47 protein-coding genes and 1 tRNA gene (1 of these 48 cut by a window edge) are annotated in these 53,327 nt (G+C 54.4%); 25 read left to right on the forward strand and 23 right to left on the reverse strand.

The features are described 5' to 3' along the window. From TH30_RS10285 to TH30_RS10300, 4 genes are all read left to right on the forward strand, one after another. Positions 1 to 66, forward strand: partial view of a 50S ribosomal protein L25/general stress protein Ctc gene (locus tag TH30_RS10285; protein WP_114097994.1) — the 3' end only. The gene continues 555 nt to the left of window position 1, outside the view; only the last 66 of its 621 coding nucleotides appear in the window; its start codon lies beyond the left edge, outside the window; the stop codon is at positions 64 to 66. 15 nt (positions 67 to 81) lie between these two features. Continuing rightward, positions 82 to 867 (forward strand): aminoacyl-tRNA hydrolase, encoded by a 786-nt coding sequence (gene pth / locus TH30_RS10290; protein ID WP_114097995.1) that lies wholly within the window; start codon positions 82 to 84, stop codon positions 865 to 867. A 67-nt stretch (positions 868 to 934) separates the two neighbouring features. Further along, positions 935 to 2,038, forward strand: a complete 1,104-nt coding sequence (gene ychF / locus TH30_RS10295) for a redox-regulated ATPase YchF (protein WP_114097996.1) — start codon at positions 935 to 937, stop codon at positions 2,036 to 2,038. Positions 2,039 to 2,182: 144 nt separating this feature from the next. Then, the gene (locus TH30_RS10300) at positions 2,183 to 2,920 is read left to right on the forward strand and encodes a glutamine amidotransferase-related protein (RefSeq protein WP_114097997.1); all 738 of its coding nucleotides are present in this window, start codon (positions 2,183 to 2,185) and stop codon (positions 2,918 to 2,920) included. Positions 2,921 to 2,943: 23 nt separating this feature from the next. Here the strand turns inward: TH30_RS10300 and TH30_RS10305 are convergent, their stop codons facing one another. The 10 genes from TH30_RS10305 to TH30_RS10350 form a co-directional block, all read right to left on the reverse strand. Then, the gene (locus TH30_RS10305) at positions 2,944 to 3,471 is read right to left on the reverse strand and encodes a DUF2478 domain-containing protein (protein WP_114097998.1); all 528 of its coding nucleotides are present in this window, start codon (positions 3,469 to 3,471) and stop codon (positions 2,944 to 2,946) included. A gap of 21 nt (positions 3,472 to 3,492) precedes the next feature. Next, positions 3,493 to 4,083: a cytochrome c3 family protein gene (locus TH30_RS10310; RefSeq protein ID WP_114097999.1), complete on the reverse strand. Its 591-nt coding sequence runs from the start codon at positions 4,081 to 4,083 to the stop codon at positions 3,493 to 3,495. A gap of 12 nt (positions 4,084 to 4,095) precedes the next feature. Next, positions 4,096 to 4,560 carry a nitrate reductase cytochrome c-type subunit gene (locus TH30_RS10315; protein WP_114098000.1) on the reverse strand — a complete coding sequence of 155 codons (465 nt, stop codon included), beginning with the start codon at positions 4,558 to 4,560 and terminating at the stop codon, positions 4,096 to 4,098. A gap of 11 nt (positions 4,561 to 4,571) precedes the next feature. After that, positions 4,572 to 7,076 carry a periplasmic nitrate reductase subunit alpha gene (gene napA, locus TH30_RS10320; RefSeq protein ID WP_114098001.1) on the reverse strand — a complete coding sequence of 835 codons (2,505 nt, stop codon included), beginning with the start codon at positions 7,074 to 7,076 and terminating at the stop codon, positions 4,572 to 4,574. A gap of 44 nt (positions 7,077 to 7,120) precedes the next feature. Continuing rightward, positions 7,121 to 7,372: a chaperone NapD gene (locus tag TH30_RS10325; protein WP_114098002.1), complete on the reverse strand. Its 252-nt coding sequence runs from the start codon at positions 7,370 to 7,372 to the stop codon at positions 7,121 to 7,123. Then, the gene (gene napF, locus TH30_RS10330; protein ID WP_114098003.1) at positions 7,365 to 7,889 is read right to left on the reverse strand and encodes a ferredoxin-type protein NapF; all 525 of its coding nucleotides are present in this window, start codon (positions 7,887 to 7,889) and stop codon (positions 7,365 to 7,367) included. Before napF ends, TH30_RS10325 begins: the two co-directional genes overlap by 8 nt. 16 nt (positions 7,890 to 7,905) lie before the next feature. Then, on the reverse strand, positions 7,906 to 8,079 hold the full coding sequence (gene napE, locus TH30_RS10335) for a periplasmic nitrate reductase, NapE protein (protein WP_114098004.1): 174 nt from the start codon (positions 8,077 to 8,079) through the stop codon (positions 7,906 to 7,908). 240 nt (positions 8,080 to 8,319) lie between these two features. Beyond that, positions 8,320 to 9,360: a zinc-dependent alcohol dehydrogenase family protein gene (locus tag TH30_RS10340; protein ID WP_114098005.1), complete on the reverse strand. Its 1,041-nt coding sequence runs from the start codon at positions 9,358 to 9,360 to the stop codon at positions 8,320 to 8,322. Positions 9,361 to 9,404: 44 nt separating this feature from the next. Further along, the gene (locus TH30_RS10345; protein WP_114098006.1) at positions 9,405 to 10,376 is read right to left on the reverse strand and encodes a rhomboid family intramembrane serine protease; all 972 of its coding nucleotides are present in this window, start codon (positions 10,374 to 10,376) and stop codon (positions 9,405 to 9,407) included. A gap of 58 nt (positions 10,377 to 10,434) precedes the next feature. After that, complete coding sequence (locus tag TH30_RS10350) at positions 10,435 to 11,358, reverse strand: LysR substrate-binding domain-containing protein (RefSeq protein ID WP_114098007.1); 924 nt, start codon at positions 11,356 to 11,358, stop codon at positions 10,435 to 10,437. A gap of 166 nt (positions 11,359 to 11,524) precedes the next feature. On the opposite strand from TH30_RS10350, the gene TH30_RS10355 reads away from it, so the two are divergent. After that, complete coding sequence (locus TH30_RS10355) at positions 11,525 to 12,052, forward strand: peroxiredoxin (protein WP_114098008.1); 528 nt, start codon at positions 11,525 to 11,527, stop codon at positions 12,050 to 12,052. 161 nt (positions 12,053 to 12,213) lie between these two features. Continuing rightward, positions 12,214 to 12,750: an alkylhydroperoxidase, AhpD family gene (gene ahpD, locus TH30_RS10360; RefSeq protein WP_114098009.1), complete on the forward strand. Its 537-nt coding sequence runs from the start codon at positions 12,214 to 12,216 to the stop codon at positions 12,748 to 12,750. 85 nt (positions 12,751 to 12,835) lie between these two features. Here ahpD and TH30_RS10365 read toward each other — a convergent pair whose 3' ends face one another. Both TH30_RS10365 and TH30_RS10370 read right to left on the reverse strand, forming a co-directional pair. Then, on the reverse strand, positions 12,836 to 13,642 hold the full coding sequence (locus tag TH30_RS10365) for an alpha/beta fold hydrolase (RefSeq protein WP_114098010.1): 807 nt from the start codon (positions 13,640 to 13,642) through the stop codon (positions 12,836 to 12,838). A 127-nt stretch (positions 13,643 to 13,769) separates the two neighbouring features. After that, a complete protein-coding gene (locus tag TH30_RS10370) occupies positions 13,770 to 14,972 on the reverse strand; it encodes an aspartate transaminase (protein ID WP_114098011.1) in 1,203 nt (400 codons plus the stop codon). A gap of 316 nt (positions 14,973 to 15,288) precedes the next feature. Here TH30_RS10370 and TH30_RS10375 point away from each other — a divergent pair, with 316 nt between their 5' ends. From TH30_RS10375 to TH30_RS10385, 3 genes are all read left to right on the forward strand, one after another. After that, complete coding sequence (locus TH30_RS10375; RefSeq protein ID WP_114098012.1) at positions 15,289 to 15,492, forward strand: hypothetical protein; 204 nt, start codon at positions 15,289 to 15,291, stop codon at positions 15,490 to 15,492. A 136-nt stretch (positions 15,493 to 15,628) separates the two neighbouring features. Continuing rightward, complete coding sequence (uvrB, locus tag TH30_RS10380; RefSeq protein WP_114098013.1) at positions 15,629 to 17,764, forward strand: excinuclease ABC subunit UvrB; 2,136 nt, start codon at positions 15,629 to 15,631, stop codon at positions 17,762 to 17,764. A 232-nt stretch (positions 17,765 to 17,996) separates the two neighbouring features. Continuing rightward, entirely contained in the window at positions 17,997 to 18,692 is a 696-nt protein-coding gene (locus TH30_RS10385) for a substrate-binding periplasmic protein (RefSeq protein ID WP_181850222.1), read from the forward strand. 133 nt (positions 18,693 to 18,825) lie between these two features. Here TH30_RS10385 and msrP read toward each other — a convergent pair whose 3' ends face one another. Next, positions 18,826 to 19,794, reverse strand: a complete 969-nt coding sequence (gene msrP, locus TH30_RS10390) for a protein-methionine-sulfoxide reductase catalytic subunit MsrP (RefSeq protein WP_114098015.1) — start codon at positions 19,792 to 19,794, stop codon at positions 18,826 to 18,828. A 224-nt stretch (positions 19,795 to 20,018) separates the two neighbouring features. Between msrP and TH30_RS10395 the strand changes: the two genes are divergently transcribed. From TH30_RS10395 to TH30_RS10425, 7 genes are all read left to right on the forward strand, one after another. Further along, positions 20,019 to 20,912 carry a LysR family transcriptional regulator gene (locus TH30_RS10395; RefSeq protein ID WP_114098016.1) on the forward strand — a complete coding sequence of 298 codons (894 nt, stop codon included), beginning with the start codon at positions 20,019 to 20,021 and terminating at the stop codon, positions 20,910 to 20,912. An 89-nt stretch (positions 20,913 to 21,001) separates the two neighbouring features. Then, positions 21,002 to 21,865, forward strand: a complete 864-nt coding sequence (locus TH30_RS10400; protein ID WP_114098017.1) for a putative hydro-lyase — start codon at positions 21,002 to 21,004, stop codon at positions 21,863 to 21,865. A gap of 24 nt (positions 21,866 to 21,889) precedes the next feature. After that, on the forward strand, positions 21,890 to 22,942 hold the full coding sequence (locus TH30_RS10405) for a TRAP transporter substrate-binding protein (RefSeq protein ID WP_114098018.1): 1,053 nt from the start codon (positions 21,890 to 21,892) through the stop codon (positions 22,940 to 22,942). 28 nt (positions 22,943 to 22,970) lie between these two features. After that, positions 22,971 to 23,519, forward strand: a complete 549-nt coding sequence (locus TH30_RS10410; protein ID WP_114098059.1) for a TRAP transporter small permease subunit — start codon at positions 22,971 to 22,973, stop codon at positions 23,517 to 23,519. Continuing rightward, positions 23,516 to 24,796 (forward strand): TRAP transporter large permease, encoded by a 1,281-nt coding sequence (locus tag TH30_RS10415; RefSeq protein WP_114098019.1) that lies wholly within the window; start codon positions 23,516 to 23,518, stop codon positions 24,794 to 24,796. The genes TH30_RS10410 and TH30_RS10415 overlap by 4 nt, the downstream gene beginning before the upstream one ends. Positions 24,797 to 24,933: 137 nt before the next feature. Then, the gene (locus tag TH30_RS10420) at positions 24,934 to 25,617 is read left to right on the forward strand and encodes a DUF2848 domain-containing protein (protein WP_114098020.1); all 684 of its coding nucleotides are present in this window, start codon (positions 24,934 to 24,936) and stop codon (positions 25,615 to 25,617) included. A 49-nt stretch (positions 25,618 to 25,666) separates the two neighbouring features. Next, complete coding sequence (locus TH30_RS10425; RefSeq protein WP_114098021.1) at positions 25,667 to 26,935, forward strand: amidase; 1,269 nt, start codon at positions 25,667 to 25,669, stop codon at positions 26,933 to 26,935. Positions 26,936 to 27,000: 65 nt separating this feature from the next. On the opposite strand, the gene TH30_RS10430 is transcribed toward TH30_RS10425, so the two are convergent. Beyond that, positions 27,001 to 27,969 (reverse strand): PDR/VanB family oxidoreductase, encoded by a 969-nt coding sequence (locus TH30_RS10430; RefSeq protein ID WP_114098022.1) that lies wholly within the window; start codon positions 27,967 to 27,969, stop codon positions 27,001 to 27,003. A 140-nt stretch (positions 27,970 to 28,109) separates the two neighbouring features. Beyond that, a complete protein-coding gene (locus TH30_RS10435; protein ID WP_220150299.1) occupies positions 28,110 to 28,826 on the reverse strand; it encodes a GntR family transcriptional regulator in 717 nt (238 codons plus the stop codon). Between the two features lie 173 nt (positions 28,827 to 28,999). On the opposite strand from TH30_RS10435, the gene TH30_RS10440 reads away from it, so the two are divergent. Continuing rightward, a complete protein-coding gene (locus TH30_RS10440) occupies positions 29,000 to 30,013 on the forward strand; it encodes an aromatic ring-hydroxylating dioxygenase subunit alpha (protein ID WP_114098024.1) in 1,014 nt (337 codons plus the stop codon). Positions 30,014 to 30,154: 141 nt separating this feature from the next. After that, positions 30,155 to 31,195 (forward strand): TRAP transporter substrate-binding protein, encoded by a 1,041-nt coding sequence (locus tag TH30_RS10445; RefSeq protein ID WP_114098060.1) that lies wholly within the window; start codon positions 30,155 to 30,157, stop codon positions 31,193 to 31,195. 134 nt (positions 31,196 to 31,329) lie between these two features. Here TH30_RS10445 and TH30_RS10450 read toward each other — a convergent pair whose 3' ends face one another. From TH30_RS10450 to trxB, 5 genes are all read right to left on the reverse strand, one after another. Beyond that, the gene (locus TH30_RS10450; RefSeq protein WP_114098025.1) at positions 31,330 to 31,800 is read right to left on the reverse strand and encodes a Dps family protein; all 471 of its coding nucleotides are present in this window, start codon (positions 31,798 to 31,800) and stop codon (positions 31,330 to 31,332) included. Between the two features lie 171 nt (positions 31,801 to 31,971). Then, the gene (locus TH30_RS10455; protein WP_114098061.1) at positions 31,972 to 34,032 is read right to left on the reverse strand and encodes an elongation factor G; all 2,061 of its coding nucleotides are present in this window, start codon (positions 34,030 to 34,032) and stop codon (positions 31,972 to 31,974) included. An 889-nt stretch (positions 34,033 to 34,921) separates the two neighbouring features. Beyond that, positions 34,922 to 36,319: an adenylate/guanylate cyclase domain-containing protein gene (locus TH30_RS10460; RefSeq protein WP_114098062.1), complete on the reverse strand. Its 1,398-nt coding sequence runs from the start codon at positions 36,317 to 36,319 to the stop codon at positions 34,922 to 34,924. Positions 36,320 to 37,496: 1,177 nt separating this feature from the next. Then, positions 37,497 to 38,426, reverse strand: coding sequence for a LysR family transcriptional regulator (locus tag TH30_RS10465; RefSeq protein WP_114098026.1), 930 nt, complete (start codon positions 38,424 to 38,426; stop codon positions 37,497 to 37,499). 355 nt (positions 38,427 to 38,781) lie between these two features. After that, positions 38,782 to 39,732: a thioredoxin-disulfide reductase gene (gene trxB, locus TH30_RS10470; protein ID WP_114098063.1), complete on the reverse strand. Its 951-nt coding sequence runs from the start codon at positions 39,730 to 39,732 to the stop codon at positions 38,782 to 38,784. 345 nt (positions 39,733 to 40,077) lie between these two features. Here trxB and TH30_RS10475 point away from each other — a divergent pair, with 345 nt between their 5' ends. The 3 genes from TH30_RS10475 to TH30_RS10485 all read left to right on the forward strand — a co-directional run bounded on the left by TH30_RS10475 (position 40,078) and on the right by TH30_RS10485 (position 42,797). Then, entirely contained in the window at positions 40,078 to 40,563 is a 486-nt protein-coding gene (locus tag TH30_RS10475) for an Lrp/AsnC family transcriptional regulator (RefSeq protein ID WP_114098027.1), read from the forward strand. Positions 40,564 to 41,019: 456 nt separating this feature from the next. Then, positions 41,020 to 41,316: a hypothetical protein gene (locus TH30_RS10480; protein ID WP_114098028.1), complete on the forward strand. Its 297-nt coding sequence runs from the start codon at positions 41,020 to 41,022 to the stop codon at positions 41,314 to 41,316. Positions 41,317 to 41,333: 17 nt separating this feature from the next. Then, positions 41,334 to 42,797, forward strand: coding sequence for a methyl-accepting chemotaxis protein (locus tag TH30_RS10485; RefSeq protein WP_114098029.1), 1,464 nt, complete (start codon positions 41,334 to 41,336; stop codon positions 42,795 to 42,797). A gap of 147 nt (positions 42,798 to 42,944) precedes the next feature. On the opposite strand, the gene greA is transcribed toward TH30_RS10485, so the two are convergent. From greA to carA, 3 genes are all read right to left on the reverse strand, one after another. Beyond that, positions 42,945 to 43,418, reverse strand: coding sequence for a transcription elongation factor GreA (gene greA / locus TH30_RS10490; RefSeq protein WP_114098030.1), 474 nt, complete (start codon positions 43,416 to 43,418; stop codon positions 42,945 to 42,947). 105 nt (positions 43,419 to 43,523) lie between these two features. Continuing rightward, the gene (gene carB, locus TH30_RS10495) at positions 43,524 to 46,766 is read right to left on the reverse strand and encodes a carbamoyl-phosphate synthase large subunit (protein WP_114098031.1); all 3,243 of its coding nucleotides are present in this window, start codon (positions 46,764 to 46,766) and stop codon (positions 43,524 to 43,526) included. A 96-nt stretch (positions 46,767 to 46,862) separates the two neighbouring features. Further along, positions 46,863 to 48,029, reverse strand: a complete 1,167-nt coding sequence (gene carA, locus TH30_RS10500; RefSeq protein WP_114098032.1) for a glutamine-hydrolyzing carbamoyl-phosphate synthase small subunit — start codon at positions 48,027 to 48,029, stop codon at positions 46,863 to 46,865. 366 nt (positions 48,030 to 48,395) lie between these two features. On the opposite strand from carA, the gene TH30_RS10505 reads away from it, so the two are divergent. From TH30_RS10505 to TH30_RS10520, 4 genes are all read left to right on the forward strand, one after another. Beyond that, entirely contained in the window at positions 48,396 to 48,851 is a 456-nt protein-coding gene (locus TH30_RS10505; protein ID WP_114098033.1) for a GatB/YqeY domain-containing protein, read from the forward strand. A 180-nt stretch (positions 48,852 to 49,031) separates the two neighbouring features. Beyond that, positions 49,032 to 50,921 carry a DNA primase gene (gene dnaG, locus TH30_RS10510; protein WP_114098034.1) on the forward strand — a complete coding sequence of 630 codons (1,890 nt, stop codon included), beginning with the start codon at positions 49,032 to 49,034 and terminating at the stop codon, positions 50,919 to 50,921. Positions 50,922 to 51,035: 114 nt separating this feature from the next. Further along, positions 51,036 to 53,108: an RNA polymerase sigma factor RpoD gene (gene rpoD, locus TH30_RS10515; RefSeq protein WP_114098035.1), complete on the forward strand. Its 2,073-nt coding sequence runs from the start codon at positions 51,036 to 51,038 to the stop codon at positions 53,106 to 53,108. A 106-nt stretch (positions 53,109 to 53,214) separates the two neighbouring features. Beyond that, positions 53,215 to 53,288: transfer RNA gene (locus TH30_RS10520), tRNA-Ile, on the forward strand. Positions 53,289 to 53,327 lie beyond the last annotated feature (39 nt).

Consider the following 53,327-nt stretch of genomic DNA (forward strand, 5'->3'; position numbering starts at 1 on the left):
CCGTCCGCTCTGAAGTCGGAAGAAAATGCCGCTTCGGACGAAGACGCAGAAGCGACCGAAGAATAAGATCGAGGTCTTACGATGTTTTTGGTGGTTGGATTGGGAAACCCGGGATCGGGCTATGCCGCCAATCGCCACAACATTGGCTTCATGGCGGCGGACGAACTCGTCCGCCGCTATTCTTTTGGGCCCTGGCGTAAAAAGTTTCAGGGTCAGATTTCCGAAGGTGAACTGAACGGTCAAAAGATTCTGGTTCTGAAACCGGAAACCTTCATGAACCTTTCGGGACAAAGCGTTGGCGAAGTGCTGCGCTTCTACAAGATTCCGGTCGAAGACGTTATTGTCCTGCATGATGAGCTGGACCTGCCACCGGGCAAGCTGCGCGTCAAACGCGGCGGCGGCCATGGCGGCCATAACGGATTGCGATCCATTGATGCCCATTGTGGCAAGGAATATCGCCGGGTCCGTCTTGGCATTGGTCATCCGGGGGAAAAATCCCGTGTGCATGGCCATGTTCTTGGGGATTTCTCCAAGGCCGAGAGTGAAGGCTGGCTGATGGCGCTTCTGGACGGGGTTGCGGCGGAATTCGCGCGACTGGTCAAGGGCGATGATGGCGGCTTTATGAGCAAGGTCTCGGCCATTGTGAACCCGCCCAAGCCCAAGGCGCCGAAGAAAGACAAACCGGCTGCCAAACCGGCCGGGAATGATGGCGACACCGATGCGGGTCTGCAAAGGCAGGCTGGCGACGGATTGGACGAATTGTCCGGTGCAGCAAAGGTCCGCGTGGAACGCGCAGACACACCGGTCAGCAACGCAGCTTCGGCCATGGCCGAAGCCCTTGCCAGGGCATTTGGCAAAAAGAAATAGTCTTTCGGTCTGGCAATACCCGGATCGATCCTGATGAACAGAAATTCAAGTTACGGAGCCCGGAAAGATGGGATTCAAATGCGGTATCGTTGGTCTGCCCAACGTTGGCAAATCGACCCTTTTTAACGCCCTGACCCAGACGGCTGCTGCCGAGGCAGCAAACTTCCCGTTCTGTACCATCGAGCCGAATACCGGTCGTGTCAGCGTTCCTGATGATCGTCTTGACAAGATTGCCGCCATTAGCAAATCGGCGACCATCATTCCGACCCAGCTCGAATTCGTTGATATTGCCGGTCTGGTCCGTGGTGCATCCAAAGGCGAGGGCCTTGGCAACCAGTTCCTTGCCAATATTCGCGAAACGGATGCGATTGTGCATGTTCTGCGCTGCTTTGAAGATGGTGACATCACCCATGTCGAAGGGTCGGTTGACCCGGTTCGCGATGCCGAGACCATCGAGACCGAACTGATGCTTGCCGATATGGACAGCCTTGAGAAACGCGTTACCGGTTTGCAGAAACGTGCCAAAGGCAATGACAAGGACGCCAAGCTGACGCTGGAACTGGTTGAACGTACCCTTGAAGTTCTGCGCGAAGGCAAGCCGGCACGTGTTGTTGAACTTAACAACGAAGACGAAGCCAAGGCATTCCGCATGTTGCAGCTTCTGACCAGCAAGCCGGTCCTTTATGCATGCAATGTTGATGAAGACAGTGCTGCGGATGGCAATGCGCTTTCGGCCAAGGTTGCCGAAATGGCAGCAGCCCAGGGTGCGCGTTCGGTGGTGATTTCAGCGGCTATTGAGTCGGAAGTTGCCCTTCTGGAAAGTGCAGAAGACAAGAAAGAGTTCCTTGAAGGTCTTGGTCTTGAGGAAACCGGTCTGGCGCGCGTCATTCGTGAAGGGTACAAGCTTTTGAACCTTTTGACCTTCTTTACGGTTGGTCCGAAAGAAGCCCGCGCATGGACGGTTTATAGCGGTGCAACCGCACCGAATGCGGCGGGTGTCATTCACACCGATTTCGAGCGCGGCTTCATTAAGGCCGAAACCATTGCCTATGACGATTTCATCGAATTTAACGGTGAATCCGGTGCGCGTGATAACGGCAAGCTCCGTCAGGAAGGCAAGACCTATATCGTCAAGGATGGCGATATCTTCCACTTTAAATTTAACGTCTAAGCCATCGCTTTTTCGTTTCGGATCAAAGGCCGTCGCACCCTGTGTGGCGGCTTTTTCCGTTGTGGCAAAACCTTTTTGACGGCAGGGGACTTGTCAAACTGTGCCTAAAACGTCAACCTTCGCTCTTGCAGCAATGAGGTCCCGATGAACGAACTGAGCCCCGCCAACCGCATTCTTCTGATTTTCAATTCCGCCACCGGGCAGCCGGGACGGTTGGGAACGGTGTTGCGCAAGTATGGCTATGAGTTCGATATTCGCCGCCCGGGCGAGGGCGATACATTGCCCGAAGACCTGACGGGCTATCATCTGGTTGTAGTGTTTGGCGGCCCGATGAGTGCCAATGACGATGATCTGGGCAATGTGCGCGCGATCATGGATTTCCTGCCTCGCGTGGTTGCCAGTGATGCGCTTTATCTTGGTATTTGCCTTGGCGCGCAGCTGATGGCACGCCATCTTGGTGCGGAGGTGCAAGCCCATCCCGATGGCCTGACCGAGATCGGCTATTACCCGGTGCAGGCGACCGAGGCGGGGCGTGATCTGTTTCCCGACGAGATGATGGTCTATCACTGGCACAGCGAGGGATTTGGTCTGCCCGAAGGGGCGGAACTGATTGCGACGGGGGCAACATTCCCCCATCAGGCCTATCACATTGACGAGCGTATCTGGGGCATTCAGTTCCATCCCGAAGTCGATGATGAAACCCATGAACGCTGGCTGTCAAATTCAGCGGCCAAGACGGATCGACCAAACGGTCAGGGACCGGATCTTCAACGGGCGGGACGTGCCAAATATGACGCGGCGTTCGGGGAATGGTTCGAACGCTTTGCCGCCAGGGTGCTGGCGCGTGACCGTGCACCGGTCGATTTCGGGTGTTGCGACTGATCGGGAACAAACGCCAGGCTGTCTCAGGCGTTTTCAGGAATGCTCAGATGGTCTGCCAGCCAGTTTCTGATGGTCGTGGCATCAAGGGGCAGATCATCGGCGATGCCGCCGTGAAATTCCTCCCAGGCCGGGGCATATTCATCGCGCACGCCGACCAGAACCGGAATATCAAGATCAAGCGCGCGCGAGATCACATCACGCAATCCCCTGCCATCAGCTTCGCTGCGGCCAAAGCGCGCAACAATCAGCAGATCACACCGGGTTTCCACGTCACGTTCGAGCTGTTCGGACAGCGATGACAATGCATCGCCATCGAGTTTGCAGCCCTTTGCCATTGCGCCACGGTTTTTGGTGATCGGCATTTCCGCGCCGCTACGCAGGTTGCGCACATAGACAAGCGTTCCGCAATCGCGGTCCTTGCGGCGCTTTTGCACATATCCTGCGATGCGGTTGGCATCAATGCTTGCGGCGATTTCGCCCAGCACGTCGTCAATCGGGTCTTTTGGCCGGAATGGAATCCCGGCCAAAAGGAAGCCTTGGCTTTGTGTCACGCGGTTTGGTCCATCTTTAACTTATTGCCATTCGGGAATACCCGACATGTCGGGAAGATGATGCGCGATCCCCTTGTGACAGTCGATACAAGTCTTTTCACCGGTGAACAAAAATTTCTGATGGGCCTCGGATGCACGCGGGCTTTGGCGGGTGATATCCATCGATTCCGATGAATGACAGTTACGGCATTCAAGGGAATTGTTGGCCGACAGACGTGCCCATTCGTGCTGGGCAAGTTCAAGCCGCTTTTCAAGGAACTTGTCACGCGTGCTGATGGTACCAAATATCTTGCCCCAGACTTCCTTGGATGCCTGCATCTTGCGCGCGATCTTGTCGGTCCATTCATGCGGAACATGGCAATCCGGGCAGGTCGCCCGAACACCTGAACGGTTGCTGTAATGGATCGTGGTTTTCAGTTCCTCGTAGACATTGTCCTTCATTTCGTGACAGCTGATGCAGAATTGTTCTGTGTTGGTGGCTTCAAGTGCGGTGTTAAAGCCACCCCAGAACATGATCCCGGCGATGAATCCGCCGACCGTCAGGAAGGCAAGACTGTAATGCACGCTGGGGGTCGTCAGAACCGTCCAGTACCGTTTTAAAAAGTTCATCATCAGCCAATCTCCTTATTCCGCGATGCGGGTGCTGTTGTTTGGCAGGAGTTGGTCAATATCGACAAAGGTGTTGTCGACCAGCGGTTTGACGTCTTTTTGTGACACGTGACATTGCGTGCAGAAATAACGACGCGGACTGACTGCCGCAAGAAACTGGCTGTCGCGGTCCATGAAGTGGGTGATCGAGACCATTGGTGCCCCGCTGTCACCCGTACGCGAACGGGCATGACAGGACAGACATTTATTGGCGTTGCGATCAATCTGATATCCCTCGATATCATGGGGGATGGTTGGCGGCTGTTCGGGGTAATTGCGCGGACGTTTTTCGCTATTATCCTCGAAATTCGAGATGCGTGGTGCCGGGGAGTCCTGATCGGGCGCGGCACTGCGCAGGGTCGTAATCGGTTCCGCAGCCATCGCCATGCTTGTGATGCCGATAATCGCAAGGGCAAGCAGCCATTTGGGGGTGAGTTTCATGGTTTCCTCCCTCACACTTTTTCAATGCGGATGGCGCATTTCTTGAAGTCGGTCTGCTTTGACAGCGGATCGGTGGCATCCAGGGTGACCTTGTTGATCAGTTCGCTGGCATCAAACCAGGGGACAAAGACCAGTCCGCGTGGCGGCTTGTTGCGGCCTCGGGTTTCAACCCGGGTGCGCATGTTTCCGCGTCGGGAGGTTACCTTGATCTCGTCGCCACGGCGCAAGCCGAGCTCGGCAGCGTCATCAGGATGCATGAAGCAGACGGCATCAGGGAAGGCACGATAAAGTTCCGGCACACGCTGGGTCATCGACCCGGAATGCCAATGCTCGATCACGCGCCCGGTGCATAGCCAGAGCGGATATTCTTCATCCGGACTTTCGGCAGCAGGTTCATAGGGCAGCGCAAAGATGCGGGCCTTGCCATCCTTGTGTCCATAAAACTCGACCCCGGCACCCGGTGTGACATAGGGATCGTATCCTTCGCGATAGCGCCAAAGCGTTTCCTTGCCATCGACCACCGGCCAGCGTAAGCCGCGGACCTCGTGATAGACGTCGAAGGGGGCAAGGTCATGTGCATGACCCCGGCCAAAGGTGGCATATTCCTCAAACAGGCCTTTCTGGACGTAGAAGCCGAATTCCTGTGATTCCTGGTTGTTATAATCCGGGGCGGTTTGTTCAAGCGGGAACTTGTCGACATTGCCATTGCGATAGAGCACGTCAAACAGGGTCTTGCCGCGCATTTCCGGTGCCTTGGCCAGAAGTTCTTCCGGCCAGACATCTTCCATGGTGAAGCGCTTGGAGAATTCCATCAGCTGCCACAGGTCGGACTTGGCTTCGCCCGGTGCGTCAACAAGCTGATGCCACATATGTGTGCGGCGTTCGGCATTGCCATAGCAGCCTTCCTTTTCCACCCACATGGCCGTCGGCAGAACCAGATCGGCGGCTTCGCACGTAACTGTGGGATAGGCATCCGATACCGTGATGAAGTTTTCCGGGTTGCGATAGCCTGGCCAGCCTTCCTCGTTCATGTTGGCTGCGGCCTGCATGTTATTGTTGCACTGAACCCAATAGGCGTTGAGCTTGCCATCGCGCAGCATGCGGTTCTGAAGGACTGCATGGTAGCCGACCTTGTCGGGAATGGTGCCATCCGGCAGTTTCCAGATTTCCTCAGCATGTTTGCGATGCTCGGGATTTGTCACCACCATGTCGGCAGGCAGGCGGTGAGAGAACGTACCGACTTCACGCGCTGTGCCACAGGCAGATGGTTGCCCGGTCAGCGAGAAGGGCGAGTTGCCCGGCTCGGCAATCTTGCCGGTCAGAAGATGGATGTTGTAAACAAGGTTATTGGCCCAGACCCCGCGGGTATGCTGGTTAAAGCCCATGGTCCAGAACGATGTGACCTTGGTGTTCGGATCGGCATAAAGTTCGGCCAGTGCTTCGAGGCGTTCCTTGGGAACACCGGAAAGCTGATGGACTTTATCAAGGGTATATTCCGAGACGAATTCGGCATATTCGTCGAATGTCATGTCGGTTGATCCGCCGGCATCGGCGGCATGTTTGGCCGACTGTTCGCGCGGATCTTCCGGGCGCAGACCATAACCGATATCGGTGTTGCCACGGCGGAAAATGGTGTGCTTGTTGACAAAGTCGGTATTGACCCGGTTGGTCGAAATGATGTGGTTGGCGATATAGTTGAGGATCGCCAGATCGGTTTGCGGTTCAAACACCATCGGAATGTCGGCCAGATCAAAGCAGCGATGCTCGTAGGTCGAAAGCACGGCAACCTTGACATGCGGGGCCGAAAGACGCCGGTCGGTGACGCGGGTCCAGAGGATCGGGTGCATTTCCGCCATGTTGGAGCCCCAAAGCACAAAGGCGTCGGCGGCTTCCATGTCGTCATAGCAGCCCATCGGTTCATCCATGCCAAAGGTGCGCATGAAGCCGACAACGGCAGAAGCCATACAGTGGCGGGCATTGGGATCAAGGTTGTTGGAACGGAAACCGGCCTTCATCAGTTTGGAGGCAGCGTAGCCTTCCCACACCGTCCACTGGCCAGACCCGAACATACCAACTGAAGTTGGTCCCTTGGCCTTGAGGGCGGCCTTCCATTTTTCGGCCATGACATCGAATGCCTCGTCCCAGGATACCGGTTCGAAGTCGCCATTCTTGTCAAAAACACCGTTCTTTTTGCGCAGAAGCGGTTGGGTCAGGCGGTCCTTGCCATACATGATCTTGGACAGGAAATAGCCCTTAACGCAGTTCAGACCGCGATTGACCGGGGACAGAACATCCCCGTGGGTCGCAACGACATGATTGTCCTTGGTTGCAACCATCACCGAACAGCCCGTGCCGCAGAACCGGCAGGGGGCCTTGGACCATTTGAGCTGGGTGTGTTCGGTCTCAGTTACCAGATTCTGGGCTGATGCCGGCAAGCTGATGCCAGCGGCAGCGGCAGCAACGGCTGCGGCCTTGGCCTTGAGGGCATCTCGGCGGGATATCTTTGCCTTGAACATCGTATTGTTCCTTGATCCAGAGGTCGGAAATTCTATTGAAATCGTCAGTTGGCTTTTTCGCTGTGATGGAACACCAGATTGACGCCCAGAACGCCGGGAATTTCGCCAATCTTTTGCATGGTGTCGGCAAGCTGGCGGTCGGTATCGGCTTCAAGCACGACGACGAGCTTGCCATTTGCGTCTTCTGCAGTGACTTCTGCGCCATCAAGCTCTTCGAGCCGGGTTTTGATGATGGTGATCTGTTCGGGCCTTGCCTGAACGATCATGCTGGAGATCACCCCGATATCTTCATTCATGGGCGTATTCCTTTTGCGGTGTGATCATGATGGCATCGGCCGGGCAGGCGGTCTGACAGGCACCGCATCTGGTGCAGGTGCTTTCATCAATGATGACGCGCGCCCGTCCGCCCAGTTGCGGGGGAATACGAATGGCTCTTTCCGGGCAGATATCGCCGCATGACCGGCAATAGATGCCCTGTTCTGCAAAGCAGTTTTTGGCAACAGTGATGTCAAGCTGCCATGCCGGATTTGCTGTGCGATCAAATACATCTTCAGCACAGGCATCAGCACAGGCCCCGCAAAAGGTGCATTCACCCTTGTTGAAATCAATCGTCGGGAACTGCTTGTCATCAAGGGAGATGATCCCTTCCGGACAAGCTGGCACACAGTCACCACAAGCGGTGCAGTTGGCGTGAAAATTAACAGCCCAGGGGGGGCGGATTGCATGCGTATCAGGATGCACATGGCGATCCTGCGTCGGACGCAAGCGGTTCAGAAAATCCCTGCGGCTGGGTTGTTTGAGAGTTTCAGGCATTTTTCAGCCTCCGCCGTCAGACCGGTGGTCCGGGCGGCCCTGCAAACATTTGATAAATCCAGATTGAAAAACCAAGCCCGCCAACGATTGCAATCGCAAGCGCTGGTGCCAGAACAACTGCCAGAAACAGAAAGCTTCTAAGCTCTTTCTTGCGCCGGTCGGCACTTTCAAGAGTGATTTGGTCCGTCATGGTTTCGTCTCTCTCTGTCTCATTTCTGAGGTGGAAACCTTATTTTCGCCAGCGGTCGGTGCGAAAATCGGCATTCTCTTTAAGGTATTCCGTTTTCATATGGGGAATACCCGGACAGAGTGTAAGGGGATTTAGACGGTCATAGCAATCTTAAGTATAACAAGTCATATATTAATATAATTAGAACGATAATAAAAAGTGGCTGTGTCTCAGGCCATGCGCGGAATTGGCAGATTTTGTCTAAAACCTGTCAATGATCGTGACACCGGTTCCGGCAAAGTGATTCATGCTCATCAGTGCGGTGGCACCCTCGGCCAGGGTGACTCGATCCCCGATCAGCTTTTGCGGGGCGAGTTTGCCAGTCACGATCATGTCGATCATTGCGTCATAGCGAAATGCCTGCATGCCGTGGCTACCCAGGATTTCAAGTTCATGGGCAACAACCCGGTCCATCGGGACTTTGGCATGGGCGTGGTCGCCGGTCATCAGTCCGATCTGGATATGCTTGCCGCGTTTGCGCAAGCATGAAACCGAGTTAAAGCAGGTAACCGCGCTTCCCAGGGCATCGACTGATACATGTGCACCGCCACGGGTCAGATCCTTGATCGCGGCGGGAATGTCATCAATGGCACGCGCATTGAGAACCGCATTGGCACCAAGTTCTTTGGCGAATTCAAGTTTGGTGTCATCAATATCAACAGCAACGACAAAGGCACCGGCTGCTGCCGCAATCATGATGGCCGAAAGCCCGACCCCGCCAGCGCCATGGACGGCAACCATCTCACCGGCACTTACCTTGCCCTGATCAATCACGCCGCGAAAACTGGTGGCAAAGCGACAGCCAAGGCTTGCTGCCGTGGCGAAATCCATTTCATCAGGCAGGCGCACCAGATTGGTGTCGGCATAGTCAATGGCAACATATTCGGCAAAGCTGCCCCAATGTGTAAAGCCCGGCTGGAACTGATGGTCGCAGACCTGATGATTGCCGCTGTGACATTCCGGGCAATGACCGCATCCGGAAACAAACGGTACGGTGACCCGGTCGCCTTCCTTCCAGCGTTTGATGTCCTTGCCAACCGCAACCACAGTTCCGGCAAATTCATGGCCCGGAACGTGGGGAAGCTGAACGTCGGAGTCATGTCCCATCCAGCCATGCCAGTCACTGCGACACAGTCCCGTTGCGCCAACCTTGATGACAACGCCGCCATTGGCCGGGGTCGGATCGTCAAGTTTCTGGACTTCGATCGGGCCCTGATATTCGGTGAAATAGGCAGCGCGCATGGTGTTTCTCCGGGACGTGAAGGATGGGCTTTATCAAGGTTTGATCAAGTATCGTCCCTGTTGCTGTCCGGATGCAAGCGGACAACTTTGGGAACGCCAACAGACGGTTTGGATTTTGGCTGTTGCGGCGGGTTTGGCTGATAGCGACCCCACGGGGATTTATCGGTACTTTCGCCCTCCTTGCTCCACGGGCCGCGCCGATCGTTGCGCATACTCGCATGCCTGGCAGCGCGTTCCGCCTCATAGGCTGCCGCCCATGGCGGGATGTTCGACCCGCGACCCGTTCCGCGTGTTTTGCGACCCGGGCGATAAATGCCAAAGGCCGGTGCGGGTGAGCCATCATGCCAGAGTGGCACGTTGCGATGCTTGAAGAACGGGATCAGGGCCATGCCGGCAATAAAGCCTGCAATATGGGCGACCCAGGCAATGTTGCCCCCGGCACCGCTTCCGAAATTGATGATCTGCGTGATGAACCAGAAACCGAGCACAAAGACGGCCGGTACATAGAAAATGAACACCCAGAAGAACCAGACAAGAATGCGCGCCTTGGGGAATAACAGGAAATAGGCGCCCAGAACCCCGGCCAGTGCACCGGATGCACCGATCATCGGGATTTGCGACTGGGTATCAAGAAGACCGTGACCAAGGGCGGCGGCGACACCACAGATCAGATAGAACATCAGAAACCGGAAATGCCCCATGGAATCTTCGACATTGTTTCCGAAGATCCAGAGATACAGCATATTGCCGCCAAGATGCATCCAGCCGCCATGCATGAACATGGCCGAGAAGATCGACAAAAAACCGAAGCCGGACGGGAAGGGCGAAAATTCCGGCGGCAGATTGGCATGGCCAAACAAGATGGCCGGAACAGCGCCATATTGCAGATTGACCAGCTGCGCGGAGCGGGGGTCGAGACTTACAGTGACCAGAAACACCGCAACATTAAGCGCGATAATGGCGTAGGTAACCCACGGTGTGATGGTGGTCGGATTGTTATCCTTGATCGGTAACATCGACGAATTGCCTGTTCCTTGCCTTTACAAAGAAATGGATGATGAAGCCTGCCCGCCGTCAGGCAACATCGGCCTGCCGGACCGGTGACAGCCGGTCGCGCAGATGAGTCGCAAGTTGACGATATTCGCGTTTGCGCGCCGAACTTCTGCGCCAGACCATACCGATGCGACGGACCGGTACCGGATTTTCAAAGGGCAGGATTTTCAGAAGGTCCGGACGGCGGGCCTCGACTTCAAGCGACATTTCCGGAAGCAGGGTCGATCCGACGCCAGCTGCAACCATCTGAACCAGGGTCGACAGACTGTTTGCCTGAAAGTCGGCGGATTTGCTCCATCCGGCTTTCTGACAAACTTCAAGGGCCTGATCGCGAAGACAATGGCCGTCCTCAAGCAACAGAAGCTTTTCATCCTTGATATCGGCGATTTCGAGATGGTTCTTTTTGGTCAGCGGATTATCCGGGCTGCAGGCAAAGACGAAATGGTCTTCAAACAGATCGAATTCCTCAAGCCAGTTTTCCTCGATCGGCAAGGCAATCAGGGCAAGGTCAAGCTTGCCAGCAGACAGCAGCTTTATCAGATTACCTGTCTGGTCTTCACGCAGGAAAGGCTGCAATTTAGGAAAACCGGATTTAATCTGGGTCATCACATCGGGCAAAAGATACGGGCCGATGGTCGGGATGACACCGATATGAATAGGACCCGACAGTGGTTCGGTGGCCGCCTGTGCCATGGTGGTCAGTTCATCGACTTCCTGCAGAATGCTTCGCGCCCGCGAAACAACTTCTTCGCCCAGCGGTGTGATCAGGACCTGACGCTTGTTGCGTTCAACCAGCTGCGCACCAAGAAGGTTCTCAAGTTCGTTGATCGCCGCAGACAGGCTTGGCTGCGTGATAAAGCAGGCCTCAGCCGCGCGGCCAAAATGGCCACATTCCGCCAACGCAACTAAGTACTTGAGCTGCTTGATACTTGGTTGGGCAGCCATAAATTTTTCCTATCAACAACTGAGGATTTATCTATTTGTCTTAGTTAGTCCATTTCACTACAAATCGCTAGCAGTGAGTGTGTTTTTTGCACTTGCACACAAGATTTCTCGGTCTGTCGGGGCCGTTAATCGGGATTTTTAACTGGGTTATGGAGTAACCAAACAAATGCTTACCGTTGGTGATACGCTTCCTGAATTTAATCTGACTGGTGTTTCGGGCAAAACCCCGGACAGCTTTGCACCGGTGACCGACAAGTCCTATGAAGGCAAATGGAAGATCCTGTTCTTCTGGCCGAAAGACTTCACCTTTGTCTGCCCGACCGAGATTGTCGGCTACGGCGAACTGAATGGTGAATTCGAAGACCGTGACGCAGTTCTTCTGGGTTGCTCGACCGACACCGACTTCGTCCATGCTGCATGGCGCACCCACCACGAAGATCTGGGTGACAGCCCGTTCGTATGGCTGGCTGACGAGAAAAAAGAACTCTCGACGGCTCTGGGTGTTCTGGCCAAAGACGCCGGTGTTGCGCTGCGTGCGACCTTCATCATCGATCCGGACAACATCATCCGTCACGTCCAGGTTAACGACCTTAGCGTTGGTCGTAACCCGCAGGAAGCACTTCGTATTCTTGATGCACTGCAGACCGACGAGCTTTGCCCGTGCAACTGGAACCAGGGTGACGCAACCCTCTAAGTTGCCATTGGCGATTTAGTCCAGACGATATTGGGATCGGGTATCCGCCCGATCCCGTTTTAGCCAAAACATATCCATTCTGTGTTTCTTGCTTTGCCCGACCGGTGCAGGCGATGGATGATCTGTTTTTCGTTTTTGCATTTTGTATCAGAGGATTACCAATGAGTTCGATTACCGAAATCAAGGACGCAATGCCGGCCTATGCCAAGGATCTCAAACTGAACCTGTCGAGCATGGCCAACAATCCGGGCATGACGGACCAGCAGGTTTACGGCACCGCATTGGCTTGTGCCTTTGCATCGCGCAACGCCAAGCTGATCAAGGCAGTTGCTGCAGAAGCAAAAGAAAAGCTGTCGGAAGAAGCAATTGAAGCGGCCAAGGGTGCGGCGGCAATCATGGGTATGAACAATATCTATTACCGTTTCGTCCATCTGGTATCGGATGCCGAATACGGCACGATGCCTGCACGTTTGCGCATGAACATCATCGGCAAGCCGGGCATTGATAAAGCCGATTTCGAACTGTTTTCGATCGCGGTTTCGGCGATCAATGGTTGTGGCATGTGCATTGATTCCCATGACAAGGTCCTTAAAGGTGCTGGCGTCAAAAAGGAAACCATCCAGAATGCGATCCGCATCGCATCGGTCATCCATGCGGTCGCGGTTGTGATTGACGCCGAAGACGCACTGGCCGACTAAGCCAAAAGAATTCGGGCGATTGCCCAAAGAAAAAAGCCCCGGTTGCGTTATGCAGCCGGGGCTTTTTGTTGTTTGAGAAACGGGTTTAGCCATCCACAAGTTCGGCAAGGCCAAGATGCTTCAGGCTGGCATCAATCACCTGATCGGGCTGATCGAAATGCGGGATATGTCCGCATTCCCGGATCAGCAGTTTGGTGGACGGACCACTGACATTTGCACAAATGGTGTGGACCTGATCATCACTGCCAAACTGGTCATCATCGCCCTGAATGACCAGAAGCGGGCAGGTGATGCTGGCAAGCTCATCCACCATGTTCCAGTCGCGGAAGGCCGGTTGACGCCATGTATCGACCCACGCGCTAAAGACGGCATCGGTCTGGAAGAAGTGATGGCGTTCAAGCCTGGTCTTCCAGTCGGTATTGGCATAGATGCCCGCCGCATCATTGATCCCGGCAATGGTGACATCTTCGACATAGACGTGGGCGGCTTCGGAAATGACAGCGGTGACATTGTCTGGGAAACGTGCGGCATATTTAAGCGCGATGGTCGCCCCGTCACTATGTCCGAAAAGGATCGGTTTGCTTAGCCCCAGTTCCGTGATCAGGCCATGCAGATAGATATCGCTTTCGGTGTTATGGAAATCGACCGCGCGGGGAATGTCACCATCTTCATGGGGGTCGGACCGGCCGTGGCCGCGCCGTTCATAGACAATCACCGGATGGCGGGTTGCGGTGGCAAGCTTGGCGGGAAAGTCCCGCCACATGCGGATGGTGCCCAATGCTTCATGCAGAAAGATGATGGTCGGGGCGTCTTCGCGCATATCGGCTGGTTCGATCCGCTGACAGGACAGGCTTATCCCGTTGACGGTGGCATAGAAATTCTCGGTTATCATGCTTTGTCCGATTTATCGGTAATTCAGTGCGTAATTGTTGAATTCGATAATGGACAAAAAAACAGGGCCCGGCAAGTGCCGGACCCTGTTTGGATGGTCATGATCCCGATAACCGGGGTCGCAACCCTTATTTCAGAGCTGCGCAAGCACGTTTGATACGTGCGCAAGCTTCGGTAAGGGCCGCATCCGAAGTCGCATAGGAAATGCGGAAATACGGTGCCAGACCGAATGCCGAACCCTGAACGGCGGCGACGCCTTCTGCTTCGAGCAGGTAGGTGACGAAGTCGGTATCGGTTTCGATTTTTTTGCCGTCCGGGGTGGTTTTACCGATGGCGCCCGCGCAAGACGGATACACGTAGAACGCACCTTCCGGGGTTTTGCACGACAGGCCTTCACATTCGTTCAGCGCTGCGACAACAAGGTCACGACGTTTTTTGAAGACTTCTGCACGTTCTTTGAGGAAGTCCTGCGGACCGTTCAGGGCTTCGACCGAAGCAGCCTGACTGATCGAGGAGGTATGCGTGCTCGACTGCGACTGGACCTTGTTGATCGCTTTGATCAGGTCTTTCGGGCCAGCAGCATAACCCAGACGCCAGCCGGTCATCGCATAGGATTTCGACACACCGTTACAGGTCAGCGTACGCTCTTTGAGCTTCGGCTCGATCTGGGCGATGGTGGTGAATTCGAAACCGTCATAGACGAGGTGCTCATACATGTCGTCAGACATGACATAGACGTTTTCATGTTTCAGAAGAACGTCGGCAATCGCACGCAGTTCGGCGCGCGAATAAGCAGCACCGGTCGGGTTCGACGGCGAGTTCAGAACAACCCACTTGGTTTTCGGCGTGATTGCGGCTTCGAGCTCGGCAGCGGTGATTTTGAAGTCGTTTTCTTCCTGGCATTCGACCACGACCGGGGTGCCCTCGGCCATCAGGGTCATGTCCGGGTAGGAAACCCAGTACGGTGCCGGGATGATGACTTCGTCGCCCGGGTTCAGCGTTGCGAAAAACGCGTTGAACAGGGTCTGTTTGCCACCACAACCAACGGTGATCTCGTCGATAGTGTATTCCAGGTCATTTTCGCGCTTGAACTTCTCGACAATTGCCTTGCGCAGCTCGGGAGTACCAGCGACCGGAGTGTATTTGGTCTTGCCAGCATCGAGTGCCGCCTTGGCAGCTTCTTTGATGTTGTCGGGGGTATCAAAATCCGGCTCACCTGCGCCAAGGCCGATAACGTCAACGCCAGCTGCCTTGAGTTCAGCAGCCTTGGTGGTTACGGCAATGGTGGGAGATGGTTTGATACGGCTCAAACGGTCGGCAATAAACGCCATTGGTCTGTTTCCCTGGAATGAAAAAAGAAGTGAAAAGAATCGCGTTCTTTCGGATCGGACCCTACGCCTGCCTTAAATTCAATTCAAGGCAGATTCTCGCCATTTGCGGGTTCTTTGGGATGATTTTATCCAATTTTGCGGCCCATAGGATGTCAGATTGAACACAACATCGAATCAAACGGCGAAGAAGTGCCCATGTTCCCAAAGAAAAATTCGAAGAGATGCATCTCTTGGTTGTTGATTGAGGTGGAATAATAGTATCGATTGTTTGTTACGGATTTCTAATTCAATTCTGAGCAGCAAAAGGGGTGCTTTTATGAAGGTTATGATTAACGATCTCAGCGTCGCAATGGAAGTTAAGAACAAAGGTGTAGAGTTTCGCGTTCATGACAATCAAGGCAATTTTCAGGGGGACTGTTACGTTACAAAGTCTGGTCTTACTTGGTGTCAGGGAAAAACCCTTAAAGCAAACGGTATTAGCGTGAGTTGGGAAGAGTTTATTGAATGGATGAACTCTTAACGATCTGCTCCCAAGTTTTCTATTTTGCCCCCTGACGTCTCCTGACATTTCCTGACAGGAGCTGTCAGGGGTGGGGCTTGCGGTCAGGCCTATCTGACTTATAACTAGGGGCAAGATCAAACGAGGGATTTGCCCGATGAATGCGTTGCCGGAATTTCTGACCAAACGTCGCCCGCCTGTTGAAGGATCGCGCGAATTCAAACTGGTGACAGATTACCAGCCCGCTGGTGATCAGCCATCGGCCATTGCCGAATTGATGGCCGGGATCGAAAGCAACGAGCGTGATCAGGTTCTTTTGGGGGTAACCGGGTCGGGCAAGACCTTTACGATGGCCAATATCATCGCCAAGACCCAACGTCCGGCACTGGTTCTTGCGCCAAACAAGACGCTGGCCGCCCAGCTTTATGCCGAAATGAAGCACTTCTTTCCGGACAATGCGGTCGAGTATTTCGTTTCCTATTACGACTATTACCAGCCCGAAGCCTATATCCCGCGCTCGGACACCTATATCGAAAAAGACAGTTCGATTAATGAGCAGATCGACCGGATGCGCCATGCGGCAACGCGCGCCATCCTTGAACGCAATGACTGTATCATCGTGGCATCGGTGTCGTGCATTTACGGTATCGGGGCGGTGGAAACCTATCTTGAGATGACCCAGCGCATCTCGGTCGGGGACGAGATTGATCGCAACGACATCATGAAGCGTCTGGTGGAGTTGCAGTATACCCGTAATGATGCGGCCTTTTCGCGCGGGACCTTCCGGGTGCGTGGCGATGTTCTGGAAATCTTCCCGGCCCACGCCGAAGACCGCGCATGGCGTGTTTCGATGTTTGGTGACGAGATCGAAGAACTTGCCGAGTTTGACCCGCTGACCGGGCACAAGTTTGCCACCATGGATTCGGTCACGGTCTATGCAAACTCGCACCATGTCACCCCGCGCCCGACCCTTGTGCAGGCGATGGCAGGCATCAAGCAGGAACTGAAAGACCGTCTGGCGCAGTTCCAGGCTGAGGGCAAGTTGCTGGCGGCTGAACGGATCGAGCAGCGCACGACCTTTGATCTGGAAATGATGGAAACCGTCGGGCACTGCAAAGGGATCGAAAACTATTCCCGCTGGCTTTCGGGCCGCAATCCGGGGGAACCGCCCCCGACCCTGTTTGAATATTTGCCGGAAAACGCATTGCTGTTTGTCGATGAAAGCCACGTCGCCGTGCCGCAGATCGGCGGCATGTTCAGAGGCGACTATAATCGCAAATTCACGCTGGCCGAGCATGGCTTCCGCCTGCCAAGCTGCGTTGATAACCGTCCGCTGAAATTCGAGGAATGGGAAGCCATGCGCCCGCAAAGTGTGTTTGTTTCGGCAACACCGGGCAATTGGGAAATGGAACGCACAGGCGGTGTCTTTGCCGAACAGGTAATTCGTCCCACCGGGCTTATTGATCCGGTTTGCATTATTCGTCCGGTCGAAACCCAGGTCGATGATTTGCTGGGTGAGGCCAAGGCATGTGCGGCCAAGGGACAGCGTGTTCTGGTCACGACACTGACCAAGCGCATGGCCGAGGACCTGACCGAATATCTGCATGAACATGGCATTCGCGTTCGGTATCTGCATTCCGATATCGATACGCTTGAACGCATCGAAATTATCCGTGACTTGCGACTGGGCGTGTTTGACGTTCTGGTGGGGATCAACCTTTTGCGTGAAGGTCTTGATATCCCGGAATGTGCGCTGGTCGCGATCCTTGATGCCGACAAGGAAGGATTCCTGCGCTCCAAAACATCGCTTGTGCAAACAATTGGCCGTGCGGCACGTAACGTTGACGGCCGGGTGTTGCTTTATGCCGACAAGATGACTGACAGTCTTGAATATGCCATCGGTGAAACCAACCGCCGCCGTGAAAAGCAGATGGCCTATAACGAGGAACATGGCATCACACCGGAAACAGTCCGCAGCAAGATCAATGATGTTCTGCAAAGTGTTGCCGAGCAGGATTATGTCACAGTCGATACCGGCGTTTCGGGTGATACCCTTATTGGCCATAACCTGCGTGCGCATATCGAGGATCTTGAAAAACGCATGCGTGAAGCCGCCGGGAACCTTGAATTCGAAGAAGCCGCGCGCTTGCGTGACGAGATCAAGCGTCTTGAAGACCAGGAACTTGGACTGGCCGAAGCAGGCCCGATGGCGCGCAGCATCGGAACCGTCGGGCCGGGGTCAAAATCGGCCAACAACCCCAAATACAAAGGGCGTCGTCGCAAGGGCCCATAACATCACATGGCACACCTGTACGATTGTCGGTTGAAAAATATTCGCCTGAGGGAATGTAAGCCTTGGCAATCGGCGGGCTGCAACCCCATCTAAGGATGGGCGGGTATTTTATCGCCAGTTCAAAAGGTTGGTTTACGCCGGGTGGGAGAATATCTTGGTGCCGCGTTTGGTGTCTTGGTGGATATGCTCTGTCATTGTAATGATCGGCACGGTCACTACTGGTCAACCAGTGGTGGCAAGAACACTTGTTGTCGCATTGAACAACGCACCGCCTTATCGCATCATCAAAGATACGGCTTCGGGTATGTCCTATTCCGGCATTTACATTGATGTTGTCCGCGAGGCCGCAAGCCGGGCCGGGATTGATCTTGAATTCGAGGTCGTCCCCTTCAAGCGGGCGCTACATCTGATCGAAAAAGGCAAGGCAGATCTGATGCTTGGTCCGAACCGGACCGATGAACGCCAGAAATACATGTATTATTTCGGTGCGGCATTACCCAATGAACCAAAGGCGGTTTATCTGGAGGCATCCGATGCTGATGTGGTGAGTATCACAGATCTGGGCCAGAAATCGGTCGGCGTTCTGCGCGGGGCCAATTATGGCTGGCAACTGGAAGATGCCAAGGATGTGCGTCTGGTCGAGGCTGTCGATTATGCTGCCTTGTTCAGGATGCTTGATCTTGGGCGCATTGATGCATTGATCGTCCCCGAACTTCAGGGTGTTGAGCAAATCCGGCAAGGGGGCCCGTTCAATATCCGCAAGGCCAGTCTGGTTTTGCAGGGACAACCATCCTTTATCGGGTTGTCGCGCCTGTCTGATTACTACATTGATGGCAGCTTCACCGAACTTGAGCAGGTGCTGGTCAAGATGCGTCAGGACGGGACGTTTGATGCGATTTACGACCACTATGCCCAGCCCGTGGACTAGGCCCGAATGAACGCGCCGGTTCCGCTATGGCGGGGAATGTCATTGAAATCAAAAACGCTGGCGATCGGGAATGATCTGCCAGCGTTTCGGTTTCAGGTATGCCTGAACAGTTTTTGGTCAAGGCAACGACCAATCACATGAACAGCTTTTCGTTTTCCATGCCCTTATACATATCGGCAACATAGTCGCCGTAACCGTTATAGATACGGGTCGGGACACTTTCCCCGTTATTGAGCAGGCGTTCATGTGCCTGTGACCAGCGCGGATGGGGAACTTCGGGGTTCACATTGGCCCAGAAGCCATATTCGTCGCTGTTGATGTCTTCCCAGAAGCTTTTTGGACGCTGGTCGGTAAAGGTAAAGCGGACGATGGATTTGATATTCTTGAAGCCGTATTTCCAGGGCGTGACCAGACGTAAAGGCGCGCCATTCTGCTTGGGCAGTTCTTCGCCATAGATACCGGTGGCAATCATGGTCAGTTCATTGGTGGCCTCGGCCATGGTCAGGCCTTCGATATAGGGCCATGGATACCAGAACTGACGCAGGCCCGGCATGGTGTCTTTCTGGCTGGCGGTTTCCATTTCGACATATTTGGCCCCCGATAATGGCTTGGCAAAATCGACCAGTGCCTTCATCGGGAAACCCGACCAGGGAACGGTCATCGCCCATGCCTCGACACAGCGGAACCGATAAACGCGTTCTTCAAGCGGCATTTTTCGGACAAGGTCTTCAAAATCAATCTCGATTGGGTTTTCCACCAGACCGTCAATCTTGACCGTCCAGGGACGGACATTCATGGCCTGGGCTGCCTGCGAGATCGATTTGTGGGAGCCGAATTCATAGAAGTTGTTATAGGTCAGCGCCTTGGCCTTTTCGGTCAGTTCGCGATCAACCGTATAGGCGGGATTGCGTGATACCGGATACAGGTCTGCGGTGGAGGCAGCTCCCTGTGCCAACGCACTGCTGATTGGCAGGGATGCGGCGGTTGCGCCGATGGATCCGGCAGCGATACCCTTAAGAAACTGTCGGCGGTTTTGGTAAACCGATTGCGGTGTTGTATCACGTTCAGGGATTTCCCAGCCCTTCTTACGGCGTATCAGCATGTCGTCCTCCAATTGCGCACTTGAACCAATGTCCGTGCAAAAGTCGCTTTGGGCAAGTCACGCCTCGGTGATCGGTTAGTGAAATCCCGTTGAATTCACCTGCTTAAGCATTTCTTCCTACGTGGAAAGCAGGCGAGCTGATCAAAGCAATGATCAATTGATCGTGCGAAGTGATCGGATGGCGGATAGAATGATCGCAAACAACATCAATCAGGGTGGTTTACGTGTTTGAGTTCAAGGATATCGAAATTCTTCAGGATATCATCAAGGCTGGCGGTTTCAGGGCCGCGGCCCAGAAATACAATCTGTCGCAATCTGCGATTTCTGCGCGTGTGTCCGGGCTTGAGAAAAAACTGGGCATCATGCTGTTTGATCGCAGTAACCGACAGGTGCGTCTGACCGCGGCCGGTTTGCGCTTTGTCGAGGAAGCCCAGCGGCTTTCACGCGCACGTGATCGCATCTGGCAGGAGCTGACCCATCCCGGCGAACTGAGCGGGACGGTGCGCATCGGGGTGGCGGAAACCATCGTCCATACGCTTCTGACCGACATGCTCAACAAGCTGAAGAACGATTTTCCCAAGGTCCGCTTTGAATTGTCGGTCGATACGTCCGGGCAGCTTGGCAAGGCACTTGAAGACGACGAGATGGATGTCGCGATCATGCTGCGCGAATCCGTTCCGCAGGGTGCGGTAGCAGCCCCGCTTAAACCGGTCGAACTGGGCTGGTATTGCGTCGAAACGATGGAGCTGGGTGACAAACCATTATCGTTAAGCGAACTTGCAGGCCATGCGATCGTGACTTTCCCGAAGGGCACACCGCCGTTTCGCGAGATAGAAAGTATCTTTGCTGCCCCTGATATTTCGCAACCGGCACTCCACGGATCGGCATCGCTTTCAACCGTCAAACATCTGGTGGCGGGGGGCTTCGGTATTGGTGTTTTGCCAAGCCTGATGGTCAAAAATTCCGTTTGGGATGAACACATTAAGCAGATTCCGGTGTGCGAGGAAGCATCGCTGACAGCGCTTCACTTTGTCATCACCTATTACCCGGAACGGAACCGCGAAATTGGCGATGCTGTTCAGGAAGCAGCAAGATTGTTTGATCAAACTGATCGTTAAAAACGATCAAAAAACAGATAAAATGATTTCTTGACAAGATCGGTCCTGTTTCACAATCTTTATAAAGAGGCAGAGAATGGGACTGAAAAATGAACGCGTCAAAAAGCGCCACCCGTTCCGTTGACACCGCGAAGGCAGCCATCGCAGATGTAACGCCACTGGCGTTGCGCAAGGCGATCCGTAGCGGCGAACATACAGGGACGACCACCGGTTATTCATCGGGTTACCTTCAGGGGAACCTGGCGATCCTGCCGGCTGACTATGCAGACGAGTTTCTGCAGTTTTGTGCCAAGAACCCGAAATCTTGCCCGCTGATCGGTATGTCTGAGCCGGGATCGCCCCACATCCCGGCCTTGGGTGAGGATCTTGATATCCGCACAGATCTTCCGGGCTATCGTATTTTCCGTGGCAGCACCGAATTTACCAGCAGCACCGACCTGACAGATGTTTGGCGCGATGATCTCGTGACCTTTGTTCTGGGATGTTCGTTTTCCTTTGAAGCGGCCATCACCCGGGGCGGTGTGCCGGTGCGTCATATGGATGCGAACCGCAACGTGCCGATGTATGTGACCAATATCGAAACGTCGCCTGCCGGTCGTTTCCATGGTCCGCTTGTGGTGTCGATGCGGTCCTTTACGCCCGGCGATGCGATCCGGGCGATCCTGTATTCTGATCGATATCGTTTGGCCCACGGGGCACCGGTACATATTGGTGACCCGTCGCAAATCGGTATCGCCGATATCATGAAACCGGACTTTGGAGATGAACCCGTCATTCATGAAGGGGACATTCCGGTTTTCTGGGCGTGTGGAGTCACGCCGCAGATGGCAATTCGTAACGCCTTGCCCGAATTCGCCATTACGCACGAACCCGGCCTGATGCTTGTGACCGATGTCCTGGCAGAAGCCGCGGAATTTTCCCTTCAGACCAAATCTGAAACAAGCCAATCATAAACGTTACATCAGAGGAGTTTTCTTATGAAAAAGATGGTTTCTTCGCTTTTGGCAGTTTCTGCCCTTGGTGCGGGCTTTGCCGCAACCCCGGCATTTGCCGAAGATCTTTCGGTCGTTGGCAGCTGGAGCAGCCTGCCGCTGTATAAACAGTATGAAAGCCCGTTCTGGACCGAAACTTTCCCGGCGGATTCCAAGGGTGAATTCAATGTCGAGATGACCACCCACGATCAGATGGGTATCGGTGGCGGTGATGTTTTCCGTATCCTCAGCGATGGCGTTTTTGATGTTGCCATGACCGTTGGCGATTATGCGGTTGGCGATGCGCCGGAACTTGAAGGCCTTGACGTGCCGCTGGTCGCAAACACCGCAGCCGAGGCAAAGGCAATGGTCGAAGCAGCCCGTCCGATGGTTGATGATATCTTTGCGGAACGTTTCAATGCCAAGGTTCTGGCTGTTGCGCCGTACCCGCCGCAGGTCGTTTTCTGTGCTGGTGAAGTCAACACACTTGCCGATCTTGAAGGCAAGAAAGTCCGTGGCTCGGGCCGTATGACCACCAAGTTCCTTGAAGCACTGGGTGCGACCGGCGTTAACGTCGCTTTCTCGGAAGTTCCGGGTGGTCTGGAGCGTGGCGTGATTGATTGTGCCGTTACCGGTGCCGGTTCGGGCTATAGCGCAGGCTGGTGGGAAGTTTCCGATCACCTGATGACCATTCCGCTCGGTGGCTGGGATCCGGTTGTGACCGCGATGAACATGGACAAGTGGAACAGCCTGAGTGCCGATCAGCAGAAATTCATCATGGATGAAGTCAAAACCAAGTTCGAAGCACCGGCTTGGGCATCTGCGGCAGATGCGCTTAAAAACGATGTTGCCTGCCTGACCGGCAATGGCACCTGCCCGGCAGGTGAACCGGCGAATATGAAGCTGGTCGAAGTTTCTGATGCTGATGTTGCCAAAGCCAAGGAAATCCTGACCACCACCGTTCTTCCGGAGTGGGCAGAGCGCGCTGGCAATGACTGGGTCAAACGCTGGAACGATAGCGTCGGTGCGACCGTCGGTGTTACCGTACCGCTTAACTAATCAGTAGTGTATGGCGGAGACCAAGATCGTGACCCAAAAACTGATTGCGGCCATCCGCCGCACGAACCGCATTATCGCGCTGCTCGTCGGACTTGTTCTGATGGGCAGCGTGGCCCTGATCATCGCCGAGATTTTGCTGCGTGAAATAGGCATTTCCCTTGGCGGATCGGAAGAAATTTCTGGTTACGTCATGGCGGGTGTTGCCAGCTGGGGGCTGTCATTTGCCCTGACCGAGCTGGCCCATGTCAGGATTGACCTTATTCGACTGAAATTGCAGGAACGTGGCAAAGCGTTTCTGGATCTTTTGTCGATTGTTGCCCTGGCCGGTGTGGCGTCTGTTGTCGCCATTCAATGCTGGCCGGTATTGTCGAAAACCATCCAACGTGGTTCGACTGCCAATACCCCGCTTGAGACGCCGCTGTGGATTCCGCAAGCCATCTGGTTTTCGGGCTGGTTGTGGTTTGCCGTCTGTTCCTGTGCGCTGGTGGTCCTGACCCTTATTCTTTTGATGCGACGCGATCTTGAACAGGCTGATACGCTTGTTGGTGCCCGCTCTGAACTGGAGCTGGAAGCATGATTTTCGCTGTTACGGCATCCTTGCTGGGGCTTTTGGCCCTTTCGATCCCGGTCGGGATTGTTTTGTTCCTTCTGGGGATCGGTGTTGATCAGTTCTTTACCCCGTTCCCGCTGTTGCGCGGGCTTGGGCAGGTTGTCTGGTCGTCGTCCAATTCATCGACCCTGATTGCCATTCCGTTCTTTGTGTTGCTGGGTGAAATTCTGGTGCGCGGCGGAATTGCCGCGAAGACCTATGAGGCCCTTGATAAGTGGTTCTCATGGCTGCCCGGTGGTCTGATCCATGCCAATATCGGAACGGCGACCATGTTCTCGGCAACGTCGGGATCGTCGGTCGCAACGGCAGCGACCGTTGCCACGGTGGCGATGCCACAGGCCGAAAAGCTTGGATATGATCCCAAACTGTTTTCCGGTGCGATCGCAGCGGGCGGTACATTGGGCATCATGATCCCGCCGTCGATCAATCTTATCGTCTATGGATTTTTGACCGAAACATCGATCCCGCAACTGTTCCTTGCCGGTCTGGTTCCGGGGCTTGTGATGGCCGTGGCCTTCATGCTGGTGACAGCGGTCCTTTGCAAAGTCAAACCGTCGCTTGGCGGGCAGAGCCGGTCCTTTACCTGGTCGGAGCGGATCGTCAGCCTGAAGCATTTGCTGCCTATTCTGGTGCTGTTCTTTGTGGTGATCGGATCGATCTATGCCGGTTGGGCGACCCCTACGGAATCCGCAGCGGTCGGTGTTGCAATTGCGCTTCTGATTGCCGGTTTCAACAAGGGTGTTTCCAACGACATGATCAAGCTGTGCCTGCTTGGCACGGTGCGGATTACCGCGATGATCATGCTGGTGATTATCGGGGCCTATTTCCTGAACTTCACCCTGACCGCAGCCGGTATGGGCCGCGAGCTCAAGGAGCTTCTGGTTGGTCTCAACCTGAGCCCGATGGGAACGCTTTTGGTGGTAATCGCACTTTACATCGTGCTGGGCTTCTTCATTGAAACCCTGTCGCTGATGGTGGCGACCATTCCGATTATTGTGCCGATCATGGTTGGCATGGGGTTCGACAAGGTCTGGTTTGGCATCTTGCTGATTGTTCTGATCGAGATGGCTCTGATCACCCCGCCTGTCGGATTGAACCTGTATGTCGTGCAGGGTGCACGCAAGAACGGGCGCCTGTCAGAGGTCATGCTTGGAACCATCCCGTTTGTTCTGGTGATGGTGGCGATGATCATCGGTCTGATTTTCCTGCCCGACCTTGCGCTTTTCCTGCCTGAATATCTCTGAGCAGGCAGGTCTTAGTTCAACGAATGATTGAGGCGGAATACGAGCCGGGAAAGCCGGTTCGTATTCCTGCTCCACGTCCGGTCCCGGCTTCCCCAGCCCGGCGGATGTCCCCAAACAAATGAACCCGGATTACAAAAATGCAGATGAATTTTACCCTTTCGGGCAAAGAGATCGCCTTTGATATCGCCCATTGCACCGTTGCCGGATGGACCGGTCGCGATGCCCATGCCATTCAGCATCATATTGATGAACTTGCAGCAATCGGTGTGAAGCCGCCGTCAAGCGTGCCGCTTTATTACCGCACGGCATCGGGCATGGTGACCCAGCAAGACCGTATCGAAGTTGTCGGCAAAGGCACATCGGGCGAGATCGAACCGTTCCTGATTGCAAGCGATGGCGTGCTTTATCTTGGACTGGCATCCGACCATACCGACCGTGAACTTGAGGCGCACTCGGTTGCCCTGTCCAAGCAGATTTGTGAAAAGCCGGTGGCAAAAGAAATCTGGCGTTTTGACGAGGTCGCCGACCACATCGAACAGATTGAAATGCGGTCCTGGATTTCCGAGCAGGATGGCGATGACTGGGTGCTTTATCAGGAAGGAACAATTGCCTCGATCCGCCCGCTAAGCGACCTGATTGACGGTTCCGGCCTGATGTCATCCGCCCCGGCAGGCAAGGCATCGGTGATGCTGTGCGGCACGCTTGGTGCCAAAGGCGGCGTACGTCCGGCAAAGCGTTTCAAAATGGCATTGCATGATCCGGTTCTTGGTCGCACGATCGAGCATTCTTATGCCATTAATGAACTTCCGGAAATTGCCTGAGCCAGTTTCCGCCTGAAACAAAACGATAAAAGAAGGATGAGGCAGCCAGATGGGCGCGATGATCGACAAGGCACAAGCAGCAATCGACAAGGTCAATGAGCTTGGTGATCTGAAGGGGCAAATCTTTACGGAATTTGACCCGGACCGGATTCTGGCCGCTGCGGCAAAGGCCGAAGAACTGTCTGCTGCCAATCCGGGCTTGCCGCTTGCCGGGATGCTGGTTTCGATCAAGGACCTGTATGATGAAGCAGGCATAGCCACCACAGCGGCGTCAAAGCTTCTTTTGGATCGCACCCCGGCAGATGCAGATTGCGACATTGTACGTCTGGTAAAGGAAGCCGGTGCGATCCCGTTTGGTCGCACGACGCTTAGCGAATTTGCCTATTCCGGTGTGGGGCTTAATCCGCATTACGGGACGCCGGGCAATATCTTTGATGCCGATGGTATTCCCGGTGGTTCGACATCCGGGGGTGGTTTGACTGTGGCCCATGGTCTGGTTGATTTTGCTCTTGGAACCGATACCGGCGGATCAATCCGCATTCCGTCTGCGATCAATGGCCTTTATGGCTTCAAGCCAAGCCGTCTTGGTGTTTCGGGCAAGGGCATTCATCCGCTTGCCAAAAGCTTTGATACCCCGGGCCCGCTTGCCCGTGATCTTGATACCGCGATTGCCGTGTTCGAGGTCATGACGGGTGAGGCGCTTGAGCATGTTGATCCGTCACCACTTCGCATTGGTGTGCCGACCAGCGGTTTTGTCGACGGGCTGGATGATCGGGTGAAGGCCGATTTTGCAACCATCTGCGCGCAGTTGAAAGCAGCCGGGCACGAACTGGTCGAGATTGAGCTTGGTTTCATTGCCGAAAACGCGATCTTAAACAAGATGCTGGTGTCATTTGAGGCGCACGCGATCTATTCCGGCGATTTTGACAAACTTGAAACGGTCGGTGATCCGCGCGTTCTGGCCCGTCTGAAATTTGCCGATACCCTGTCAAAGGACGATATGATTGCGGCCTATGCCAAACGGGTAGATGTGGTTTCGATGTTCAATGCGGCGATGGCTGATGTTGATGTGATGATTGCACCGACCTTGCCGATGATGGCACCAAAGATTGCCGAGGTTGAAGCCGATTTTGACAATCTTAATGCCCTGATGTTGCGCAATACCGGCTATCTCAATCTTGTCGATGCCTGCGCAATTTCGATCCCGGTCCATATTGACGGTGAAACAGTTCCGGCCGCCTTGATGGTTGCAGCCCCACATGGTCATGACAAGCAGGTACTGAATGCTGCGCGTCAGATTGATCCTTTGTTTGGCTAGGTCAAGTCATGCAAAAAGGCCCGGCATTGCCGGGCCTTTTTGTTGCAGATAGCATGTATCAGAGCTCAGAGATCAAGACTGAGACGTCCGCTGCTTTGCATGCGGGATACGCAAATGCACATCTGATCGTTCTGCGCTTTCTGGCTGTCACTCAGATAGGCGTCACGATGGGACAGATCACCATCATGGGACAACACCACCGAGGTGCAGATACCGCAATTGCCTTTTTTACAGTCGTAAAGCGGATCGATCCCCTCGTCGATCAGAACGTCCAGAATGGATTTCCCAACCGGGACGTCAAAGACTTTGCCGCTTTGGGCGAGGTGCACTTCGAAGCCGGTATCGTCAAGCTGTGCTGACGGAGTGGTGAAACGTTCGTAATGGACGTTATCCGGGGCCCAGCGATTGCGGCGGGCTGTTTCAAGGACTGCATCAATCAATCCACCCGGACCGCAAACATAGACATGCCTGTTTGCCCCCGGGGTCCCCAGAAGGGCGGAAAGTGGCATGCCACGCGTCGCGTCCCCGCCATCGAAATAAAGGCTGCAACGACCCTCGGCGCAGTCGAGTACCTCCGACATGAGTGCCATGTCATGATGGTTTCGGCTGCTGTAATGAAGGGTGAAATTCGCCCCGTCCTGTTGCAGCTGTTTGGCCATCGACAGAATGGGTGTGATGCCGATACCGCCTGCAATCAGGATTGTTTCGGTCGCATCCGGATCAAGCGGGAAGTCATTTTGCGGTTCGTCTATTTCGATGATGTTACCGACTTCGAGTGTTTCATGCATGAAACGCGATCCGCCTTCGCCATTATCCTCGCGAAGGACGGCAATGCGATAGAGATCGCTTTGACCGGGATTGATGACGGAATAGGACCGTTTGGCTTGTTTGCCAGTTTCGTCAGTAACGCTGACCTTGATATGTGCACCCGGAGAACAGGGAGGCAAGGTTACAGAGTTATCCGCAGGGACAAGATCAAAGCCGCGTATGCGGTTTGTCAGGTCATGGATCTGTTGAATGACGGCTTTTGGCATGGCGATTTTCCTTCCCTGATCCCCGAATTCTGTTTCGGGTGTGATTGTTGGCAGATGTCATTGGATCCAGATTAGAGCAATTGGATCCAATTTTGTCAAATGCTGTGCGGCAGGTGGATGAAAATCGTCCGGGGCGGCCTTCAGTCTTCACGCTCGATCACGGTGAAATTTTCTGGCATGCCCTGGGTCGGGCCGAGAATATTTGTATAGCGCAGGGCCGCGTTCGCATGTTCCCGCATCAGGGATTCGGCGCGTGCGCCCTGACCGTTGTCGATTGCATCAAAGATGATGTGATGTTGCATGTGGCTGAAATTGAAACGGCGGAATTCACCAGTCATGTCATCACGGTTGAATGCGATGGATGATACTGATGCAAAGGGCAGGTGATCGTTGCGCGAAAGGGCATCCTCAATGGCGTTGTTGCGGCTTGATTCGATGATGGTGTTGTGAAAGCGCATATTGAAGTCATGGTAGTTTTCCATGTCTTCATCAGTCAGATATCCCTTGGAAAACAGGGCGTCTCCGGTTGTCAGGCAGTCCAGAAGGCAGTTGCGTGCCTGTGGGGATATCCCGCGTTCGGTCGCAAGTCGGGCGGCCAGTCCTTCCAGTACGCCGCGAACCTCGATAGCGTCTGCGATCTCGGTCGGGGTGATGGCTCGCACGGTGTATCCGCGCCGGTCACCCTTGCGCAGCAGGCCTTCCTGTTCGAGGGTTCGAAAGGCGATCCGGACCGGTGTTCGGGATACGCCAAGACGTTCGGCAATCGGGATTTCCGCGACGCGTTCACCCGGAGGGAGTTCCCCGTTGGCGATCATTTTTCGCAATGTGATCAGGACTCTCTGGCCGTGTTTGGTCATGCCGCTTTCCATCTTTGTGATTGGTCGACGATCATAGTTCAGATCGGTTTGGCAAAAAAGCGTCTTGCCAAATTGGATCCAATTTGATTACTTTTGGAACTATAACAAAATGACGGGTGGATAAAAATCTACCTGAGAGTAGTCGATCCGGCTTTATGCCAAGGGAGAGAAAAATGTTCCTGCGTAACTTCTGGTACGTAGCGGGATGGGATGGCGAAATCGGTCGCAAGCCTGTCGCGCGTACGATCTGCAATGAAAATATCGTCCTGTATCGCCGTGCCGACCGTTCACTGGTCGCGCTTGAAGACAGCTGTCCGCATCGGTTGTTGCCGCTGAGCCAGGGCTATGTCGAAGGTGACCGGCTTGTCTGCCGTTATCACGGGCTTGAATTTGATGGCGAAGGTGCATGTGTTCATATGCCCAACCAGCAGAGCATTCATCCGGAAGCTTGTGTGCGCGCCTATCCCGTCGTTGAAAAGGACCGGTTCGTCTGGGTCTGGATCGGTGACAAGGAAAAAGCCGACGAAGCACTTGTGCCGGAAATTCCGCATGCTTCCGAAGAAGGATGGGTGTTTGACGGCGGCACCTATGACGTCAAATGCGGGTACGAGCTGCTGGTCGACAACCTGATGGATCTTAGCCACGAGACATATGTGCATCCGTCAAGCATCGGTCAGCTGGAAATCACCGAAAGTCTGCCGACCACGCGTTCGGATGATACCAGTGTGACGGTCGAACGCTGGATGGAAAATATCGTGCCGCCGCCCTTCTGGGCAAACAATCTCAAATCCAAGGAAATCTGTGATCGCTGGCAGATCTGTAACTTTACGCTGCCATCGAACGTTATGATCGATGTCGGGGTTGCGCTTGCCGGGACCGGTGCGCAGCAGGGAGATCGGTCAAAGGGCGTTACGGGGATTGTTGTCAACTGCATGACCCCGGAAACCGAGACCACGTGCCGTTACTATTGGGGCATGGTGCGCAATTTCGACACGCACGACCATGGGCTGACGGAAAACATCAAGGATGCGCAGGCAAAGGTCTTTTATGAGGATCTTGAAGTGGTGGAAGGTCAGCAGGCCAATCTGTTGCGCCACCCGGAGCGCAAGCTTTTGAACTTTAACATCGATGCAGGTGGCGTGCGTGCGCGGCGCCTGATCGAGCGGGCACTTGCTGCCAATGCCTAGCTGCTAAAGAAAGAGGAACAGGCATCGAATGCGCCTGTTCAAACAAGAGAGAAGTAGCCCAGCATCATTTTTATCGCACCAAAACCGTGTCAAGCGGGCGGGATGCTGGGTGATTTTCAGGGAAAACGTCTGAGGTTGATCATGTTAAAACGCCTGTTTGTTTCGGCAGCTGTTGCTGCCGGCTGTCTGGCCAGTGCGCTATCTGCACAGGCTGAACCGGAATTCACCTTTGTCCTTGAACATGTGCTGGGGCCGAAATCAACGGCACAAACCCAGTTCCTTGAGCCATGGGCAAAACGGATCGAAGAACAATCCGATGGCCGGATCAAGATCGAGATCTATCCGGCCATGTCACTGGGTGGCAAGCCGACCGAACTTTACAGTCATATTCGCGACGGTGCTGTCGATCTTGGCTGGAGTGCACTTGGCTATACGCCGGGTGTTTATCCCCGCAGCGAAGTTTTTGAGCTGCCATTTGTGCATACCGGTAGTGCCGCGGTCACCAATATGGCTATCCAGGAAATCTATCAGGACTACCTGTCTCAGGATTTCGCGGATATCAAGCCGTTGTTGATTCACACACACACCGGGCAGGCGATCTTTACCACCGAGAAAAACATCCAGAGCCTTGCAGATGTAAAGGGCATGAAGCTTCGTGCGCCGTCGCGTACAGGCGCATGGATGCTTGAAAGCTGGGGTGCGCAGCCTGTCAGCATGCCAGTACCCGATTTGCCGCAAGCCTTGTCGCTTGGGGTGGTCGACGGTGCGCTGATCCCTTATGAGGTCGCCATTCCTTTCAAAATTCAGGATATGACGAAATATTCGATTGAGGGTACAGACGGTGTGCGTTTCGGAACCCTTGTCTTCATGTTTGCCATGAACAAGGATCGCTATGAAGCTCTTCCCGACGATCTGAAGAAAGTCATTGATGACAATTCGGGGACGCATATCGCCAAGGAAATTGGTGATGCATGGGACGCGATTGAACCGCGCGGGGCTGATATCTTTGCCAAGTCGGGTGAAGTCATCCGGCTGTCAGCGGAAGAAACCGCGAAGTTCGAAGGCAAATCAGACGAAGTCATTGATCGCTGGGTTGCCGAAATGAACGACAAGGGTGTCGATGGTGCAGCCATCGTGGAAGCCGCCCGCAAGGCAATCGCCAAATACAGCAATCAGAACTAGGAACAGATCCAGGTAACCGGTTAGCTCCTTTGCCGGTTACCTCTTTGTGCGTGACGACATGATGTCTTTGCACGCAAAACGGCCCGGGACTTCCGGGCCGTTTTTTTTGTTTGATATCGTGATGATCGCGATGATCAGCCTTCAAGCAGGGAGCGCAGCATCCATGCGGTTTTTTCGTGGACCTGGATGCGCGTGGTCAGAAGGTCTGCGGTGGCATCATCGTCGGAACTGTCGCAGATCGGATAAAGCGAACGGGCAGTTTTGATTACGGTTTCATGCCCGGTCACCAGTTGACGGATCATGTCCTTGGCTGCCGGGACGCCTCTTTCTTCCTCGATCGAGGAAAGTTCGGCATAGGCCGAGAAACTGGCCGGGGCAAAGGCACCAAGCGAACGGATACGTTCGGCGATTTCGTCAATTGCGGTGGAAAGCTCGGTATATTGTTCTTCGAACATGGTGTGCAGGGTCTGGAACATCGGGCCGGTGACATTCCAGTGGAAGTTATGCGTCTTGAGATACAGCGCATAGGAATCAGCCAGAACGCGGCCAAGGCCGTCGGCGATCGCAGTGCGGTTCGTTTCGTTAATTCCGATATCAATCTGCATTTGCTAGCTCCTTTCGTCAGGGGTGGGGAGCCCCCGAAGGTTTACTGTGTCTCTCTGTTTGGAAAGACTATGAAACACGACGAAAATTTACGCCAATCAATAGTTTAATGATTTGCAATAGATCAACTCTATTACAAGAACTGTGGTTATCGCATTTGCCGATGATGCCTCCTATTTCCCGTCAATCGCATGTTGGGATACGACCATGTCAGCCTGTTTTCCGGTCAGTTCCTGCATATGGGAATAACGGCGCGTGAAGAAACCGGTTCCCTGTGTCAGGGACCGTAATTCCGTCACCATGTCGGCGGTTTCCGAGGTTGGCATTTGCACCTCGATTTCGTCCCAGCCCTGCCAGCCATCCTTGGCGTTAAAGCCCAGTATCTGCCCGCGCCGGGTACTGACCAGACGCTGGGCCTTGGAGGTGAAATCAGACGGGATTGAAATCGTACAATGATCGACCGGTTCCAGCAGGACCGGACCGGCAACTTTAAGGGCCTCGGTAATGGCGATGCGACCGGCCATCTGGAAGGCCTGATCGGAACTGTCGACCGCATGGAAGGACCCGTCGACCAGCTTGACGGCGACATCGACGACCGGGAAGCCAAGTGAACCTGACCGCAATCCGTCGCGGACACCTTTTTCAACGGCCGAGATATATTGTCGGGGAATGGCGCCGCCGACGATATGTTCGGAAAATTCAAAACCGTCCCCGCGGCCCTGTGGACGCAATTCAATAGCCGCATCACCGAATTGTCCATGGCCGCCGGTTTGCTTTTTATAGCGCCCGCGTGCAGATGACAGTCTGCGGATGGTTTCCTGATACCCGGTCAGAACCGGGGTTGTGGCAATTTCCAGATGATAGTGATCGCGTAACTGGGCCAGGGCACATTGCAGGTGGATATCGCCCTGTCCGGACAGGATCAACTGACCGGTGCTTTCATGATGGCCAAAGCCAAGGGATCGGTCCTGTTCGCAAAGATGGCGAAGGGCCTCGGTCAGTTTGACATCATCGCCGGGCTTGGTGACTTCAAGCCCGGTTTCATAAAGCGGGGGCAGGGGATCGGGCCACAGATTATCCATAAGGCCATCGGTGCCGATCAGGGTTCCGGTCCGCAAATGTTCGGTCCGCGGCAGGCCGACAATTGCGCCCGTGACACCACGTTCAAGCTTTTCGTGTTTGTCAGCAATGACAGAACAGAGGCCAGAGACCTTGTCGCCGCCAAAGACATCACCGTTTTTAACCTGTCCCGAAAGAACACGGGCAAAACAAAACCGTCCGGCATGTGACAGGTGGACGGTTTTGAAGACTTGCAGAACAGTCTGGCTATCGTCGGGATCAATGCCCAGGCGATGGGCGCATACGTCTGATGACGGGGCCTCGTGACGGAGTGACTTGAGAAGGCGGACAATACCGTGATCCTGTTCGGCAGATCCAAAAAAGACCGGTACGATCAGATCCTTGGCCAGATCCTGTTGGAGATTGTCATAGATGGTGTCCGGCGCCGGTGTTTGATCTTCGAGAATTTGTTCAAGCAGGTTGTCATCAAAATCGGCCAGTGTTTCCAGCAGTCCCTCGCGGGCTTCGCCTTCTCGGGATTTGAGGTTTGAAGGCATGGTGATCAGCTTGGATGGCTGACCTTCGAGATATTGATAGGCGCGTTCGGAAACAATATCGACAAAACCGGTGATGGTTTCATCATTTCCATCTGCTTCGCGGATCGGGATTTCGCGCAGGACCAGCGGACGTTCAGAGATCGATTGCAGGGCGTCAATATTGTCGCGCAGGCGGATGCCTGCATGATCGGTTTTGTTGATGAAGACCAGATGTGGAATGCGGTTGCGATCAAGAAATTTCAGGATCGGGGCCACCGTCATGACCCGGCCGGGGTCGCAATCGATCACCACAATGGCAACATCGCAGATCATGGCGGCTTCGCGGGCATCCTGGGCAAAATCAACCGAACCGGGACAATCGATGAAATGCCATTCCTCGCCCAGATAGCTTGTCTGTACGCAGGTCAGTTCGGTGCTCATTTCGCGGGTTCGGGATTGCGGATTGTTGTCGCCAACAGTGTTGTGATCACGAATGGTTCCCTTGCGGTGGATGCGCCCGGTGGCGCAGAGCAAACTTTCAAGCAAGGATGTCTTGCCGCTGGAATAGGGGCCGATCAATGCGGCCACGCGCGGCGGATGCGGGTGGGATGATGATGTCGAACGGGCAGTATCGGGCATTGATATCTCCTTGATCAAGAAGACCGATATCCCATGGAGCCGGATGAAGCTGGCATCGGTTCCACGTTGCTGCGGCGTCGGGCCGCCGGTCTGGACGTTTCGGATGCCCGGTTTTGTCCGGGTTGTCATTCTGTGACGGGATGCGACTGTGCCCTGGAACAAGGCTGTTTCAAACGGGCCAGCGCCATGCGGAACAGATTGGCGCGATGATGGTTGCCCGGTACACCCCATAAATAGATCAGGGCTGGGGTCAATAGTATCAAGGGGTTGGTGTGAATGTGCCTTGGTTTAAACACAATTCGCCCCGAAATGGCCTAATCAGGCCTGTTTTCCCGCCTTGTTTACAAGTCATATTCTTTATTGTCAGTCGAGGATATGGCCAGTCAAATCTGTCCCCCCTCACAAGGCTCGGCCGGTTGTTTTCAGGTTCGTTCCCCCACCTGAAATGCCGCGACTGACATGGTCTCCCCAAGACCGTAATGACCCCGAATAAGTTGGGGCGGGTATATCCCGCCCCTTTTTTTTGTTTCGGGATCAGGGCAATGGGTGTTGCCGTAATTGCCCCAATTTGCCCGCAAATGGTCATCAAGCACGGATTTTTCGGCCCCAATTACATGGCAAATTTCTAATTATCGGAAGCGCAAACATCGATGCAGTGCACTCCCTCACGACGCATCGGGGCCCGGTTGAACGTTTCTTCCCCCGTAACGTTCTGACCCCACGGGCAAGGCAACGCTTCTGATCGGTCTCCCCAAGACCATCTGTCCCCAAAGCCCGGGTGAGCCCCAAGCTCCCCGGGTTTTTTTTGTTCGGATACGGACATTTGGACATCGTCTTGTCCGAGACAGGATGTCGAAGGCATCAAACCTTTGTGCTGCGCGCAATTTGCTCAGGCGCTGCGGGTACTTTGCCCATTGGGTGTATCGGACGTATCGGACGCAAGGGAGGGCAAAGGACCGGGAGGAGCGATGCCAAACAGGCGGGTTGGCTTTTCGCGTCCACGCAAAGTGGCCTCGCCCCGATAAATCCATTCCGGAATGTCGGCATGATCGCCACATGTGTGCATGGTCGTCTCGGTCGCAAGGATATAGCTTCCATACTGCTTGTTCATGTTTTCAAGACGCGATGCCACATTGACGGCATCGCCATGCACGGTGAACGTCAGGCGGCTTTCCGAACCGACCGCACCAATAATGATTTCGCCGGTATTGATCCCGCACCGGGTTTTGATCTTGCCGCCGAATGAATAGACCCGGCTTTCGGATATGTCCTGAATGGCCAATGCTGTGCGCACGGCATTAAGGGCGTGATCGGGGTCGGGCGTGACGGCGTTGAAGGTGATCAGCATGGCGTCGCCTTCAAACTGGGTGATGACGCCGCCAAAATGGGAGATCACCGCATTAATCTCGGTGAAATATTCGTTGAGCATGGTTGCCAGTTCTTTTGGCGTCAGCTTTTCGGCTATCGACGAGAATCCCTCAATATCGGTAAACATCACCGTCGCGGTAACGGCTTCACCGTCGCCGGGCTTGATTTGCTGATCCGCATGGGTGATGCGATCCGCAATTTCGGGGGAGACAAAGCGTGACAGATCGCGTGCGGCGATTTCATCGGTGACGGCCCGGATAAAGGATCGTTTGGCGCGCATCACGGCAATTGCCAGCACAAGGGACACCAGAAGGATTGCGATGATCTTGTCGATCTCGGCCCCGATCAGGATCGAGTTTGACGTCAGATACATCACATAGTCACGGGTGATCATGGCTTTGCCGCCTTCGCTCCAGACCGCATAGGTGGCAAGAGCAAGCCACCCAATTGCCGCAGTTGCACCGGCAATCAGAATGTAGCGCGGATCAAAGCGCAAACTGCGCAACGAGATGAAGATAAAGACATACATCATCGTCGGTGCTTTGAGATAGAAGCTCGCGGGCTGCATGTACTGGATATGGAAACTCCAGATCAGGACCATCAAAAGCCCGATATCGGCAATCACCGATAAAGTCAGGAACCAGTCGGTCAGGGCATTGCGATAGGCCAGGGCAAGCCGTTTAAGAGTGAACAGATAATAAAGACCCAAAGCCCAGGGAACGGGGTGAATGCCGTTGCTCATGGTGGCACTTGGCGAGATGGCATAGAGACTGGCAAAGATGGTCACGAGTAGCAACTGAACCCAGCCGATCAGTTTTTCGCTTTCGTGCTGTTGCTTGTCGATTGCGGCCTGAACACGTTCGGGCAGGTGGCTGTGGGTTTTCTTGCCAAACAGGAATGCGCCAAGTGTGCTTCTCATTGTGCGTGGGTTCCCGGTTTCGGTGGCTGGTTTGCATTCCACCGTATCACTTCGCATGGCTCTTGAACCAGCGATCTTGCCAAAGGGCGTCATCTTCCGGTGATCGGGGGATGCGTTTGCCTGCATCTTGGTGCAGCAAGTAATTTTTTGGGAGGCCTGAAAAAGGCAAAAAAAAAGCCGGGCAACAAATGTGCCCGGCAAGTTTATCAGGGAGGCTTCACGTCTGGGAGACGTAGGACCCTTCGCAGGGCCCTGGGTAAGCCGGACAGGGCGTCCGGCTAAGACCGAAAATTCGGTCAGGGAGAAAACTCTGTACCGCGGTGCGGTGTGTACCGCTGCGGTTCGAAAGGAAAGATAGCGTTTTTGCCGGGAAAGACCACTGCCAAATTGCTCTTTCAGCCATGCAAAATCTGCATAAATGTTGGGCGAGGCGTTGTTGTCATCTAACATATTGATAAAAAAGAGAAATATTTGGTTTAATCGTGTTGCTTGCTTGAGAAATGAGCAGGAACCGGGAGATTTTGTTGTGCAGGAGCAAAAAAAAAGCCGGTAGCAGGGGGGGGAGCTACCGGCAAAGATCAACAGGGAGGCTTACGTCTGGGAGACGTAGGGAATCTTGGGGAAGATTCCGATGTTGGATATCGTTCCAACGGACGGATCATGCGGAGATCAGGGAAGCTGAAGCGGTTTCGCTTTCGCGCTTGCTCACAACTTATGATGCAAATATACGAATGCTTATCTCTAATTTAAAATAGAATAATATCAGACCAACCATGCATATAGCGCATGGCAGAAAAATGTCAGTAATTTTAAGCAATTATGACGTGCCCCGCGTCTGACGCATCTTCAAACAGGTGAATGTGGGCGTGACTGTTACCGCTTATCCAAGCATTTTTGCATGAAACTCTTGATTGGGATTGCCTGAAGGTTGCGGCTTGTTGAGAAATGATGCCTAAAAGTTGCGGGGCTAGGGGTGCTATATGAACCTGCCGGATCAGGCGATGCAGGACTGTGAACTGAATAAGCAGCTTAGGCAGGCGCGTCTCGGCTTGTGTCAGGCTTCAGGTGCCATGCAATTGGCTGTCCTTTGGGGAGTCGTCAATTGTTTGCGTCATCCGCAAGACAAAACGGCCCGGAAAACCGGGCCGTTGGTAATGTCATATGGCAGCGGGGCAGGTTATTTATCAGTGCTGGCCGATGTTGCGGCGGCGGCTGCCTTTGCCTTGACCTTCGAGATTTCCTCGATCAGGAAATCGCGGAATACGGCAATGCGTTTTGAATGACGCAATTCTTCAGGATAAACGAAATAGGCGTCAAAACTTGGTCCTTCGAGTTCCGGCAGAATGCGGACCAGATTGCTGTTGGTCGGCAGCAGGTAGTCTGGCAGGGCCGAAATGCCAAGACCGGACTCGGTCGCACGGAAAATCCCGTAGATATTGTTCAGCTTCAGGATCGGGCGCATGTCCGGTTTGAATTGCTGCGCGGTCGCCATCATCCAGTTGACGTTTGAAACTGGCGGGCGCGCATCGGCACCATAGATGATCAGACGGTGATCCTTGAGATCTTCGGGCGTCTTGGGCATGCCGTACTGCTTGATATATTCCGGCGATGCAAAGACGTGATAGCGCAGTGTCATGAGCTGACGCTGGACCAGGTCGGCCTGACGGGGCGGCTGCATACGGATGGCGACATCGGCCTCGCGCATGGCAAGATCGAGTTCTTCGTCATTAAGCACCAGCGACAGTTCGATTTCCGGGTAGCGTTCCAGGAATTCATTGATGCGCGGGGTCAGCCAGGTCGAACCAAAGGCAACCGTGGTGGTGACTTTCAGCGGGCCGCTTGGACGTTCCTTGGATTCCCGAATGCGGGCCTCGGCCATCGATAATTTGGCAAAGACGTCATGCGCAGTACGATAGAGAAGTTCACCCTGTTCGGTCAGGATCAGGCCACGGGCGTGACGATGAAAGAGCGGAACCTTCACACTTTCTTCAAGTGCACTGATCTGCCGGCTTACAGCCGACTGGCTCAGATTAAGGTTTTCCCCTGCGTGAGTGAAGCTTCCGGCTTCCGCAACAGCGTGAAATACACGCAGCTTGTCCCAGTCCATAGACCCGCTCCTAGATGTCACTGCCGCACGGTTCTGCGCCAGTCCCCTGATAATACTTCTCTTCTTTTATGGGTAATTTGGTTTCAACACTGTTAAGCGCGTCACACAAACGACCCAACCGCACAATTAATAACCAATATGAGGCCTGCAGCATTTTCTGCAAGCAGGCATTTTCCCATTATTCATTTTCAAATATGGGCGTTTTTTGTGAAATGTCAGGCAATTGGCCGGATCAAAGCAATTTGGAACCATGAAAAAAGGGGATGCAAAAATGCATCCCCCAATCTCGGTCCGAGCCACTTGTCATGGATCGTATGCGTGTCCCGGATTTGTCAGGGCGCGCTTCGCGTCCCGATCATGCTTCGTGTTCAGCGATGAACTTTTCAGCTTCAAGGGCGGCCATGCAGCCCATGCCAGCCGCGGTCACGGCCTGACGGTAAACCTTGTCGGTCACGTCGCCTGCGGCAAACACGCCCGGTACGTTGGTAACCGTACTGCCCGGCTTTACCAGAACATAGTTTTCGTCATCCATGTCGACCTGGCCTTTGAAAACTGCGGTTGCCGGATCGTGACCAATCGCAACAAAGAAACCATCGGCCGGAATGTCGGTGACTTCGTCGGTTTTAATGTTGCGGACACGTACCGCCTCGACGCCATCCATCGGGCCGTCGCCGCCCAGAATGTCGTCAACAACACTGTCCCAGACCACATCGATCTTTTCGTGTTTCAGAAGACGCTCCTGAAGCATCTTTTCGGCGCGCAGTTCATCGCGGCGGTGGATCAGGGTCACCTTCGAGCAGATCCCGGCAAGATAGAGTGCTTCTTCAACGGCGGTGTTGCCGCCGCCAACAACCGTGACCGGTTTGTTGCGATAGAAGAACCCGTCACAGGTTGCGCACGCCGAAACACCGCGACCGTTGAATTTCTCTTCGCCCGGGAGACCAAGCCAGCGCGCCTGTGCGCCGGTCGAAATGATCACGGTTTGCGCAATATAGGTATCGCCGGAGTCGCCTTTGCAGACGAACGGACGTTTGGAAAAATCGACTTCGGTAATCAGGTCATGCACCATTTTGGTGCCGACATGTTCGGCCTGTGCCTTCATCTGATCCATCAGCCATGGACCCTGAATGACATCGGCAAAGCCCGGGAAGTTTTCGACATCGGTGGTGATCGTCAACTGCCCGCCCGGCTGAAGGCCCATGACCATCATGGGTTCAAGGTTGGCACGTGCGGCATAGATTGCCGCTGTGTAGCCAGCAGGGCCGGAGCCGATGATAAGGACTTTGGTCTGATGTTCCTGGGCCATGTTCTTTGTATCTGTCCGAGATTGATAAAAGCTGCCGTCGAACATATGGGCAGTCTGAACAAGACGCAACCGCTTCACGTAAACTTTGCCTGCGCAAAATGGCGTTTTTTGAATGGTGAAATTTTACGGTCGAAACAGGTAGTTTTGCTATGGCCTTGAAGGACACGGACAAGGCCGGTTTTCGAGGCGGTCAGGGGGGCCAAAAAGCGGTTTTTACTGCATTTTCAGTTACGGCATCCAAGCACAAGATTGCATTCCTGATCGGAATATATTATTGCCAGCAACTTGCCTCGCTGTAATATTGTTTCAATCGGGGTAACTTTCGCGCACAGAATCGAGGAATAAATGCAACGGGTCAAACTCGACAAGATCGACCGCAGAATTTTGCGCGATCTACAGGAAGATGGCCGCATGACCAATGTGGAACTTGCACGACGTGCAGGTATCTCGGCCCCACCCTGTTTGCGTCGTGTGCGCGCACTCGAAGAAACCGGCTTTATTCAGGGCTATCATGCCGATGTTGACGCGCAGGCGCTTGGTTACAATGTGACCGTGTTTGCGATGGTCGGTCTTGCAAGCCAGGCCGAACATGACCTTCGCGCATTTGAATCCCGTGCCGCGAACTGGCCGGAAGTTCGCGAATGCCACATGGTGGCAGGCGAGATGGATTTTCTGCTCAAGATCGTTTCACACAGCTGGGACGAGTATCAAAAGTTCCTGACCACGGAACTGACCGTTGCTGAAAACGTCAATCACGTGAAGTCGGCCCTGTCGATCCGAACTGCGAAAAACATGCCCGGTGTTCCGATTGATATAGATGCCGAAGACTGAGCCCCGACGGTCTCGCGAAGCTTCATGAACCGGTGTCGATCAGACACCGGTTTTTTTGTGCCCGGAGTTCGTGCCGTGGCCACTTCCTGCAGACGAGGTCCGAGGCCACCTGTTTGCGGTTTATGCCATTCGCTCACATCAAGGGTGGCATGCGTCAGAGGAGGGGCGTTGGGGTTCTTCGGTAGCTGGTTTTGGCTGTCGATTAAGTATTTGAAATAAAATGTTTAATTCAAAATTCGGCAGGAATCTGGTCTAAATTCTGTCAGAATAACCCCACTAAACGTAAGGATGAAAATCCTTGTAAAGGCTGTCGTTTAACCATACATACCTTTGTACCTATACTAATGGGATAGTTATTATATATAAGGGTAATAGTTGGAAGCGTTCAAAACTCTCCACAAAACCAGAGACATAGCGACCACAACAGAACCCGGATGGTCGGGAATTGTGCCAACAATGATGTTCGCCCTGGCGGGGGTATTGTTGCTGGTGTTGCTGTCATACCGTCCGTCGGACGGGATGGCAGGTGTCGGTATGGTTTTCCCGCTGTCCCTGTCTGAGGATGAAATCCTTTCACAGGTCGGTGCGGCGGGTGGTCGTGTGGTCAGGTTTGGTGGTTTCGGGCATATGGCTGTTGTCGTTCGTGATGATGGCATGGTGCCCAAGGCCGACGATTTCGGCGCGATGTTTGCCCTGTCTCCGCTGGTTGCTTCGGTATGTTTTGACTCTGGCGAAACCAGTAACCCTTTTTGACGTTTGGGTATGTGTTTATGGAAAAGTTACTTGAAATTCGGGCGAACGCGCTCAGGGCATTGTTTGTGATTCTGGCACTGCATATCCCGCTAAGCGGTATTGCAGGTTACATTGCCAGCAACGATGCCGTGTCTCCGGCCATTGCCAGTGCAGTGTTTGCTGTCATCGCTTTTGTGATCTATCGCATCGCAGGTGAACAGGCCCAGATTTCACGCTTTATCGTATCGTCTGCCATGATCTTGCAAGTCGGGGTGCTGGTCTATGCATTCCGCGGGCATCCCTGGCAGATTGACATACATATGTATTTCTTTGCTGCCCTTGCCGTACTTGGTGCGCTTGTGTGCTGGAAGACAATCGTTGTCGTGTCGGGGGTCATTGCGCTTCATCACCTGATTTTGAACTTTGCGGTTCCCTATTGGGTTTTCCCCGAGGGGGCGCAGTTCTGGCGTGTTGTCCTGCATGCGGTGATTGTGATTGTCGAGGCAGGTGTTCTGATCTGGTCGTGCAAAAGCCTTTATAACACGCTGGCCAATGCGGAAACTGCACGTACCGAGGCGGTCGAAGCGGCAAAAGCAGCAGAAGATCTGCTGGCCCAGAATGAGCAACTTCGCAAACAGCGCCAGATCGAACGTGATCAGTTCAAGCGCGAACTGGCTGACCAGATTTCAGCGATGATCGGCAAATCGGCCAGTGCGGTGGACGCGGAGTCCGTTCAATTGCAAGATCGGGCGCAGGTGATGAATGAGCGTGCCCGTGTTGGTCGTGAAGCATCCAAGGGTGCGGTTCATGCATCTGAAGAAACCTCGCAAAACGTTGAGTCTGCTGCATCCGCAGTCGACGAAATCAATGCGTCGGCCGAGGAAATCTCGCGTCAGATCGGGCGTGCGCGCGAAATCACCAACAATGCGGTGGATCGTTCGACAACGGCAAGTGAACGGATTGAATGGCTGTCGAATGCGGCAGAAAAGATTGGCGAAGTCGTCAATCTGATTACCGATATCGCATCGCAGACCAACCTTCTGGCATTGAACGCAACCATTGAGGCCGCGCGCGCTGGCGAAGCAGGCAAAGGCTTTGCTGTTGTTGCCAACGAGGTCAAAAACCTCGCTAACCAGACTGCGCGTGCGACCGACGAGATCGCCCAGCAGATTGCCGAAATCCAGGCTGCAACCGGGGATTCCGTGTCGGCGGTCAAGGGGGTATCGGAAACCATCGGCGATATGGTCGAAGTGGCCGCAACGATTTCCTCGACCATGGAACAGCAGCAGTCAGCAACCCGCGAGATTGCGCAAAGCCTTGGCATTACGGTTGAAGCTACCCGCGATCTTTCGGATCTGATCCATCAGTTGTCGCAGATCGCCGAAGAAACCGGTGCGACCGCAACCGAAATGCTTGGCAGTGCCGATCATCTTGGTTCAGAGGCAACCGACCTTAACCGTAATATCGAAGCGGTTCTCGAACGTCTGGCAAAAGCCGGATAATCAATTACGATAGACGTCCCAACGTGCAAAGGCCGGACATTAATTTGCCCGGCCTTTTGTTTGATATCGGTTCATGTCGATCTGGCGGCATAAAAAAAACGGCCCGAAATGCATCGGACCGTTTTCCTGATCTGGGTGTTTTCCGATTTACGAGAAATCGACCTTCAGAATTTCATAGCTTTTGATGCCGCCCGGGACGGTTACTTCGACGGAGTCACCAACAGACTTGCCAATCAACGCACGCCCAATCGGCGAGGTCGTTGAAATGCGGCCAGCATTGATGTCAGCCTCAATCGGGCCAACAACCTGATAGGTGGTTTCTTCGTCGGTATCTTCGTCGACAAGATCAACCTTTGCGCCGAACTTGACAACGCTGCCCGCCAGGGACGGAACGTCGATAACTTCGGAACGGCTCAGGACATCTTCGAGCTCGGCAATACGACCTTCGCAGAAACTTTGGCGTTCGCGTGCGGCATGGTATTCGGCATTTTCCGAAAGATCACCATGTTCGCGGGCTTCCGCGATTGCCTTGATGATTTCAAGACGTTCGACGGACTTGCGATGCTTCAGTTCTTCTTCGAGGCGCTGATGCCCTTGCGGGGTCATTGGTACTTTTTCCATCGCGCTCACAGCCTATTCTTATTAGAGGTCGATACTACAAAATCAACCGCCCGGCATTTTACCGCCGGGCGGTTTAAACTGTTCAGTCGGGTTCGGTGAAGAACCTCAGTACTTGTCCCCAAGATATTCCTGAACCGCGCGAACTTCAAGTGCGCCGCGTTTCAGGTTGTCGATGGCGCGCAATGTTGCGCGGGCACCGGCGACAGTGGTGTAGTACGGAATATCATCGGTAAGGGCAGTACGACGGATCGAGAAACTGTCGACCACAGCCTGTTTGCTCTCGGTGGTATTGAATACCAGGTTGATATCGCCGTTCTTCATCATGTCCACGATATGGGGACGTCCTTCCTGTACCTTATTGACCGGGGTGACGTCCAGCCCTTCTTTTTCAAGAGCTTCTGCTGTGCCATGGGTCGCAACCACGCCAAAGCCAAGGGCAATCGCGTCGCGTGCGAGTTGAACAGCGGCCGGTTTGTCATGGTTTTTGACAGAAATGAAGACCTTGCCACCGAGCGGCAGCGTATGGCCGGCAGCCATCTGTGCCTTGGCAAAGGCACGACCGAAATCGGTATCAAGACCCATGACTTCACCGGTCGAACGCATTTCCGGGCCAAGCAGGGTATCAACGCCAGGGAAGCGGTTGAACGGAAGGACCGCTTCCTTGACAGCGATATGTTTGAAAGGACCGTGATCAATTTCAAAATCGCCAAGCTTCTCACCGGCCATGATTCGTGCGCCGATCTTGGCAATCGGGTTGCCGGTTGCCTTGGCGACGAACGGAACCGTACGCGAAGCGCGCGGGTTAACTTCGATCAGATAGATCGTGTCATCCTTGATCGCGAACTGAACGTTCATCAGGCCGACAACATTCAGTGCCTTGGCAAGCTGAACCGTCTGGGCCTTGAGGCGTTCGATCATTGCGTCATCAAGCGAGTAAGGCGGCAGCGAGCAGGCAGAGTCACCCGAATGGATACCGGCTTCTTCGATATGCTGCATGATGCCTGCGACAAAGACGTTTTCGCCGTCAGAAACAGCATCAGCGTCGATCTCGATCGCATCCTGAAGGAAGCTGTCGATCAGAACCGGGCTTTTGCCTGAAACCTGGACGGCTTCCTGCATGTAGCGCAGAAGGTCTTCGGTGGTGTGAACGATTTCCATCGCACGGCCGCCCAGAACATAGGACGGGCGGATCACGATCGGGTAACCGATGCTTTCGGCGATCTTGACAGCTTCGTCAACCGAACGGGCAATGCCGTTTGCCGGCTGCTTGAGGCCAAGCTTGTGGATCAGGGCCTGGAACCGGTCACGGTCTTCGGCAAGGTCGATACTGTCGGGGCTGGTGCCGAGGATCGGAATACCGGCCTTTTCCAGAGCAGCCGAAAGTTTCAGCGGGGTCTGGCCACCATACTGAACGATCACGCCAAGCAGCTCGCCATTGGACTGTTCAAGCTGGCAGAGCTCGATCACGTCTTCGGCGGTCAGCGGTTCGAAATACAGACGATCCGAGGTGTCATAGTCGGTTGAAACCGTTTCCGGGTTGCAGTTGACCATGATCGCTTCGATACCGGCTTCGCGCAGCGCATAGGCCGCGTGCACACAGCAGTAATCGAATTCGATGCCCTGACCGATACGGTTCGGGCCGCCACCAAGAATGATGACTTTCTTGCGATCAGTAACCTCGGCTTCGTTTTCGGGTTCGAAGAAGCCGTCACCTTCATACATGGAATACATGTACGAGGTGCGTGACGGGAATTCGGCAGCACAGGTGTCGATGCGCTTGTAAACCGGACGCAGGCCAAGAGCCTGACGCTCAGCGCGAACCGCGTCTTCTTCCTTGCCGGCCAGTTCGGCCAGACGGGCGTCAGAGAAACCGAGTTTCTTGAGACGCAGCAATTCCTGCTTGTCGCTTGGAATGCCGTTGGCGCGGACTTTTTCTTCTTCGGCGACCAGCATTTCAAGCTGCTTGAGATACCAGGGGTCGAACTTGGTTGCCGACTGGATTTCTTCAAGCGTCATGCCATGACGGAACGCCTGTGCCGCATAAAGAATGCGGAACGGGATCGGCTGGGTCAGCTGAGCGCGGATTGCCGCCTTGTCAGGGGCGCCTTCGATTTTGACTTCGTTCAGACCGGTCAGGCCGGTTTCCATTGAACGCAGGCCTTTCTGAAGGCTTTCGGCAAAGCTGCCACCAATTGACATGGCTTCGCCGACCGACTTCATCGCCGTACCCAGAAGCGGCTTCGCACCCGGGAACTTTTCAAAGGTAAAGCGCGGGATCTTGGTGACGACATAGTCAATGGTCGGTTCGAACGATGCCGGGGTGACACCGGTTATGTCGTTATCAAGTTCATCGAGCGTGTAACCAACCGCAAGCTTGGCAGCGATCTTGGCAATCGGGAAACCGGTCGCCTTGGATGCCAGTGCGGAGGAACGCGACACGCGCGGGTTCATTTCAATAACGATCAGGCGACCGTCTTCCGGGTTTACGGCGAACTGAACGTTCGAGCCACCGGTATCAACACCGATCTCGCGCAGAACTGCCAGCGAGGCATCGCGCATGATCTGGTATTCTTTATCGGTCAGGGTCAGCGCCGGGGCGACGGTGATCGAGTCTCCGGTATGGATGCCCATCGGATCGACGTTTTCGATCGAACAAATGATGATGCAGTTATCCGCGTTGTCGCGAACAACTTCCATCTCATATTCTTTCCAGCCCAGAATGGATTCTTCGATCAGAACTTCGTGGGTCGGCGAAATCGCCAGACCGTTGCGGACGATCTGTTCGAATTCTTCACGGTTATAGGCAATACCGCCACCTTCACCACCAAGGGTGAAGCTTGGGCGGATGATGGCCGGAAGGCCGGTGATCTCGAGCGCCTTGACCGCGTCTTCGAAGGTGCGAACCATTGCAGAGCGCGCACTTTCAAGACCGATCTTGTCCATGGCATCGCGGAACAGCTGGCGGTCTTCGGCCTTTTCGATGACGTGCTTTTTCGCACCGATCATCTCGACGCCATATTTTTCAAGCGTGCCGTCATTAAACAGGGCAAGTGCCGTGTTCAATGCGGTCTGGCCACCCATGGTCGGCAGAAGCGCGTCCGGGCGTTCCTTTTCGATGATCTTGGCAACCATCGCCGGTTTGATCGGCTCGATATAGGTCGCATCGGCCAGGTTGGGGTCGGTCATGATGGTCGCAGGGTTCGAGTTGACCAGAATGACACGGTAGCCCTCTTCCTTAAGGGCCTTGCAGGCCTGGGCACCGGAATAGTCAAACTCGCAAGCCTGACCAATGACAATCGGGCCGGCACCGATGATGAGGATTGATTTGATATCTGTACGTTTCGGCATGTCGTTTTCCGCTTTTCGCAGGGCGGGCGCACGTGCTGCACCGCCTCGTTTAAGTCCGTTAATCGCGTATCTTTGGAGCGTGTCCTGACCCGGAGATCAGGATTTGGCTTCCTTGATCAGACCAACGAAACGTTTGAACAGGTAGTGGCTGTCATGCGGCCCCGGGGAAGCTTCCGGGTGGTACTGAACCGCAAAGGCCGGTTTGTCTTTGGCGCGCAGACCCGCAAGCGACCCGTCAAACAGCGAGAAGTGGGTTGCTTCGACATCGTCAGGCAGGCTGTCCTTGTCAACGACAAAGCCGTGGTTCTGCGAGGTGATCTCGACGACACCGGTGGTGGTGTCCTTGACCGGGTGGTTGGCACCGCGATGGCCGACATCCATTTTCTTGGTCTTCGCACCAAGGGCGAGCGCCATCATCTGATGACCAAGGCAGATGCCAAAGACAGGTTTGCCACTATCAATCAGCTTGCGAATGGTAGGGACCGCATATTCGCCAGTTGCCGCAGGATCACCAGGACCGTTCGACAGGAAGATGCCATCCGGGCTCATCGCAAGGATTTCTTCAGCCGAGGTGGTTGCCGGAACAACCGAGACCTTGCAATCAAGGCTTGCGAGATTGCGCAGGATGTTGCGCTTTACGCCGTAATCGATGGCGACGACATGGTGTTTGGCATTGCCAAGCTTGCCGTAACCGTCTTCACGCGACCACAGGGTTTCTTCCCAGTCATAGCCGGTCGTGCAGCTGTTATCCTTGGCAAGATCCATGCCCTCGAGGCCCGGCCATTCATTTGCCTTGGCAATCAGGGCCGGAATATCAAAGATACCATCCGGGTTATGGCAGATCACGCCATTGGGAGCGCCTTCGGTACGGATGCGCTTGGTCAGGCGACGGGTATCGACACCTGCGATCCCGATACGGCCATGTTCGGCAAGCCATTCGTTGAAATGTTTCCGGGCACGATAGTTGGAAGGCTCGGTGATGTCCTGGCGCAAGATGCAGCCAAGGGCAACCGGTTTGGCATTTTCAATATCTTCGTCGTTGGTGCCGACGTTGCCGATATGCGGGAAGGTAAAGGTAATCATCTGACCGGCGTAGGATGGGTCGGTCATGATTTCCTGATAGCCCGTGATAGAGGTGTTGAAGCAGACTTCACCGACGACCTCTCCTCGGGCACCGACGCCGCGTCCCCAAAATACTGAACCATCTGCGAGAACCAGAACGGCAGAAGCACCAGGAGGCGGGGTGTGCGTGGGCGCTGACATTGGCAAATGTCCTTTCGATCTTTCCACGGTGAGACACGGAGTCTTTATATATAATAAATACAGGCAAGCCGACAAAAACGACTGCAATCTGACTGCATACCGGGCATGCGGACGTGCCAAGTCGATCCCAGCATGTTGGACTGTGCATCTGTGATGTCACAGCGGGCCGTGCTGGAAGCGAAGCAAATCGTAATCCCGGTAGGCAAATTGGCGGATGTCTACGGGAGTCGTCCGGTCCTGTCAAGAACCCATCGAAACTTTTATTTTCCAAGGAAAATCAACGGTTTGCGGGGGAAGGTTTTCTTTGCGTCGAATGCCGTAATGGGGTATGTTCGGTCCTTTCTTCCACAGAATCAGAGATGAGCCATGCTGCGATCGCAGCTTAACGACGCTTTGAAAAAGGCTGTCCTTGCCAAGGATGCCTGCTCCGTTACCACCGTGCGCCTTATTCTGGCAGCACTTAAAGAACGCGATATCGCTGCACGGGGCGAGGGCAATACCGACGGCATCACGGATGACGACATCATCAATCTGCTTCAGGCAATGGTGAAACAGCGCCGTGAAAGCATCGAGATGTACACCAAGGGCAACCGCCCGGAACTTGCTGATCAGGAAGCCGCAGAAATCGGCGTGATCGAAAAGTTCCTGCCCGCACAGCTTTCTGATGCTGAAATCGAGGAAGCCGTGCGTGGAACTGTTACCGAAATCGGCGCGACCTGTCTGAAAGACATGGGACGCACCATGGCAGCGCTGCGCGACAAATATAGCGGCACCATGGATTTCGGCAAAGCAGGTGGCGTTGCCAAAAAACTTCTGGGTTAATCCAGACAGTCCTATTTAATTTGAAAGCCGGGCGTGTAAAATCGTCCGGCTTTCGTCGTCCCTAAAGCCTGCCATGCGCGCGCATGATTTATAATGGCGTTCCCGTAAGAAGGCAGGGCTGGGGCAAAGACCATCAACAGGGTTGCGCACACGCGTAACCATAAACGGGATCGGGACATCATGAGCTTTCCCCAGTCGTTTCTGGACGACCTGCGGGCACGGGTAGGACTGGCAGATATTGTCGGTTCATCGGTGAAGCTGATCAAACGCGGCCGCGAATATTCCGGTCTGTGTCCGTTCCATTCCGAAAAATCCCCGTCGTTTACGGTCAATGAGCAAAAGGGTTTCTATCACTGCTTTGGCTGTGGGGCGCATGGCGATGTCATCAGTTTCATGATGAATACCCGTGGTCTGACCTTTGTCGAGGCGGTCGAGGTCCTTGCCAATCAGGTCGGCATGGAGGTGCCCAAACCGTCACGTGAAGCCCAGGAACGCGAACAGAAGGCCAAAACCCTTTATGAGGTGATGGAGGCGGCCTGTGTGTTTTTTGAGCGCATGTTGCGCATGCCTGAGGGCAAGGAAGGGCTTGATTACTTCCATCGTCGCGGCCTTGACGACAAAACCATTACCGATTTCCGCCTTGGCTTTGCGCCCGATAACCGTGCGGCCCTGAAAGCAGCGCTCAAGCGCGAGGATATCGACGAAAGGCTGATGATCGAAGCAGGCCTTCTGATCGAGCCTGAAGACAACAGTCGGCAAAGTTATGACCGGTTCCGTGGCCGGGTGATGTTCCCGATCCTTGACCGGCGTGGCCGGGTGGTGGCCTTTGGCGGGCGCGTGATGGGCGATACCAAGCCGAAATACCTCAATAGCCCGGACACACCACTATTTCACAAGGGCCGCTTGCTTTACGGGTTGCCGCAGGCGCGCGAGGCGGCGCTCCATGATGCCCCGATCATCGTTACCGAGGGCTATATGGATGTGATCGCCCTGCATCGCGCCGGTTTCCGGGGGGCTGTCGCGCCGCTTGGAACAGCGGTGACCGAGGAGCAGATCGGCGAGCTTTGGAAAATGACCAACGAGCCGGTCCTGTGTCTGGATGGCGATGCAGCCGGGAAACGTGCGGCGGTGCGTGCAGCCGAGCGCGCCCTTCCGATCCTGCGCCCGGGCAAGTCATTGCTGTTTTCCATCCTGCCTGAGGGCGAGGATCCCGATAGTCTGATGGCAGGTCCCGGCGGCTTTGAAAGCTTCAAGAAGATCATTGATCAGGCGGTTCCGCTGGCCGAGCTGGTCTGGCGGATGGATGTCGGGGCGCACAAGATCGATACCCCGGAACGGCGTGCGGCCCTTGAAGCTGATATCAATCAGCGTATTTCGGTGATTGCCGATGAGGCCGTACGCGGCCAGTACAAGTCGATGTTCAATGACCGGATCTGGAAACTGTTCAAGGGTGAGCGCGGAAACAGGCCCGTCGGGCGCGCTGTTTCGGGCGGTGGATATCAAAATAAAAAGCTGCCACGGGGTGGCAAACGCGGGAAAAATGACCATTTCTTGGGTCCGGCCGGGAAAGCAGTGCCGGGCATGTCGCGACCTCCGATGCAGAAGAAGCGCGATCTGCAGGACTCCATTCTTTTGCTGACACTGATCAATCATCCTGCCCTGCATGACGAGATCGGTGAACAGCTTGGAATCTATAGTTGTGCAGACTCCGCGCTTGACAATCTTCGTCGGGCCGTCTTAAAGCTGCTTGATGACGATCCTGGACTTGATTCCGATTCAATCAGGACCCATTTGGAGCGCGACGGGCTGTCAGAGACAGTTTTGCGGGTGGTCAGTGCGGATGTAATTGCGCACGCCGCTTTCGCCAAGCCCGAAACGCCGCTCGAACGGGCCAGAACGGGTTGGAAACAGGTTTTTTCCATGGCTGTAAGCTCCCTGGAGGACGAAGAGGCAAAATACGCCGTCCGACAGTTGGCAGCAGATACCAGTCAGGAAGAATGGGAGAGATTTTCTCACAGGCGTGAGGATCTCGCCCGTCGCCGGGAAAAAGTGTTCAAGCTCGACGACTGATCTTTGAGTGTTCTGCACTCAGGATCGGCGATCGGGCTATTTGTGATTTGCGCTGACAAGACAGCGCGTGGGACAACAACGGTACGAATGTACCCAGCGGGAAACGGGGAATAGATGTCGTCTAAGACTTCGAACGCTGAAGAGAAAAAGAACTCTTCTGAAAACGCAGACGGACCTCTTCTCGATACATATAAAGCGGCCATCAAGAAGCTCATTGCCAAGGGCAAGGAGAAAGGCCACATCTCGGTCGATGAGTTGAACGCGGCTCTGCCGTCGGAACATTTCTCGTCAGAGCAGATCGAAGACGTGATGAGCAATCTCAACGAGATGGGCATCAATGTCATCGATGGCGACGACGCAGATGACAATGACGACGACAATGATGATTCGGATTCGGATCCGCGCGGCAATATCTCGGAAGAAGATGTCGGCCGTACCGATGATCCGGTGCGCATGTATCTGCGCGAGATGGGCAGTGTTGAGCTGCTGTCGCGCGAAGGCGAAATCGCCATTGCCAAGCGTATCGAGGCCGGCCGTGACATGATGATTGGCGGGATTTGTGAATCCCCGCTGACCATTCGTGCCATCGTGAACTGGCATGATCAGCTTCAGGCTGGTGAACTTTTGCTTCGTGATGTTATCGACCTTGAAACCACCTATGGCGGCGGCCCGGATGCCGAAATCGCTGCCGAGGAAGGCGAGGAAGAAGAAGTTGATGCAGAGGCGGATGTCGAAAGCTTCGATTCTGCCAATGACGACGAGGACGAAGAAGCCGAAACCGAAACCCCCGAGCCGATCGGTGGCGATGACGCCGAAGAAGAAGAGGAAGACGAGGACGACGAAGAGTCCGGGGATTCCGACGGCGAAGAGGGCGGCGACGGCGATGATGATGACGACGAAGACGAGAACGAACAGGTCAACGTTTCTCTTTCCAAGATGGAAGAAGAACTGACCGAGCAGGTTCTTGAGAAATTCGAACTCATCGCCAAGACCTATGAAAAGCTCCATAAGGCCCAGGAACAGCGACTGGTTGCCCTTAACAAGGGTGAAGCGGTTCCGGCAGCGACCGAGAAGCGCTATGCCAAGCTCAAGAACGAGATGGTCGAGCTGATGGAAGACGTTCATCTGAACAACTTCCGTATCGAAGAGCTTCTTGACCACCTGACGGGTCTTAACAACCGTTTGCTCGGCCTTGAAGGCAAGCTTCTGCGCTTTGCCGATCGTTGCAAGATCAAGCGTCCGGATTTCGTCAAACAGTATCAGGGGCATGAACTTGACCCGAACTGGATGGAACGCGTTGCCGGTCTTCCGGGCAAGGGCTGGAAAGCCTTTATCGAACGCTATCCCGAAGAAATCGCCAAACTGCGCGAAGATGTTGGTGGTGTTTCGGCCGAGGTCGGCCTTCCGATCAGCGAATTCCGCCGCGTTTACAGTGTTGTGAACAGGGGCGAACGCGAAGCCGGTCGTGCGAAAAAAGAGATGATCGAGGCCAACCTGCGCCTTGTGATCTCGATTGCCAAAAAATACACCAACCGTGGTCTTCAGTTCCTTGACCTGATTCAGGAAGGCAATATCGGCCTGATGAAGGCGGTGGACAAATTCGAATACCGCCGCGGGTACAAATTCTCGACCTATGCGACCTGGTGGATCCGTCAGGCCATTACGCGTTCTATCGCCGATCAGGCCCGTACGATCCGTATTCCGGTTCACATGATTGAAACCATCAACAAGCTGGTGCGTACCTCGCGTCAGATGCTGCATGAAATCGGTCGTGAGCCGACCCCGGAAGAGCTGGCAGAAAAGCTTCAGATGCCGCTTGAAAAGGTTCGCAAGGTTCTGAAAATCGCCAAGGAGCCGATCTCGCTCGAAACCCCGATCGGGGACGAGGAAGACAGCCATCTTGGCGACTTCATCGAAGACAAGAACGCCGTTCAGCCGCTTGATGCTGCGATCCAGGCCAACCTGCGTGAAACCACCACACGGGTTCTGGCATCGCTCACCCCGCGTGAAGAACGTGTTCTGCGTATGCGTTTTGGCATCGGCATGAACACTGACCACACCCTCGAAGAGGTTGGTCAGCAGTTTTCCGTGACCCGTGAACGTATCCGTCAGATCGAAGCAAAAGCGCTGCGCAAGCTCAAACATCCGTCGCGCTCGCGCAAACTGCGTTCGTTCCTCGATTATTAAGAATTCAGACGACGTTCGGGCTTGACCTTGGCCCGAAAATCGCTAGTTTTCGGGACCGCACCAGTCATCTGGTGCGGTCTTTTCTTTACCCGGACTTTTGTCTTGGGGACCCGTAGCTCAATTGGTTAGAGCCGACCGCTCATAACGGTCTGGTTGGGGGTTCAAGTCCCTCCGGGTCTACTATGGAGCAGTGTTTACAGAGCGTATTCACTGCTCCAT

Source organism: Thalassospira profundimaris, assembly GCF_003326795.1.
In the GTDB taxonomy this organism is placed as follows: domain Bacteria; phylum Pseudomonadota; class Alphaproteobacteria; order Rhodospirillales; family Thalassospiraceae; genus Thalassospira; species Thalassospira profundimaris_C.

Excerpts from the sequence above, each read along its gene's own strand:
- pth (WP_114097995.1), top strand. The coding sequence starts at position 82 with ATGTTTTTGGTGGTTGGATTGGGAAACCCGGGATCGGGCTATGCCGCC.
- ychF (WP_114097996.1), top strand. The coding sequence starts at position 935 with ATGGGATTCAAATGCGGTATCGTTGGTCTGCCCAACGTTGGCAAATCG.
- TH30_RS10300 (WP_114097997.1), top strand. The coding sequence starts at position 2,183 with ATGAACGAACTGAGCCCCGCCAACCGCATTCTTCTGATTTTCAATTCC.
- TH30_RS10310 (WP_114097999.1), bottom strand. The coding sequence starts at position 4,083 with ATGATGAACTTTTTAAAACGGTACTGGACGGTTCTGACGACCCCCAGC.
- TH30_RS10315 (WP_114098000.1), bottom strand. The coding sequence starts at position 4,560 with ATGAAACTCACCCCCAAATGGCTGCTTGCCCTTGCGATTATCGGCATC.
- napA (WP_114098001.1), bottom strand. The coding sequence starts at position 7,076 with ATGTTCAAGGCAAAGATATCCCGCCGAGATGCCCTCAAGGCCAAGGCC.
- TH30_RS10325 (WP_114098002.1), bottom strand. The coding sequence starts at position 7,372 with ATGAATGAAGATATCGGGGTGATCTCCAGCATGATCGTTCAGGCAAGG.
- napF (WP_114098003.1), bottom strand. The coding sequence starts at position 7,889 with ATGCCTGAAACTCTCAAACAACCCAGCCGCAGGGATTTTCTGAACCGC.
- napE (WP_114098004.1), bottom strand. The coding sequence starts at position 8,079 with ATGACGGACCAAATCACTCTTGAAAGTGCCGACCGGCGCAAGAAAGAG.
- TH30_RS10340 (WP_114098005.1), bottom strand. The coding sequence starts at position 9,360 with ATGCGCGCTGCCTATTTCACCGAATATCAGGGCCCGATCGAAGTCCAG.
- TH30_RS10345 (WP_114098006.1), bottom strand. The coding sequence starts at position 10,376 with ATGTTACCGATCAAGGATAACAATCCGACCACCATCACACCGTGGGTT.
- TH30_RS10350 (WP_114098007.1), bottom strand. The coding sequence starts at position 11,358 with ATGGCTGCCCAACCAAGTATCAAGCAGCTCAAGTACTTAGTTGCGTTG.
- TH30_RS10355 (WP_114098008.1), top strand. The coding sequence starts at position 11,525 with ATGCTTACCGTTGGTGATACGCTTCCTGAATTTAATCTGACTGGTGTT.
- ahpD (WP_114098009.1), top strand. The coding sequence starts at position 12,214 with ATGAGTTCGATTACCGAAATCAAGGACGCAATGCCGGCCTATGCCAAG.
- TH30_RS10365 (WP_114098010.1), bottom strand. The coding sequence starts at position 13,642 with ATGATAACCGAGAATTTCTATGCCACCGTCAACGGGATAAGCCTGTCC.
- TH30_RS10370 (WP_114098011.1), bottom strand. The coding sequence starts at position 14,972 with ATGGCGTTTATTGCCGACCGTTTGAGCCGTATCAAACCATCTCCCACC.
- TH30_RS10375 (WP_114098012.1), top strand. The coding sequence starts at position 15,289 with ATGAAGGTTATGATTAACGATCTCAGCGTCGCAATGGAAGTTAAGAAC.
- uvrB (WP_114098013.1), top strand. The coding sequence starts at position 15,629 with ATGAATGCGTTGCCGGAATTTCTGACCAAACGTCGCCCGCCTGTTGAA.
- msrP (WP_114098015.1), bottom strand. The coding sequence starts at position 19,794 with ATGCTGATACGCCGTAAGAAGGGCTGGGAAATCCCTGAACGTGATACA.
- TH30_RS10400 (WP_114098017.1), top strand. The coding sequence starts at position 21,002 with ATGAACGCGTCAAAAAGCGCCACCCGTTCCGTTGACACCGCGAAGGCA.
- TH30_RS10405 (WP_114098018.1), top strand. The coding sequence starts at position 21,890 with ATGAAAAAGATGGTTTCTTCGCTTTTGGCAGTTTCTGCCCTTGGTGCG.
- TH30_RS10415 (WP_114098019.1), top strand. The coding sequence starts at position 23,516 with ATGATTTTCGCTGTTACGGCATCCTTGCTGGGGCTTTTGGCCCTTTCG.
- TH30_RS10420 (WP_114098020.1), top strand. The coding sequence starts at position 24,934 with ATGCAGATGAATTTTACCCTTTCGGGCAAAGAGATCGCCTTTGATATC.
- TH30_RS10425 (WP_114098021.1), top strand. The coding sequence starts at position 25,667 with ATGGGCGCGATGATCGACAAGGCACAAGCAGCAATCGACAAGGTCAAT.
- TH30_RS10430 (WP_114098022.1), bottom strand. The coding sequence starts at position 27,969 with ATGCCAAAAGCCGTCATTCAACAGATCCATGACCTGACAAACCGCATA.
- TH30_RS10435 (WP_220150299.1), bottom strand. The coding sequence starts at position 28,826 with ATGACCAAACACGGCCAGAGAGTCCTGATCACATTGCGAAAAATGATC.
- TH30_RS10440 (WP_114098024.1), top strand. The coding sequence starts at position 29,000 with ATGTTCCTGCGTAACTTCTGGTACGTAGCGGGATGGGATGGCGAAATC.
- TH30_RS10445 (WP_114098060.1), top strand. The coding sequence starts at position 30,155 with ATGTTAAAACGCCTGTTTGTTTCGGCAGCTGTTGCTGCCGGCTGTCTG.
- TH30_RS10450 (WP_114098025.1), bottom strand. The coding sequence starts at position 31,800 with ATGCAGATTGATATCGGAATTAACGAAACGAACCGCACTGCGATCGCC.
- TH30_RS10455 (WP_114098061.1), bottom strand. The coding sequence starts at position 34,032 with ATGCCCGATACTGCCCGTTCGACATCATCATCCCACCCGCATCCGCCG.
- TH30_RS10460 (WP_114098062.1), bottom strand. The coding sequence starts at position 36,319 with ATGAGAAGCACACTTGGCGCATTCCTGTTTGGCAAGAAAACCCACAGC.
- TH30_RS10465 (WP_114098026.1), bottom strand. The coding sequence starts at position 38,426 with ATGGACTGGGACAAGCTGCGTGTATTTCACGCTGTTGCGGAAGCCGGA.
- trxB (WP_114098063.1), bottom strand. The coding sequence starts at position 39,732 with ATGGCCCAGGAACATCAGACCAAAGTCCTTATCATCGGCTCCGGCCCT.
- TH30_RS10475 (WP_114098027.1), top strand. The coding sequence starts at position 40,078 with ATGCAACGGGTCAAACTCGACAAGATCGACCGCAGAATTTTGCGCGAT.
- TH30_RS10480 (WP_114098028.1), top strand. The coding sequence starts at position 41,020 with ATGATGTTCGCCCTGGCGGGGGTATTGTTGCTGGTGTTGCTGTCATAC.
- TH30_RS10485 (WP_114098029.1), top strand. The coding sequence starts at position 41,334 with ATGGAAAAGTTACTTGAAATTCGGGCGAACGCGCTCAGGGCATTGTTT.
- greA (WP_114098030.1), bottom strand. The coding sequence starts at position 43,418 with ATGGAAAAAGTACCAATGACCCCGCAAGGGCATCAGCGCCTCGAAGAA.
- carB (WP_114098031.1), bottom strand. The coding sequence starts at position 46,766 with ATGCCGAAACGTACAGATATCAAATCAATCCTCATCATCGGTGCCGGC.
- carA (WP_114098032.1), bottom strand. The coding sequence starts at position 48,029 with ATGTCAGCGCCCACGCACACCCCGCCTCCTGGTGCTTCTGCCGTTCTG.
- TH30_RS10505 (WP_114098033.1), top strand. The coding sequence starts at position 48,396 with ATGCTGCGATCGCAGCTTAACGACGCTTTGAAAAAGGCTGTCCTTGCC.
- dnaG (WP_114098034.1), top strand. The coding sequence starts at position 49,032 with ATGAGCTTTCCCCAGTCGTTTCTGGACGACCTGCGGGCACGGGTAGGA.
- rpoD (WP_114098035.1), top strand. The coding sequence starts at position 51,036 with ATGTCGTCTAAGACTTCGAACGCTGAAGAGAAAAAGAACTCTTCTGAA.